The sequence below is a fragment of the Dehalococcoidia bacterium genome (assembly GCA_035528575.1).
Lineage (GTDB): Bacteria > Chloroflexota > Dehalococcoidia > E44-bin15 > E44-bin15 > DATKYK01.
On the sequence record DATKYK010000034.1, the window covers coordinates 1 to 57,671 of the forward strand.

At 51.7% G+C, this 57,671-nt stretch carries 54 protein-coding genes and 2 pseudogenes (1 of these 56 running past the window's edge); 32 read left to right on the plus strand and 24 right to left on the minus strand.

Features of this window, described 5'->3' with window-relative positions; translation table 11 throughout:
• Positions 1-625 precede the first annotated feature (625 nt).
• The 13 genes from VMX96_08235 (at position 626) to VMX96_08295 (ending at position 13,590) form a co-directional block, all read left to right on the plus strand.
• Complete coding sequence (locus tag VMX96_08235) at positions 626-1,183, plus strand: hypothetical protein (GenBank protein ID HUU63885.1); 558 nt, start codon at positions 626-628, stop codon at positions 1,181-1,183.
• 164 nt (positions 1,184-1,347) lie between these two features.
• On the plus strand, positions 1,348-1,788 hold the full coding sequence (locus VMX96_08240) for an SRPBCC family protein (protein HUU63886.1): 441 nt from the start codon (positions 1,348-1,350) through the stop codon (positions 1,786-1,788).
• Between the two features lie 406 nt (positions 1,789-2,194).
• Positions 2,195-3,664 (plus strand): 4-hydroxyphenylacetate 3-hydroxylase N-terminal domain-containing protein, encoded by a 1,470-nt coding sequence (locus tag VMX96_08245; GenBank protein HUU63887.1) that lies wholly within the window; start codon positions 2,195-2,197, stop codon positions 3,662-3,664.
• Positions 3,665-4,200: 536 nt separating this feature from the next.
• Positions 4,201-5,352, plus strand: a complete 1,152-nt coding sequence (locus tag VMX96_08250; protein HUU63888.1) for a thiolase family protein — start codon at positions 4,201-4,203, stop codon at positions 5,350-5,352.
• Positions 5,349-6,593: a hypothetical protein gene (locus tag VMX96_08255; protein HUU63889.1), complete on the plus strand. Its 1,245-nt coding sequence runs from the start codon at positions 5,349-5,351 to the stop codon at positions 6,591-6,593. The genes VMX96_08250 and VMX96_08255 overlap by 4 nt, the downstream gene beginning before the upstream one ends.
• A 5-nt stretch (positions 6,594-6,598) precedes the next feature.
• Entirely contained in the window at positions 6,599-7,102 is a 504-nt protein-coding gene (locus VMX96_08260; protein ID HUU63890.1) for a zinc ribbon domain-containing protein, read from the plus strand.
• A 47-nt stretch (positions 7,103-7,149) separates the two neighbouring features.
• Positions 7,150-7,620: a Zn-ribbon domain-containing OB-fold protein gene (locus tag VMX96_08265; protein HUU63891.1), complete on the plus strand. Its 471-nt coding sequence runs from the start codon at positions 7,150-7,152 to the stop codon at positions 7,618-7,620.
• Between the two features lie 82 nt (positions 7,621-7,702).
• Complete coding sequence (locus VMX96_08270) at positions 7,703-8,641, plus strand: 3-keto-5-aminohexanoate cleavage protein (protein HUU63892.1); 939 nt, start codon at positions 7,703-7,705, stop codon at positions 8,639-8,641.
• A 56-nt stretch (positions 8,642-8,697) separates the two neighbouring features.
• Positions 8,698-8,904 (plus strand): hypothetical protein, encoded by a 207-nt coding sequence (locus tag VMX96_08275; GenBank protein HUU63893.1) that lies wholly within the window; start codon positions 8,698-8,700, stop codon positions 8,902-8,904.
• Between the two features lie 97 nt (positions 8,905-9,001).
• Positions 9,002-10,192 carry an acyl-CoA dehydrogenase family protein gene (locus tag VMX96_08280; GenBank protein HUU63894.1) on the plus strand — a complete coding sequence of 397 codons (1,191 nt, stop codon included), beginning with the start codon at positions 9,002-9,004 and terminating at the stop codon, positions 10,190-10,192.
• Positions 10,193-10,363: 171 nt separating this feature from the next.
• Complete coding sequence (locus tag VMX96_08285; protein HUU63895.1) at positions 10,364-12,070, plus strand: AMP-binding protein; 1,707 nt, start codon at positions 10,364-10,366, stop codon at positions 12,068-12,070.
• Between the two features lies 1 nt (position 12,071).
• Complete coding sequence (locus VMX96_08290; GenBank protein HUU63896.1) at positions 12,072-12,839, plus strand: ABC transporter ATP-binding protein; 768 nt, start codon at positions 12,072-12,074, stop codon at positions 12,837-12,839.
• Position 12,840: 1 nt separating this feature from the next.
• Complete coding sequence (locus VMX96_08295) at positions 12,841-13,590, plus strand: ABC transporter ATP-binding protein (GenBank protein ID HUU63897.1); 750 nt, start codon at positions 12,841-12,843, stop codon at positions 13,588-13,590.
• Positions 13,591-13,601: 11 nt separating this feature from the next.
• On the opposite strand, the gene VMX96_08300 is transcribed toward VMX96_08295, so the two are convergent.
• The 3 genes from VMX96_08300 to VMX96_08310 all read right to left on the minus strand — a co-directional run bounded on the left by VMX96_08300 (position 13,602) and on the right by VMX96_08310 (position 16,994).
• A complete protein-coding gene (locus VMX96_08300) occupies positions 13,602-14,651 on the minus strand; it encodes a branched-chain amino acid ABC transporter permease (protein HUU63898.1) in 1,050 nt (349 codons plus the stop codon).
• On the minus strand, positions 14,651-15,526 hold the full coding sequence (locus tag VMX96_08305) for a branched-chain amino acid ABC transporter permease (protein HUU63899.1): 876 nt from the start codon (positions 15,524-15,526) through the stop codon (positions 14,651-14,653). The genes VMX96_08300 and VMX96_08305 overlap by 1 nt, the downstream gene beginning before the upstream one ends.
• Positions 15,527-15,674: 148 nt before the next feature.
• Positions 15,675-16,994 (minus strand): ABC transporter substrate-binding protein, encoded by a 1,320-nt coding sequence (locus tag VMX96_08310; protein HUU63900.1) that lies wholly within the window; start codon positions 16,992-16,994, stop codon positions 15,675-15,677.
• A gap of 620 nt (positions 16,995-17,614) precedes the next feature.
• Between VMX96_08310 and VMX96_08315 the strand changes: the two genes are divergently transcribed.
• The 5 genes from VMX96_08315 (at position 17,615) to VMX96_08335 (ending at position 23,703) form a co-directional block, all read left to right on the plus strand.
• Positions 17,615-18,430, plus strand: coding sequence for a crotonase/enoyl-CoA hydratase family protein (locus VMX96_08315; GenBank protein ID HUU63901.1), 816 nt, complete (start codon positions 17,615-17,617; stop codon positions 18,428-18,430).
• A gap of 516 nt (positions 18,431-18,946) precedes the next feature.
• Positions 18,947-20,674 (plus strand): thiamine pyrophosphate-binding protein, encoded by a 1,728-nt coding sequence (locus tag VMX96_08320; GenBank protein HUU63902.1) that lies wholly within the window; start codon positions 18,947-18,949, stop codon positions 20,672-20,674.
• Positions 20,675-20,708: 34 nt separating this feature from the next.
• Positions 20,709-21,926, plus strand: a complete 1,218-nt coding sequence (locus VMX96_08325; GenBank protein HUU63903.1) for an alcohol dehydrogenase catalytic domain-containing protein — start codon at positions 20,709-20,711, stop codon at positions 21,924-21,926.
• Between the two features lie 286 nt (positions 21,927-22,212).
• Complete coding sequence (locus VMX96_08330) at positions 22,213-22,716, plus strand: MarR family transcriptional regulator (GenBank protein HUU63904.1); 504 nt, start codon at positions 22,213-22,215, stop codon at positions 22,714-22,716.
• A gap of 30 nt (positions 22,717-22,746) precedes the next feature.
• Positions 22,747-23,703 (plus strand): NAD(P)-dependent oxidoreductase, encoded by a 957-nt coding sequence (locus tag VMX96_08335; GenBank protein HUU63905.1) that lies wholly within the window; start codon positions 22,747-22,749, stop codon positions 23,701-23,703.
• A 196-nt stretch (positions 23,704-23,899) separates the two neighbouring features.
• Here the strand turns inward: VMX96_08335 and VMX96_08340 are convergent.
• The 9 genes and pseudogenes from VMX96_08340 to VMX96_08380 form a co-directional block, all read right to left on the minus strand.
• A pseudogene (locus VMX96_08340) lies at positions 23,900-24,079 on the minus strand (aldehyde ferredoxin oxidoreductase C-terminal domain-containing protein).
• 16 nt (positions 24,080-24,095) lie between these two features.
• Positions 24,096-25,793: an AMP-binding protein gene (locus VMX96_08345; GenBank protein ID HUU63906.1), complete on the minus strand. Its 1,698-nt coding sequence runs from the start codon at positions 25,791-25,793 to the stop codon at positions 24,096-24,098.
• 11 nt (positions 25,794-25,804) lie between these two features.
• Positions 25,805-27,673 (minus strand): aldehyde ferredoxin oxidoreductase family protein, encoded by a 1,869-nt coding sequence (locus tag VMX96_08350; GenBank protein HUU63907.1) that lies wholly within the window; start codon positions 27,671-27,673, stop codon positions 25,805-25,807.
• A gap of 76 nt (positions 27,674-27,749) precedes the next feature.
• Positions 27,750-28,913: an iron-containing alcohol dehydrogenase gene (locus VMX96_08355; protein ID HUU63908.1), complete on the minus strand. Its 1,164-nt coding sequence runs from the start codon at positions 28,911-28,913 to the stop codon at positions 27,750-27,752.
• Between the two features lie 118 nt (positions 28,914-29,031).
• Positions 29,032-29,442, minus strand: coding sequence for an SCP2 sterol-binding domain-containing protein (locus tag VMX96_08360; GenBank protein ID HUU63909.1), 411 nt, complete (start codon positions 29,440-29,442; stop codon positions 29,032-29,034).
• Positions 29,443-29,684: 242 nt separating this feature from the next.
• On the minus strand, positions 29,685-30,587 hold the full coding sequence (locus VMX96_08365; protein HUU63910.1) for a thiamine pyrophosphate-dependent enzyme: 903 nt from the start codon (positions 30,585-30,587) through the stop codon (positions 29,685-29,687).
• A gap of 13 nt (positions 30,588-30,600) precedes the next feature.
• The gene (locus VMX96_08370) at positions 30,601-31,836 is read right to left on the minus strand and encodes a transketolase C-terminal domain-containing protein (GenBank protein ID HUU63911.1); all 1,236 of its coding nucleotides are present in this window, start codon (positions 31,834-31,836) and stop codon (positions 30,601-30,603) included.
• A gap of 5 nt (positions 31,837-31,841) precedes the next feature.
• On the minus strand, positions 31,842-32,132 hold the full coding sequence (locus tag VMX96_08375) for a 4Fe-4S binding protein (GenBank protein HUU63912.1): 291 nt from the start codon (positions 32,130-32,132) through the stop codon (positions 31,842-31,844).
• A 9-nt stretch (positions 32,133-32,141) separates the two neighbouring features.
• On the minus strand, positions 32,142-32,720 hold the full coding sequence (locus VMX96_08380; protein ID HUU63913.1) for a 2-oxoacid:acceptor oxidoreductase family protein: 579 nt from the start codon (positions 32,718-32,720) through the stop codon (positions 32,142-32,144).
• A gap of 670 nt (positions 32,721-33,390) precedes the next feature.
• On the opposite strand from VMX96_08380, the gene VMX96_08385 reads away from it, so the two are divergent.
• From VMX96_08385 to VMX96_08395, 3 genes are all read left to right on the plus strand, one after another.
• Positions 33,391-34,287: a DUF1295 domain-containing protein gene (locus tag VMX96_08385; protein ID HUU63914.1), complete on the plus strand. Its 897-nt coding sequence runs from the start codon at positions 33,391-33,393 to the stop codon at positions 34,285-34,287.
• 184 nt (positions 34,288-34,471) lie between these two features.
• Entirely contained in the window at positions 34,472-34,804 is a 333-nt protein-coding gene (locus VMX96_08390) for an EthD domain-containing protein (protein ID HUU63915.1), read from the plus strand.
• 183 nt (positions 34,805-34,987) lie between these two features.
• A complete protein-coding gene (locus VMX96_08395) occupies positions 34,988-35,950 on the plus strand; it encodes an NAD(P)-dependent oxidoreductase (protein ID HUU63916.1) in 963 nt (320 codons plus the stop codon).
• A 130-nt stretch (positions 35,951-36,080) separates the two neighbouring features.
• Here the strand turns inward: VMX96_08395 and VMX96_08400 are convergent, their stop codons facing one another.
• From VMX96_08400 to VMX96_08420, 5 genes are all read right to left on the minus strand, one after another.
• Positions 36,081-36,878: an AAA family ATPase gene (locus tag VMX96_08400; GenBank protein ID HUU63917.1), complete on the minus strand. Its 798-nt coding sequence runs from the start codon at positions 36,876-36,878 to the stop codon at positions 36,081-36,083.
• A gap of 29 nt (positions 36,879-36,907) precedes the next feature.
• Positions 36,908-37,708, minus strand: coding sequence for a hypothetical protein (locus VMX96_08405; protein ID HUU63918.1), 801 nt, complete (start codon positions 37,706-37,708; stop codon positions 36,908-36,910).
• Between the two features lie 169 nt (positions 37,709-37,877).
• Positions 37,878-38,666 carry an acyl-CoA dehydratase activase gene (locus VMX96_08410; GenBank protein HUU63919.1) on the minus strand — a complete coding sequence of 263 codons (789 nt, stop codon included), beginning with the start codon at positions 38,664-38,666 and terminating at the stop codon, positions 37,878-37,880.
• Positions 38,667-38,697: 31 nt separating this feature from the next.
• Positions 38,698-40,008: a 2-hydroxyacyl-CoA dehydratase family protein gene (locus tag VMX96_08415; protein ID HUU63920.1), complete on the minus strand. Its 1,311-nt coding sequence runs from the start codon at positions 40,006-40,008 to the stop codon at positions 38,698-38,700.
• 3 nt (positions 40,009-40,011) lie between these two features.
• Positions 40,012-41,157 carry a 2-hydroxyacyl-CoA dehydratase family protein gene (locus VMX96_08420; protein ID HUU63921.1) on the minus strand — a complete coding sequence of 382 codons (1,146 nt, stop codon included), beginning with the start codon at positions 41,155-41,157 and terminating at the stop codon, positions 40,012-40,014.
• Positions 41,158-41,615: 458 nt separating this feature from the next.
• Between VMX96_08420 and VMX96_08425 the strand changes: the two genes are divergently transcribed.
• Positions 41,616-42,623 (plus strand): 4Fe-4S binding protein, encoded by a 1,008-nt coding sequence (locus VMX96_08425; GenBank protein ID HUU63922.1) that lies wholly within the window; start codon positions 41,616-41,618, stop codon positions 42,621-42,623.
• Between the two features lie 79 nt (positions 42,624-42,702).
• Here the strand turns inward: VMX96_08425 and VMX96_08430 are convergent, their stop codons facing one another.
• Both VMX96_08430 and rimI read right to left on the minus strand, forming a co-directional pair.
• Positions 42,703-43,773: a type IV pilus twitching motility protein PilT gene (locus VMX96_08430; protein ID HUU63923.1), complete on the minus strand. Its 1,071-nt coding sequence runs from the start codon at positions 43,771-43,773 to the stop codon at positions 42,703-42,705.
• Positions 43,774-43,895: 122 nt separating this feature from the next.
• On the minus strand, positions 43,896-44,588 hold the full coding sequence (gene rimI, locus VMX96_08435) for a ribosomal protein S18-alanine N-acetyltransferase (protein ID HUU63924.1): 693 nt from the start codon (positions 44,586-44,588) through the stop codon (positions 43,896-43,898).
• 141 nt (positions 44,589-44,729) lie between these two features.
• Here rimI and VMX96_08440 point away from each other — a divergent pair, with 141 nt between their 5' ends.
• Positions 44,730-45,197, plus strand: coding sequence for a thioesterase family protein (locus tag VMX96_08440; GenBank protein HUU63925.1), 468 nt, complete (start codon positions 44,730-44,732; stop codon positions 45,195-45,197).
• A gap of 383 nt (positions 45,198-45,580) precedes the next feature.
• Complete coding sequence (locus tag VMX96_08445) at positions 45,581-45,988, plus strand: DUF1284 domain-containing protein (GenBank protein ID HUU63926.1); 408 nt, start codon at positions 45,581-45,583, stop codon at positions 45,986-45,988.
• Between the two features lie 269 nt (positions 45,989-46,257).
• Here the strand turns inward: VMX96_08445 and VMX96_08450 are convergent, their stop codons facing one another.
• A complete protein-coding gene (locus VMX96_08450; GenBank protein HUU63927.1) occupies positions 46,258-46,809 on the minus strand; it encodes a response regulator in 552 nt (183 codons plus the stop codon).
• Positions 46,810-47,508: 699 nt separating this feature from the next.
• Here VMX96_08450 and VMX96_08455 point away from each other — a divergent pair.
• The 5 genes and pseudogenes from VMX96_08455 to VMX96_08475 all read left to right on the plus strand — a co-directional run bounded on the left by VMX96_08455 (position 47,509) and on the right by VMX96_08475 (position 52,160).
• Positions 47,509-48,336, plus strand: coding sequence for a CFI-box-CTERM domain-containing protein (locus VMX96_08455; GenBank protein ID HUU63928.1), 828 nt, complete (start codon positions 47,509-47,511; stop codon positions 48,334-48,336).
• 673 nt (positions 48,337-49,009) lie between these two features.
• Complete coding sequence (locus tag VMX96_08460) at positions 49,010-49,687, plus strand: TasA family protein (GenBank protein HUU63929.1); 678 nt, start codon at positions 49,010-49,012, stop codon at positions 49,685-49,687.
• 199 nt (positions 49,688-49,886) lie between these two features.
• A pseudogene (locus tag VMX96_08465) lies at positions 49,887-50,366 on the plus strand (hypothetical protein).
• A 182-nt stretch (positions 50,367-50,548) separates the two neighbouring features.
• A complete protein-coding gene (locus VMX96_08470) occupies positions 50,549-51,094 on the plus strand; it encodes a signal peptidase I (GenBank protein HUU63930.1) in 546 nt (181 codons plus the stop codon).
• Positions 51,087-52,160 carry a SipW-dependent-type signal peptide-containing protein gene (locus tag VMX96_08475; GenBank protein ID HUU63931.1) on the plus strand — a complete coding sequence of 358 codons (1,074 nt, stop codon included), beginning with the start codon at positions 51,087-51,089 and terminating at the stop codon, positions 52,158-52,160. The genes VMX96_08470 and VMX96_08475 overlap by 8 nt, the downstream gene beginning before the upstream one ends.
• Before the next feature lie 111 nt (positions 52,161-52,271).
• Here the strand turns inward: VMX96_08475 and VMX96_08480 are convergent, their stop codons facing one another.
• The 3 genes from VMX96_08480 to ruvB form a co-directional block, all read right to left on the minus strand.
• Positions 52,272-52,799, minus strand: coding sequence for a prepilin-type N-terminal cleavage/methylation domain-containing protein (locus VMX96_08480; GenBank protein ID HUU63932.1), 528 nt, complete (start codon positions 52,797-52,799; stop codon positions 52,272-52,274).
• 211 nt (positions 52,800-53,010) lie between these two features.
• Positions 53,011-53,550, minus strand: a complete 540-nt coding sequence (locus VMX96_08485; protein HUU63933.1) for an epoxyqueuosine reductase QueH — start codon at positions 53,548-53,550, stop codon at positions 53,011-53,013.
• Between the two features lie 69 nt (positions 53,551-53,619).
• Positions 53,620-54,663 carry a Holliday junction branch migration DNA helicase RuvB gene (gene ruvB, locus VMX96_08490; protein ID HUU63934.1) on the minus strand — a complete coding sequence of 348 codons (1,044 nt, stop codon included), beginning with the start codon at positions 54,661-54,663 and terminating at the stop codon, positions 53,620-53,622.
• A 197-nt stretch (positions 54,664-54,860) separates the two neighbouring features.
• Here ruvB and VMX96_08495 point away from each other — a divergent pair, with 197 nt between their 5' ends.
• From VMX96_08495 to VMX96_08505, 3 genes are all read left to right on the plus strand, one after another.
• Positions 54,861-56,516 (plus strand): methylmalonyl-CoA mutase family protein, encoded by a 1,656-nt coding sequence (locus VMX96_08495; GenBank protein HUU63935.1) that lies wholly within the window; start codon positions 54,861-54,863, stop codon positions 56,514-56,516.
• Between the two features lie 169 nt (positions 56,517-56,685).
• Complete coding sequence (gene mce / locus VMX96_08500) at positions 56,686-57,084, plus strand: methylmalonyl-CoA epimerase (protein ID HUU63936.1); 399 nt, start codon at positions 56,686-56,688, stop codon at positions 57,082-57,084.
• A 16-nt stretch (positions 57,085-57,100) separates the two neighbouring features.
• Positions 57,101-57,502, plus strand: coding sequence for a cobalamin B12-binding domain-containing protein (locus tag VMX96_08505; GenBank protein HUU63937.1), 402 nt, complete (start codon positions 57,101-57,103; stop codon positions 57,500-57,502).
• 106 nt (positions 57,503-57,608) lie between these two features.
• Here VMX96_08505 and tgt read toward each other — a convergent pair whose 3' ends face one another.
• Positions 57,609-57,671 carry the 3' portion of a tRNA guanosine(34) transglycosylase Tgt gene (tgt, locus tag VMX96_08510; protein HUU63938.1) on the minus strand. Its footprint extends 1,131 nt past the window's final position, so the window shows 63 of its 1,194 coding nt (coding positions 1,132-1,194); its start codon lies off the right edge, out of view; its stop codon occupies positions 57,609-57,611.

Genomic DNA, 57,671 nt, shown 5'->3' on the forward strand with positions numbered 1-57,671 from the left:
GAAACGCTTGACAATGCTATTGTATATTGTATACTACCCTTAGAAACGAAAAGGGGGAGTATGATGTGTAAGACATGCGCAGCACATGCTAAAAAGGATAAGGGCAAGAAAGAACCTGAGAAGAAATCAGTGAAGAAGTAAATCGGCGATAGGCGAACATATAAAGACGAGGCGTGTTTTTAACATACCTCGTCTTGGTTTTAAGTAGGCCTCTAAAGCAGCCTTCCTCAACACAAAATAGCGGTTTGTTAGATCACATTCCGATGAAATGTTCAAGTGAGGTAGCATTTAGTTTCTGTTTGCGGATTTAGTTGGGCAGGAAAGAATAATCACATACTGCTATAATCAATCTAGTTGAATACCAAAGGAGGTTCAGTCTTGCAGTTAGAACAGTCTTTGGGTTTAGTCGCTGGAGCGCTGGTAACATGTAGTATGGTTCCGCAACTGGTTCGTGTCTTCCAATTAAAAAGTGCCCGTGAGATAAGTGGACTTTTTACCATATTGCTTTTACTGGGTATGATTTGTTGGCTAGCCTATGGGATTTACCTCAGGCTCACTCCAGTTATTCTTTGGAATGCAATAGGGGCGGTTCTCGTCGCTCTACTTATATATGCAAAGCTAAAGTATGGAGGATATAGGAAAGATAAATAGGGAGCAACTGTTCGACTTCGTTGACCAGCATTTTTTAGCAAAGTTGGAATACCCCCAGCTATTCACAGAGGCAGAGCGTCAGGTAGAAGGGTGGTTTAAAGGTGAGTTAATCTACCTTTTCAGTTCTCTCAAAGCGAACTGGGAACCTGAAGCTTCAATACCAAGCCTTGGCAAAAAGAAGATTGATTTCAGGCTAAGGTTAGATGATAGCCCTGTTTATGCAGAAATAAAGGCCCTGTATCACGGCCGGCAACGTGGACAAGTGGTTGACCTCGGTATCTACTTCTACAAGGACAACGTAGGCATTTGGGGAGATGTGCAAAAACTAGCTTCAGTTGCTGAGGGTCACAGCTTCTGCATCTTGTTTATATACCCTCGGCCGGAGATAGGGCGTTGGCACAAGACCTTAGCTGCATATGGCCAGCGCATCGCGCCTATCACATTGGGAGAGGTAAGCGAAATCTTGCAGTTTCCGCCTGAACTATACATCGCAAAGCTGGAAGTATCCCTGAAACAGGGCTTAACATTATGACGTATTGTTCACCCGGTCACATTCTAGCGTTTGGTTCAACTGAAATGATCTGCTTACGGGGTGTTGACAACACTTTGGGAGAGGACTAGACTCAGGCTGAAAAACCTTCATTATTGTCATAATTCACAGTTAGGGTGGGTATACGCGGAAAGGGGGAAGCCAAAGTGAAAGTACAGAAGTCTATTGAAATTGCAGCACCACCAGAGAAAGTCTGGCCCTTCTTGGTTGAGCCTAAGAAGATCCTGAAGTGGTGTATTACCTTCAAAAAATTCGAGTACACCGGTAAGCAGCGCAGTGGCGTGGGCACAGCTCTCTACGTTGAGGAAAAGGCCGGCGGCCCGCTTATGAAACTGAATTTTGCGGTTACGGAATGGGTGGAGAATAAGAAACTTGCCTTCAACATGACCTCGGGGAACTTTGTGAAAGGTTATGAACAAACATGGACGGTAGACGCCACTCCGCCTGGTAGCAGATTTACATTTATGGAGCAGGTTAAGTTGCCTTACGGGGTCATCGGGAAGGTCATGGAGTTGTTTGCCCGACGTAGTTCGGAAGCCACCGTGAGGGAAATGTTGGCCAAGCTGAAAAGCTTGGTGGAGACATAAGAAGATAATCTTCTGCTGGTCTGCTCACATTATACACCTTCCTCTTGCACTTGATGATGCGTGGTACGAGTTCTATAGGTTGGTTCGTCTCCCCGGCTACTTCGTACTTGGCCTAACCAAAGTCCGGATCGTTTAATCAATCACACAAACTTCTATTCTGTTAAGTCATTTAACAATTGTCCGGAATGTCACATTCTAGCGATTTGTTCAGCGGTAGGATAGACTTCCACATCCGGCTACCTACAGACTACAATCATCACACTAAATGTGTTATATTCGTGTTGGGCGCACCATGAATTGTCTTTCTGGTTGCTAAGCGGAGCGCGGCCTGTGAAGTCATAAGCTGAGATTATCTAATTGAACGGTAAAGTGGAGCAAGGATAGACTAGAAGGAGGATGATGTATCATGTCATTGAAGGCTGCTGCGGAGTACATCGAGAGTCTGCGTGAGTTGAAACTGGATCTCTATCTACTCGGTGAAAAGGTGGGGAATTGGGTTGATAATCCTATTATCAGACCATCAATTAACGCTGTGGCGATGACCTACAAGCTTGCTCACGAGCCCCAGAACAAGGATCTGGCGATCACGGACTCTATGCTTACAGGAAAGAAGGTAAACAGATTTAACTCTCTCTTCAAGAGCACTGGTGATATGGTCAGTAAGGTAAAATTACAGAGGGAGATGGGACAGAGGACAGCCTGTTGTTTCCAGAGGTGCGTTGGTCTTGACGGGATCAATGCTGTTTTTAGCACCACCTACGAAATTGACCAAGAGCGCGGAACCAAGTATCATCACAGGTTTAGAGAGTGGCTGAAGTATGTTCAACATAATGACCTCTGTGTCCAGGGTGCCATGACCGATGTCAAGGGCAACCGGGCGGTGGGTCCAAGCAAGCAGACTGACCCGGACATGTTTGTGCATGTTGTGGAGCGAAGGAGTGACGGGATCGTCATAAGGGGGGCAAAGGCAAGTCAAACGGGAACCGTGAATTCACATGAAATGCTCATTATGCCAACCCTAAGAATGCGGGCCGGTGATGAAGACTATTCCCTGAGCTGCGCTATACCGACGGACGCTGAAGGCGTACACCTTATCTATGGAAGACAGTCCTGCGATACGCGCAAGCTTGAGGAGGGTGACATCGATGTCGGTAACTACAGCTTCGGGGGACAGGAGACACTGACTATCCTGGACTACGTCTTCGTCCCGTGGGATAGGGTTTTTATGTGCGGGGAGATCGAATTTGCCATCATGATGGTAGAGAGATTCGCCGCCTATCATAGGCAGAGCTACGGCGGTTGTAAGCCGGGCGTAGGCGATGTGCTTATTGGAGCGGCGGCCTCAATGGCTGATTACAACGGGACACGTAGAGCCCCTCACATCAGAGAGAAACTTGGGGAGATGATTCATCTCTCCGAAACGATACATGCCTGCGGATTAGCTTGCGCCTATGAAGGGTGGCAGACCATGGCTGGCAACTACCAGTCCAACATCCTTTTAGCCAATGTATGTAAGCACAATACGACGAGGTTTCCCTATGAGCTTTGCCGGCTTGCCGAGGACATAGCCGGCGGTATTCTGGTAACGCTGCCCTCCGAAAAAGACTTTAGGCACCCTGTAGTGGGTAAATATATCGATAAATACCTGAAGGGAGTAACTGTTGTACCTACAGAGCACCGAATCCGCATGTTGACGCTTATCCACTCCATTACTTTTGGCCATGTCGCTCCCAATTATCGCACAGAGTCGCTACATGGGGCAGGATCGCCTCAGGCACAGAAAATTATGATTGAGCGCGAGACGGATATGGACCTCAAGCAGAAGCTGGCCCGCAGTTTGGCTGGCATCGATAAAAGAGAAAACGTGATTGCTTAGTTTCCATAGGTAGCTAAACCGAGATAGATAGGCCTTCCTGGCGTGCAGTTTCCGCCTGATGATACCATCCCTGTACCACAGGCCGGTTGTTCGGGCGCATCATTACAGGTTTGCTACCTAGCGCTCTACAATTCCAGCGAATTGTGCAGTGTCTCCAGGTGGCCCCTGTCTAGCTTGACAGCCATGTCAAATGACGATATTATGGTGTACCATATGGCAAGCTGCAATGGGAAATACCGGGTGATATAACTAACCCAAACGATCGGGGACATTTAATGAGACCGCTGAAAAAGAGGTGCAGGATACTTCCTGCCGGGGGTCTGGGGGTGTCCCCCAGTTTTAAAAAGTCCCCCAAGATTGGGGGATTAGGGGGTTGATTGAGGCTATTTCAGCAGTCTCTAGTTATAGGCCCATTTGAAAGCTTAGCTTAGCCCACTAGTGGAGCCGTCATGCCATGATGATAGCGATTTCTAAAGCCTGGTGAGGGTATATATTCAAGCTTCTGCTTTATACAACATGCTTAAAAGGAGGGGAAAATGCTCAGAAGGGTGGCAATAGTTGGGTATGCTCAATCTCATCATCAGCATAATATGCAAAAAACCAGAGAGGATATGGTCTTTGAGGTCTGTAAGGAGGCTTTGCACCATGCCGGCATCCTGAGAGAGGATCTGGATACCGTTATCACCGCCTCTAGCGATTTTCTGGATGGAAGGACAATTTCAAATGTCTTTCTCAGCATGGCTGTTGGAGCTTTTATGAAGGATGAATCGAAGGTGGAGGAGGACGGGACTTTTGCGCTCTATTATGCTTTGATGAGAATCCTTGCCGGCACCCATGATGTAGCCCTGGTAGAGGCACATACACAGGGCTCGACCTTCAATCCCCATCAGGTAAGCTTTTACACCCTTGATCCATTATTTGATCGGCAGATTGGTGTGCTCAATGATATAGCGGCTGCCGCTCTTCAGGCGAGAATGTATATGAACAGGTACAGTGTGTCGGAAGAGCATCTGGCAATGGCAGCCGTTAAGAACATTACCAATGCCGCCCAGAATCCTTGTGCGCACAGAAAGATGCCAGACGTGAGTGTGGAAGAGGTGATGAATTCAAAAGTCTTTTACGATCCCATCAGGGAGCTTACGATGTCCCCTATAAGTGACGGGGCGTGTGCTTTAATACTTGCCTCTGAGGAGAGGGCCAGGGAGATCACCGACAAACCGGTATGGATAGAAGGAGTCGGTAGTTGCCAGGATCCCTATCTTCGGGACAGAGATATCTCAAGTCTGGATTCTCTGAAGAGTGCTGCCAGTACAGCCTACAAGATGGCTGGTGTAAAGGAACCCTTTTCCGAGCTGGATGTTGCCGAGATTTCCGAGAAATTCGCCCATGAGGAGCTGATGATTTACGAAGCCCTGGGTTTATGCCAGGAGGGTCAAGGGAAAAATTTGATTGAAAGGGGCACAACTCGCAGAGATGGTAAGATGCCAGTAAATCCCAGCGGTGGGGCGCTGGGTGCTGACCCGGTCTGTGCTACCGGGTTGATAAGGGTAGTAGAGGCGGCAAAGCAGATAAGGGGTGAAGCGGATGGTTATCAGGTTCCCGGTGTCCGCAGGGCTCTTGCCCATGGACAATTCGGGATTTGTGCCCAGAAGAATATGATTTTTATCCTGGGGGGTAACGGATCATGAGGAGAAATGTTGCAATAATCGGTTGTGGACAGACCAAACATTCGAGTAAGCGAAGAGATGTTAACATCGCCGAGATGGTATCGGAGGCGGTCTATAATGCGCTGGAAGACGCCCAGGTCAGTCCGCGGGAGGTCGACGCCTTCGTTGTTGGCAATATGCAGGGATTCGGTGGTATTGCCCAGCCAGAACAATGGCTGGGGGATTCAATTGGTGCCGCCGGGAAACCGGTCATCAGGATCGCCACTGGAGGGACGACCGGGGGATCGGTTGGACAGGGTGCTTATTATACTGTTGCCTCAGGACTTCACGATCTAGTTGTAGCTGTTGCCTGGGAAAAGCATTCAGATAGCAGAGAGGCTGGTGCCACGACCGGGCTACTGCATGTAGGGTTGGGCAATTTTTTCCACGCCGCCAGTTACGGGTTGAGTCTTAAGAACCTGGTTGCCACCTCGGCGGTAGGAGCGGCGGCTGGCGTTGCCGTTTATCAGGCAGTGTTTTACATGCATAGGTCCGGGTGCACCATCGAACACTTTGATATGGTAGCGGCAAAGGCAAGGCGCAATGCTGCTAATAATAAATATGCGCACCTTCAGTGGCCAGGCTGCACTCCAGAGGATATTGCCAAGACCGAGATCGTCGCATATCCCTTCAGGTATGGACATATCTGCCCGGCAAGCGATGGTGCCTCAGCCATTGTCGTGGCTGAGGGAAACCTGGCCAGAAAAAAAGCCAGGCAACCAGCCTGGTTTAAGGGACTCGCCTCCTTCTCTGATGAGGAGAACCAGTTACAGAGTGAAAATTTCGGTGGCGTTGGAGTACTCGATCCCTCTGAACAAAAGGGATGCTGGATGTCAGCAAACAAGGCATATAAGATGGCAGGGATAAAGGACCCCCAAAAAGAGATTGACATGGCAGAGGTATATCAGCCGTTCCCAAGTCAGGAGCTCATATTTTCTGAAAGATTGGGCCTTTTCGATGAAGGCACCGCATGGATGGCTCTTGAAAAGGGGGAGACTGATATTAACGGCAGAATGCCCCTGGATCCCTCGGGTGGCGTCAATGCCACCAACGCCATTGGATCCACTGCCCTGCAGCGCATCCTTGAGTGCGCCCTGCAGATAATGGGAAAGGCAGAAGAGCATCAGGTCCCGAAAAAAGTTAGAAATGCCGTTGCCCATGGATGGGGTGGCGTAACCAATTATATCACGGTGACAGTTTTAGGGGATTCACCCGGGAGGTAAATAAGATGGGATATATAAAGGAAGAAAGACCGACGACAATCGCTGTGGAAGGTATATGGAATGTAGGTTCCTATCACTATAAGGGTTCCAGGCTCCTGGAGGAATACGTTAAGGGGCTTAAGCAGAAGAAATTAATCGGCTCATTCTGCCCCGGCTGTGGGAAGGTAATTGTGCCACCCAGAAACCTGTGCGGGAGATGTCACCGGATAATGGACCGACGAAAGATCGTTAGTAATAGGGGGACTATTACCTGCTTTATAGTCACTCCCCCCATGGAGAAAGGAAAATTGAAGGTCCTGGGGATGGATCCTGTGGAAGCGGGCTTAATAAAGGAGGGTGAGGTGGTTATTCCGGTCTTTGTGAAGTTCGATGGGTCAGACTCTAATACTGATACAATATTGCTCAATGCGGACCCGAAGGCTGTTCACATAGGCATGAGGGTTAAAGTTCTTTGGTCGAAGGAGCCGCAGGGTGCACTAAGCGATTTCGAAGGCGTTGAACCAGCATAGTAAATAAATGGATGTTATTATAAGTGACCGGGGGAGGGATATAAACCATGAAAAGTAAATCTGAGATAGTTGACGTACAGGGTTTGCCGTTTGTTGCTGGCTTTAACTGGTCAACAGGCTTCCTGATGCAGAGGTTTATCGAAGAGCTTGCCAATAGAAAAATCCTGGGAGCAAAATGTCCCGATTGTGGATACACCTATGTACCCCCAAGGTCGAGGTGCGGGAAATGCTATGCCAAAATAGAACAGAAAAACCTGATCACTCTATCTGGAAAGGGTACCCTGGTTGGCTATACAACAGCGTATGTCGAATTAGATGGCAAGGGAAACTTTGGGGATTTAAAGGAACCCGGGATAATCGGGGCAATAAAGCTGGAGAACGCGGATTCAACGATCTTCATGCCCCTTGAAGGGATTAAACCCCGGGATGTAACCGAAGGGCTCAAGGTTGAGGTCCAGTGGCGAGAGGAGACAAAAGGTGAGCTGGCAGATATAAAGTGTTTCAGGCTTGCTCGTTAACTGTGTAGGTCATTCCCAGGGGACCTAGACAATCGGAAACAGGGTACAGTAGTTCGAGGCGATAGAAAGGAGGTTAGATATCATGGCTAGAATGCCCAAACTGATAATCACCTGCGCTTTGACTGGATCTGCGGTAGCTCCGTCACAAACACCCTACCTTCCCATAACCCCGGGTCAGATAGCTGATGAAGCATACCGAGCTTACAAAGCAGGAGCGGCGGTAGTGCATGTCCATGTAAGGGATCCAGAACAGGGCATTCCTACGGCTGATTTGAAGATCTGGAGAGAGACACTCACAAAGATCAAAGAAAAGTGCAATGTGGTGATTTGCACCACAACCGGTGGCGGCATGGGAATGACAGCGGAGCAGAGAATAGCAGTTGTTCCCGAGTTTGAACCCGAAATGTGCTCCTTGGATATTGAGAGCATGAACTTCAGCGTGTTTCCACTTGTTGAGAAGATCAAGGAATGGAAGTATCCCTGGGAGAAACTGATGATGGAACTGTCCAAGGATTTCGTTTTCAAGAACACCTTCGCAGACTTGGAAGTCTTCGCGAAGACCATGAAAAAGCACAACGTGAAGCCAGAGGTCGAAATCTATGGTACAAATGGACTCTACAACACTGGTTTCCTTATTAGAGCAGGCCAACTGGACTTGCCAGTCCATATACAGTACGTCCTTGGCGTTCTAGGCGGTACGTTCTCCACACCGTACGAACTCCTGCACCTTCAGACAGAGACGCACAGATGGCTAGGCGCGGACAACTACACATGGTCGGTCATTGGTGTCGGCTATCCGGCAGAGTTCCACCTGGGAGCTGTAGCGATAACCATGGGTGGCCATGTGAGAGTCGGCATGGAAGATAACATATTCGTCAAATACAAGGTGCTGGCAAAGAGCAACGCGGAGCTGGTCGAGAAAATCCGCGAAGTCGCTGATGTTTTAGAGAGAGAAATTGCTACACCCGATGAGGCAAGAGAAATGCTTGGCCTTAAGGGTATAAACAAGGTGAAGTTTTAGAAAGTCCAGGGTGTTCAAGTAGCCAAACATCGGCTGGGCCGTCATCGAAGTTGTCGGTGAATGTAGGGAAACTAAAGGGCGGTTCGGTCGTTGGTGTGGAAGTTGTTCCTGGTATCGTTACCGACCTGGCGGTGATCGAGGTCAGTGACAAGGGACTGGTGCTCAAGGAGGTGGCCCCGGGGTGGACCGCCGGGGAGATTCAGGAGCTCACCGAGCCCAGGCTCGTCATAGCACCCGACCTGAAGGAAATAGAGCTGATGTAAATACGCGTAGCTCAGGTTTTGTCGGGAGAAAGGTCAGTAATCATTGTGATAAAACAAAATACGAGGGCTATTAACTACCGTAGAGAGGTGTACTGAGTTGGACTTTCAATTTACCCCGGAGCAGGAGGCCTTACGGCAGGAGGTCAGGGATTGGCTGAAGAAGGCGATTCCGCCAAGGTGGACTGAGCTGGGGGTTGCCCTATGGGAGGAGGATGATGAGATATGGGCCATTGCCCGGGATTTCGAGCGAAAGCTTGCCGGGAAGGGCTGGCTTGCACCGGGATATCCGTCGAAATATGGTGGAATTGACGCTACCTCTATGGAGCAGGCTATACTCAGTGAGGAGAAGGCATATGCTAGAGCCCCCGCAATGCTGAGCGACGTACTGGCGGCGGGCTGGGTGGGTCCCACCATCCTTCTTTTCGGCACCGAGGAACAGAAAGAGAAGTATGTGGGAGGAATCGGCAGGGGGGAGCTGGTCTTTTGCCTGGGCTACAGCGAGCCGGAGGCCGGATCAGACCTGGCGGCGGTTCAGACACTGGCGGTGGAGGATGGCGATCATTACGTCCTCAATGGCCAGAAGATATTCACCAGCCTGGCCCATCGCGCCGACTACTGCTGGCTGGCGGCCAGGACCGACCGCGACGCCCCCAAGCACAAGGGGATAAGCATGTTTATCATCGACATGAAGACGCCGGGCATCACCGTGAGCCCGCTTATAAACATGCTGGGGTTCCATGAATTCAACGAGGTCTTCTTGGACAATGTCCGGGTTCCCAAAGAGAATATGGTGGGTGAGAAGAACCGTGGCTGGTACACCCTGGCCGCTGCGCTCAACTTCGAGCGCTCAGTGGTCTACATTCCAGCGGCAAACCGCCGCTTCATTGAGGGCCTGGTAAGCTATGCCAGGAAGACGCCCTGGGATGGAGGGGTACTGGCCGATAACCCGCTAGTTCGGCACAAGCTGGCACAAATGGCGGTGGAGAACGAGGTCTGCCGCCTGCTTTGCTACCGCGTGGTGTGGATGCAGACACGGGGGATGATCCCCGCCTATGAGACCTCTGCATCTTATTTGCATACCGCGGAGCTCACCCGGCGACTGGCCCAGATCGGTATGGAGATACTGGGCCTTTACGGGCAACTGGACAAGTCTTCCGAGTGGGCGCCGCTTAAGGGGGCGATAAAGAGCCTGTGCCTGAGCGCGCTGGGCCTGGGTATCGGCGGAGGGACCAACGAGATCCAGCGTAACCTGATTGCCAGAATAGGATTGGGACTGCCCCGGGAGTAGTCCCATGGAGTAGCGGCCAGGGAGAGGATCTGACTGAAGAAGAGGTCTTAGCGCTCTATGATGCCGAAGACGATAAAAAATACCAGCGGGCTCGTTATAGCTCTTGCCCGCTGCCAAGGGTAACCCTTCAGTGTTGTTTGGTCGGATGGAAGTAAACTGGGATGGAGGCATATGGAAGCTAAAGTTAAGTACGATGAGAAGCCATGGTTAAAATTCTATCCTGAAGGAGTTCCGGCAAACGTCGAGATTCCGGAGCGCCCTTTGCCTGAGATCTTTGATGAGGTAGCCGACAAATACTCTAGCAGAGCCGCGGTGATCTTTTACGGTAATAAGATAAGCTTCGGAAAGTTAAGGGAGGAAGTAGACAGGTTTGCGACGGCCCTCCATGAGTTAGGAATACAGAAGGGGGATAAAGTTGCCCTCTATCTGCTCAACAGTCCTCAATTCATTATCGCCTATTTTGGCTCGCTCAAAGCGGGAGCTACGCTGACGCCGATCAGCCCAGTCTATACCAGCATTGAGGTAAGGCATCAGCTTGAAGATAGTGAAGCCAAGTCCATTGTCTGCCAGGATTTCCTTTATGAGAACGTTGAAAGGGCAGGGGGCGGACTCAAGAATGTCATTCTGACCGGTATCGGGGATTATTTGCCCCTGTCAAAGAGATTGGCGGGGAAAAGTGTTCTGGGAAGGTACGGCAAGATGGAAGTTCCCAGCCCCGAGTATATTGAAAGTCGCGGCTTCCACCAGTTCCAGAAGCTAATAAAGAAATACCCACCGAATCCTCCGAAAATCGAGATCAATGCCAAGGAGGATATTGCTGTTCTCCCCTATACCGGAGGAACCACGGGCCTGCCCAAGGGTGCTATGCTGACCCACTACAATCTGCTCGCATGTGGGATGCAGGTCCAGGCTTTTTGGCCCACATTTGAGGAAGGCAAGGAGGTTGTTCCGGCATTGCTGCCCTTTTACCATATATATGGCCAAGTAGTAGTTATGCTGAACGGCCTGACTCAGGGGTCAACGCTGCTTCTGTTTACCACGCCTGACCTTGAGGAAATCCTATCCACCATGGAAAGGTACAGGGCAACGGTGTTCTTCAGTGTGCCAACGGCATACCAATTCCTCAAGGACTACGATAAGACTGACCGGTTCAATTGGAAGGGGCTCAAGATGATTACCAGTGGCGCCGATACACTTCATGAGTCAACGGTAACGGATTGGGAGAGAAGGACAGGGGCCAAGATTATAGAGGGTTACGGCTTGACTGAGTGTAGCGCTGTATCTCACGTCAACCCTTGGGGAAGGCCAAAGATCGGTTCATTTGGAGTTCCGCTACCCAACGTCGGGGCAGCGATAGTTAACCATGAAACAGGCGAGTACCTTCCTCCGGGGGAGGTCGGTGAACTAATTATCGAGGGGCCAAACATTATGGAGGGCTACTGGAAGAGGCCAGAAGACACAAGAGAAAGCTTAATCGAGCTGGATGGCAGGACGTGGTTCAGAACAGGCGACCTGGTCAGGATGGACGATGAGGGCTACTTCTTCTTCTATGACCGGAAGAAGGATTTGATCAAGTACAAGGGCTATTCCGTCTTTGCCCGGGAGATTGAGGAGGTTCTGCACCAGCATCCAAAGGTAAAGGCAGCGGGTGTCCTGGGGGTTCCCGATCCCGGCGTGGGACAGTTGATCAAGGCGATCGTGGTGCTCGAAACCGATGCAAGAGGGAAGTTGACCGAAGAGGAAATAATCAAATACTGTGAGGAGAATCTGGCCCATTACAAGGTCCCCAAGATCGTTGAATTCAGGGGTGAGCTCCCAAAGACAGACGTGGGAAAGGTGTCCCACAGGGAACTCAGGGAAGAGCTGGAGGAGGAATGAGGTGAACCCACCCTTTTTTGAGGTTGAGAAGCTCACCAAGCGCTTCGGAGGTCTGACTGCAGTTAATGGGGTTAGCTTCCAGATTAGCAGTGATGAGATCGTTGGCATGATCGGTCCCAACGGGGCGGGAAAGACCACGATGCTGCGCCTGATAACAAGCATACTAAAGCCCGATTCCGGCAGGGTAAGGTTTAAGGGTAAGGATATCACCAGAGCCAAACCCTGGGCTATCGTTAACCAGGGGATTGCCGGAACATTCCAGACTACTAGGCCATTTCGCCGTATGCCCATCATTGCCAATGTTATGGTAGCTTGCCTCAGTCCCAGGGCAATGAAGAGGGGGGAATGGATTAAGACAATCGAGGCAAGGGCTCTGGATGCGTTGGAGTTCGTCGGCATTTCCGACCTCGCCCGCGAGCCGGCTTCCTGCCTGTCTCACGGTGATCTAAGGCGTCTGGAGATGGCCCGGGCTATTGCCACCGACCCTGAGTTACTTCTGCTGGACGAGCCATTTAGCGGGCTCAATCCTGCTGAGACTGAGCTGATGGCCAAATCGATAAGTAGATTGCACAAGGGAGGCAGGTTTGGCAGATTACATAGTGAAGGGCCGACGATGATTATTATTGAGCACAAGCTGCCAGAGCTCATGAAAATAGTTGGCCGGGTGATCGTGCTCGATTTCGGCGAGCTGATAGCCGATGGCACCCCGGAGGAGATAGTCAAGGATGAAAAGGTGATCGAAGCGTACATAGGCAAGGGGGTTATCTGAGTTGCTTCTCGAGGTGGAAAGTCTTAATGTTTGTTATGATACCGCCATGATATTAAGCGACATGAATCTGTGCGTTGACGAGGGGGAAGTGGTCGGTCTGGTGGGTCCGAATGGCGCTGGAAAGACAACGCTGCTGCGAGCCATAACCGGACTGGTGAGATGGGAAAAGGGTGCGATGAGGGGGGCGCGGGCTGGAGACATAACCATTGAAGGCACTGTGCGCTTTGCCGGGGAGAGGATCGATGGGCTGGCAGCACATGAGATTGTAAAAAGGCGCTTAGTTCATTGCCCGGAGAGAAGAAGGCCCTTTCGAGAGATGACAGTTACTGAAAATCTGAAGGCTGGAGGCTATCTGTGTAAAGAGAGAGGAGAGGTGCAGAGAGGGTTAGAAATGGCTTATCAGTTGTTCCCGGTGTTAAAAGAGAGGGGGAATCAGATATCTGGAACACTATCCGGTGGAGAGCAACAGATGCTCGCCATTGGAAGGGCATTGATGTTCCAGCCCAAGCTCCTCTGTATCGATGAACCTTCAACCGGGCTCAGTTCCAGGCTGAAACAGGAATTGTTTGAGCGTATGAAGCAGATTAAAAGTTCGGGGATTGCCATGCTCCTGGTTGAGCAGGATGTCAGTTCGGCGTTTCAATTAGCCAGCAGGAACTACGTTCTTTCTCACGGAAGGGTGATCGCCGAAGGAATAAGCGAGGAATTACTCAAAGACGAGACTATCAGAAAGACATACCTGGGCTTATAGCTTTGTAATTACTAACCTAAATCCGCCCTACATACCCGGCATGACTTGCGGGTGCCTACGTTTCGTATCTTGCATCTGGGGCATACCTTTTCGATCTTATCCCGCACCCAGGTGGTGAGTCCCTCAGGCATAAACAGCATGGCAAGCACTACTATGATGGCAATGAGTAACATTCGTATCTCGGATACAACAGGCACGGATTCCAGAAGCGTGAGAGGGACATAGAGGATGAAGACCCCGGCTATTGGCCCATAGATGGTGGCGATACCCCCGAAAATCGCCCAGATGACAACCTGAAACGATAGCAGGAGCTCCAGTGTCGATGGGCCAGCAACCTTCATATAATGGACATAGAGGCCCCCGGCAATCCCGGCAAAAAATCCGCTCAGACAGAAGGCCATAAGCTTGTACCTGGTGGTATTTATCCCCGATGCTCTTGCGGTAACCTCATCTTCCCGTATGGCGTGAAAAATGATGCCGGTCTTAGAAGCGGTGATCTTCCACATAACAAATCCCAGTCCGATCATAAGGGTGACCGCAATATAGTAATCGATCGTCCGCGAGCCGGAGAGGGGGTCTATGCCGGAAACGCCCATCTCACCACCAGTGATATTCGGAATGGTGTGTACAACTGCGATCAGGATTAAGGGAAAGGCCAGGGTGGCAAGGGCCAGGTAAATTCCCCTCAACCTCAGGCAGGGCACACCGATGATAAGCCCCGCCAGTACCGCAGCAAGCGCCCCAAGGGGTATGGTTAGCCACGGGGCCAAACCAAAGTGTAGATTTAGAAGGGCAGCCGTGTAGGCAGCAACCCCGAAGAAGAGGGCATGGCCAAAATTCATCTGGCCGGTAAAGCCGGATAATAGATCCCAGCTAGCAGCGAAGATGGCAAATATGCTCGCCAGAAACAAGATGCCTAGATAGTACGGATGATCCATCACCAGGGGTAGCAATAATAGTGTCAAGCAGAAAAGCAAAACTATTGTTCTGCTGGGAAGGATCAGTACCTCCCCTCTCAACCCTTTATATGCCCTGCCGATATAGGCGCTTATAATGCCCATCACCTTTCTTCCTCAAAGGATACCCCGAACAGGCCTTCAGGCCTTATCAGGATGACGGCTAACATGATCGCCAGCGCCACAGCCCCCTTTAAAAAGGCACCTGAAGGAGCCAGGAAAACAACCAGGGTCTCGGCAAACCCCAGGATAAAGGCCCCCACCAGACTCCCCTTGACGCTCCCCAACCCTCCGAGGACGATAATGGCCATGATCATCACCAGCGGATTCATCCACATATGGGGCGACAAAATGGCTAGGGGAGCCACCAGTGCGCCGGCGACGGCCGCCAGTGCCACCGATATAGCCATGGTTATCATTCCTGTTCTTGCCACGTTTATCCCCATAAGATTGGCAACCTCTCTATCCTGAGCTGTGGACCTAATAGCGATTCCCAGCCTGGTTTTCATCAAGAGAGCCCATGTGCCAAAAAGGATGATTAGAACCATCCCAAATGTTAATATGTATTGATAGGTAACCCTGATCCCCAGTATCGTTGTGTATCCTGAAATCAGGTCGGGAACCCTCAGAAAGTGACCACCAAACGTCCATGGCAGGAGCATGATCTCCTGAATAATGATGGCCAGGGCTAGGGTCGCTATCAATGCCGTGGTCTCATGCCCACGTACGCGGTCAATGACCAGCTGATAGGTGAGTACTCCTATGATGGTTACAGCTGCTATCGAGAGGACGATGGATAAAAGGAGATTTAGACCGAGGAGACTGGCAAAGGTGTATATCAAATAGGCGGCCAACATGTAAAATGCGGTGTGGGCCAGGTTGATGATACGGGCTGCCCCGAAAATGAGGGAGAAACCGACCGCCAACAGGGCATACACGCCGCCGCTTATTAATCCGGTGATTATTATGCCCTCTATCATGGCTCACTCAAATTGTGTCTATAAATACGAGAATATACCCCCTCTTAAGGCACATGCCCAGCCGAGGGGGTACACCTCACCTAACTCCATTCGTCAACCTGTGACGAATGCAAAATCGAAGATACTCACCAGCGAACGGGCTAAAGCATCATTCGGTCAACGCTTCTACCACCCAGGGTGGCAGTATGTAATCTACAGTACCCTCGTACTCTAATTCTCCCAGTGATCCCCCAGCATTAGGCCAAACGCACTCCAGTACCCCATCCTGCCACTGGACGCCGAGACCGGTTACATAACCTGGGCCCCAGGTTATGTCGTGAGGAGTCGTTGTATTTGCTGCCATGTACACCAGTCTGCCGGCGGGTCCCATGAGATCGGTAGCTTCAAGTGCAGTAACAACGGCATCGGCATCCAGAGTATCCGCACTTTCAACAGCTGCCTTCAGTATGTATAGCGCTTCATAGGTGCCCGCAGTATATATGGGAATCTCTTCGAACTCCGCCACAAAGCTGTCGTAGAAGGGTATGGTTTCATCGGTGATCTCGACCCGGGCGTAGGTATTTAGAGTCGTCTCATACGCGCCATATCCACCCGTTACAGTCAAGAAATCCCCCTTCTGTGCTTCAACATTGATACCCACCGAAGCTGCCGGGATTTGCGTCTCGCCCCATTGAGCTGTGTAGGCAACCCCCAGCGGCCCGGAGACCACCGTGTATATCATGTTGGCTCCGGCAAGCTCTATGGCCGTAAGTTCAGCCGTTACGTCGGTAGCCATCTGGGAGGGCCGCCATGTCCCAACGACCTCAAGGCCCATGCCATAAGGAGGAGGAGCAGCAAAGTACGCTTCAGCTTTCGCAACCAGGGGATCTGCCCACACATTATTCTCGGCCAGTATGGCCACCTTTGGCGCTTCTGGATACGTGAGCGCACCAACATCCTGGGCCACCATTCCTACAAGCATGAAACTGATCGTAGCAAGGTAATTGCCATTTACCGGGCTAACCCTGAACCAGTACTTGTACGTTTCATAGTCCTCGGCCACATTTTCACATAGCAGGAGGTCGCTGGCACCGCAACCGAGGAAAATCATTTCTTTATCCATGGCTGTCTGTTGCATCGCAATTACTGACTCACTCCTGAAGCCACCAACTACGAAGTCCACCTTGTCAACGGTTATCAGCTTCTCCATTGCAAGGACGGCATCTGTAGGGCTGGTTATTTCATTGGAGTCAGCTTGGACCAGTTTTATCTGGTACGACTCAGTTCCTAGCATTATGCCGCCTGCATCATTTATCTCTCCAGCTGCCATCTGAGCCCCGGCCCAGTGGTGTTCGCCCTGTATGTAAGACATCGGGCCGATTACCCCTATCTTTATCTCGTTCGCTTCTTCCGACGCACAGCCACTCACTCCCACCACTATTAGACATGCAAGTAGCGGGATAATGGCCACCTTCATTGCTCTATTCATCTCCTAAACCTCCTCAATTTGCTTCAATCCTGACCGCGCTCTCCAGTCTCCTGTCCGCTACCATCACCCCCTTTCCAGGGATTTTGAGGTGAAAATACTCTATCTATAACATTCTCCCTGTGCCCCCAGGCCAATCATATCTTCATCGATAATGTGCAACGCTTTCAAGCCCACAACACCCCTGCTCCGTCCCAAATGAGTGTTGAGTTGGCTTAGAATAACACCAGGCAGTGCTGTTGTCAATAAGGGAGAGAACAGATTCACAAACTTACAGTTGCACTGTCACGAGCTTTGTCATTAACATGTGAGCAACCATTGACAACAATCCCGCCAACATCTACGATGTGCGCGCCAGCGATTAGCGTATAGTGCACCTGGGCTGGGAGAGTGAAATACCCTAAATTCAATATATAGAGACTGCTGACAAATAGGTGCCCCGATATAATCGGGGCCGGGGGTCTGGGGGTGTCCCCCAGCTTTAAAGAGTCCCCCAAGATTGGGGGATTAGGGGGTTGATTGAGACTATTTCGGCAGTCTCATAAAGAATATATAAGGGGCTAGGTTTTATAAATCGTGGGATGTTGATGGAGGTGTAAATCAAACGTTGTGGGAGGAAAGTGATGCCTAAATTTGAAACTCTGACGATTAGTTCAGAAAATCGCGTTGCGAATATCCAGCTAAACCGACCCGAAAAGGCCAATGCAATAAATGCCGCTATGTGGCAGGAAATAAAGGATGTATTCGATTTGGTTGATGAATCGCCAGAAGTGCGGGTCGCTGTGCTAAGCGGTCAGGGAAAACATTTTTCAGCAGGCATCGACTTCGAGTTTCTAGGGTCTATGTATAATAAGTTAAGCGGGCTATCAGAAGGACGGAAGCAGGAGCGTCTACGTCAAATTATCATTGGATTACAGGATTGCATTACAGCTATAGAGCGTTGCCGAAGACCTGTGATAGCTGCCATTCACGGGGCATGCATGGGCGGTGGAGTCGATTTAATTACAGCTTGCGACATACGCTATGCGACAGCCGATGCTCGCTTCTCTATCAAAGAGGTGGATCTAGCCATCGTTGCGGATACAGGTGCGTTGCAGCGGCTGCCCAGGATTATCGGTGATGGCTTGTTTAGGGAGTTAGCTTATACAGGGCTTGAATTTGATGGTGTAAAAGCCCATTCGATGGGTCTGATTAATAAGGTATTTCCCAATCAGATGAATTTACTAGCAGGGGTTAAGGAATTAGCTACTCAGATAGCGGCAAAATCTCCATTAGCCATACGCGGGATCAAAGAGACTATGATTTATAGTCGTGACCACACTGTAGCCGAGGGTCTCAAATATGTGGCAACATGGAATGCGGCAATTGGTCTGTCCAAAGATGTACAGGATGCGGTTACTGCCTATTTACAGAAGCGGTGTGCAGAATTTGAGGATTAGGCAGCGAGCGAGGGGCAAGTATTGGCATTACCCTCGTTGCACCCCTAACGCGGCTAAACTCAAGCTTAACCATATAGCGGTCTATGAAATTTTAAACTGTTACGACAACTAACAGAGGGAGTATATCGCAGCACCATCTCTAGGCTTTCCTATTGTCCTCCATGCCGCATCATGCCAACCCCGTATTCTAATGACTGAGAGCGTGTTCTCGCGCACATACGCCTGAGGGATCAACCGGTATGAAATAGGCAAACCCATGCTAACGAGATTGACAGGTAAAACTCCCCGGAGTATGCTTATCCCACACAAGAATCACATACAACTCGATCCAACTTGTTATCTTAATATACCTTAATAAAAACGATGCCTTGATTTAAATGGAGGTTACCAGCGGGTGTTCAGAAAAGGATGGAATAAGTAGAAACAGATTGGCGAGCAAAGGGGACGAAGTTCGTTGGTTAATTAGGCGTAAATTTTAATAGTCTTTTACAATAGAGACGAAGGAGGATATTAAAGATGACTATCATGAAAGGGGCCGAAGCCCTGGTGCGATGTCTAATGGAAGAGGGTGTGCGTTATGTGTTTGGCGTTCCCGGTGACCAGTGCAACCCTATCACTGATGCCATCTACAGGTTGGGGGGTGAGGTTGGAATGAGGTTCGTAACCACCCGGCACGAGCAGGCGGCGGCCCACATGGCCGATGCCTGGGCTCGGGTGACCGGTGAGCCTGGTGTGTGCCTGGGCACGGTGGGGCCAGGGGTAGCCGACCTGGTGCCCGGCGTATACCCGGCCTGGGCTGACTCGGTTCCTGTAATTGTTCTAGGAGCGCAGAACCAGACCTGGCGCTGCTACCCCGAGCACGGCTCCATGCAGGCTCTGGATCAGATATCTCTAATGACTCCCATTACCAAATGGCGGGCACTGGTGAACGACGTGAGGCGGATGCCTGAGTTGGTGCAACTAGCGTTCCGTGCAGCTACATCTGGACGCCAGGCACCTGTGTACCTGGATCTGCCCTCTAACATACTTTGTGATAAGATAGATAGCGAGGAGTGTCCCATTCTGCCCCCGCAGCGATACCGTGCCACTACCGCCCCGGTTGCCGATGCAGGTCTAATTGAACAGGCGGCGGATATGCTGGCACGGGCAGAGTGGCCGCTAATTCACACCGGTGGCGGGGTACTGCGGTCTGGGGCCTGGGTGGAGGTGAGGGAGTTGGTGGAATATCTATCAGCGCCGGTAACCACTAGCCTGGGTGCACGGGGGGCTATCCCCGAGGATCATCCCCTGTGCTTAATTCCTGGGGCCACTGCCGCATTCAAAGCTCAAGCTGCGGCTGACGTGGTGCTCCTCGTGGGCGGTCGCATGGGCGATGTCGATTTCTGGGGGCGTCAACCGATATGGGGAGAGCCGGACAAACAGCGCTTTATACAGATTGACATAGAACCCCAGAACATAGGTCTGAACCGGCAGGTGGAAATAGCCCTGGTTGGGGATGCCAAGAGCACTCTTCGCGCTTTGCTTGAAGCTGTTCGAGTAAGGACCGGGTCGAAGACGGAGAACCCCATGTTTGAAGAGGCGCGGCAGGTTCAACAGGCATGGGTGGATGGCTGGGAGGATGGCGCTCATTCCGACCAGGTTCCCCTTCACCCCCTGCGCCTCATGCGTGAGGTGCGCCAGTTCTTCCCCCGCGAGGCTATCTTCGCTCCGGATGGAGGCAACACATCAGTCTGGTCCTTCTATCAGAACCGTATCTACGAGCCGCGGTCATTCCTTTGGGCTGCCGATTCGGGTCACCTGGGCTCAGGCGTACCCTACGCTGTAGCGGCCAAGCTGGCCCGCCCTGAAGTACCGGTCTACTGCATTACCGGTGATGGTTCCTTTGGCTTAAACGCTATGGAGATGGAAACTGCGCGGCGGGAAAACGTACCCATTGTTGTAATCATAGCCAATGATAAAGCCTGGGGAATGATCAAGGGCGGTCAGAGGCTGGTCTACGATGCACGCTACATTGGGGTCGACTTCACCGATGCCCGCTATGATAAACTGGCGGAGGCTCTTGGGTGCTACGGTGAGCGGGTCACCGAGCCTGCGCAGATTCGGCCTGCCTTGGAGCGGGCGGTGGGCTCCGGGTTGCCTGCGGTGCTGGATGTTATTGTGGATATCGATGTGCACATGGTGCCGCCTGACCTGGTAATGCTGGATAGCGTATGGATGGAAGGCTGCGATACCGGGGCTTCTTAATAAAAGCAGTAGCTCCCTGAGGATGGACTAGAAGATGAAGGCCTTGCAGTTCTCGGTTTCCATTCCGCAATTTGCAGCACTGAAGGTCTTGGGGAGCATTAGCAAACGCTCTTACTATCATGGCCCCCTTGCTACGATACGGCTTGTCGATGTCCCCGAGCCGCAATTGCCTTCCGCTGACTGGGTAAAGATCAGGACACACATTTGTGGGTTTTGTGGAAGCGATATTAACATCATCCTCTTAAGGGATTCCCCAACGGTAACCCCTTTCGCCTCATTTCCATGTACCATAGGCCACGAGCTTTGTGGAGAGATCATGGAAGTGGGGAGTAGTGTCGCTGGAATAAAGGTAGGAGATGTGGTTACTATAGCACCCTATCTTAGCTGCTCCGCACGAGGGATTGAACCTGTATGTAGAAGCTGTCAGATGGGTAGACCATCCCATTGTGAGAACTTCGCCGAGGGCAATCTTTCTCCAGGTATAATAACGGGTGCTTGTCGCGATGTAGGCGGAGGCTTTGCGCCATATCTGGTGGCACACAAGGACCAGGTTTTTAAATTGCCTCCGGAAATATCTCCTAAAGAGGGCGCTATGATAGAGCCGGCTGCGGTAGCCCTTCAGGCAGTGATGGATAACACACCCAGCGAGGATGATAAGGTTCTTGTTATCGGTGGTGGGGTTATAGGCAACCTTATCGTTCAAGCAATACGTGCCTTCGATATAGGCTGTTCTATCACTGTTGCTGAGCCCTCAAAATTCCATGCTGAGCTGACATCCGAAGCAGGGGCCGATCACCTGATTACAGACGGTGAGATCTTGTATCACACGAGACACATCACTGGCGCCAGGGCATACAAGCCGATGTTGGGTAAGGACATCCTTATGGGGGGATTCTCAAAGATCTTCGATACTGTAGCTAATACCGAGACGCTTGACGCTAGTATGTGGAGCCTACAGACAGGGGGTGTATTAAGTGTGGTGGGGATCGGCAAGGAAGTAATGACCGATCTCACACCCCTCTGGATGAAGCTTCAGACCCTGAAAGGTGTCTACAGCTATGGCTATATGGATATGCACGGTGAGAGAAAACACATTTTTGAGATAGCAATTGATTATGTAAAGCATAAAAGGCTTAATATCGAGTCTATGATAACCCATACGTTCGCTATTGAAGACTACCGTAAGATGATCGAAATCAACCTGAATAAAAAGAAACACAGGGCGGTCAAGACAGCGGTTTGCTTTACCTAGCGGGTATGTCCCGCTTACCGCTGACACCGGATTATCACATATTTCCTCCGCCGGTAGCGCCATACTCCATGGGCAACCGGCATGTTATATCGTTGCCATGCTCTAGGGTGACTACACGGCCACAGTGTCCCCCAAGTTAACTTTTCTTCCCATTCGAGGCTTTTTAATCCGGTAAGGGTTGACAAAGTATTATTTAATATCTATAATACTAATAGTTAGCTTGAGGCTAATAATTAGCAGTATGTATATAATAAGCATTACCTGAATTATGCATTGGGGGCTTTAGATGGCACAGGAGCCACAAAAAGAGGAACTCATTGAGAGCATTCTCCAGCTTTCGGACAGGGCATTCAGAGAGCTGTTCCCCATATTGCCTAAGCAGTGGCTGCGCCTGGACCTTACCATGTCTCAGCTCAAGGTGGTTTTGCTCATTTTTGTAAGCGGTCCTATGCGGATGGGCGTTATCGCTTCCGAGCTGGGGGTGAGTCTGGCTACAGCGAGCGGGGTGGTAGAACGCCTGGTAGAGCGGGGCATTCTGCTCCGGGAAGGGGAAGCTGGGGACCGCCGTGTGGTACTGTGCCGCCTTTCGGATGAGGGGGAGAGGCTGATAGGTAATCTGTGGCAGCTTTCCCGGGACCAGGTCGGTGAGCTGATGCGAGTGATGGCTCCCTCAAAGCTGCTGATAATTGCCGAAATGCTGCAGGCGCTCCTGGAAGCAGGGGAGGCGATGAAGGGTGATTTGCAGCTCAAGGGGCAAAAAGAGGGATATACAGTCGCAGGTTCAAAATAAACTTTGCTTAAATAATTGTAGGAGTATCGAATGCGGGTGTTAGTAACAGGTGGGGCTGGAAGGTTGGGGGTAAATGTATGCAAAGCCTTACAGGGAAACGGATTCCGGGTGCGTGTATTTGACCTGGATAATGACCGCAACCGGAAGAGCATTAAGGAACTCGGCAGAAAGGCAGAAATCGTGTGGGGAGATATCACACAACCCGATTCGGTTCGGAAGGCGCTGGAGAAAGTAGACGTGGTGGTCCATATGGCTGGCATCTTGCCCCCTGTAGCCTATGAAAAGCCAGAACTGGCAAGGAGGGTGAATGTAGGGGGAACCAGAATAGTTGTTGACCTCATAAAAGATATGGGAGGCAATATTCCACTGGTATTTACTTCATCGGTAGCGGTGTTTGGCACCACCCCCGATGCCACGGAACCCATTTCACCGGAGAAGAATGATCCCAATCCCAGGGGCGCCTACGGCGAGACCAAGCTTGAAGCGGAGAACCTGATCAAAGAATCGGGGATCGACTATCTCATCCTGAGGCTCACTGCAGTCATGTACTTTGACCATGAAGTGAGCGACCTGAAGCGCATGTTTTCCATTCCACTGGATAATCGAGTTGAGTTCTGCCATCCGGATGATTTGTCTTTAGCAATACTAAACGCGGTCAAGAATATCAGCACCATAAAGGGGAACACGCTGGTTATCAGCGGTGGGCCTGGTGAGCAAATGCTGTATAAAGATATGGTCGGCTCCATTCTTGGCGTTATGGGGTTGCCCCTGCCACCGGCTGACAAATTCACCCGGCGACCCTACTACCTGGACTGGTATGACACGAGCAAGTCCCAGCAACTGCTCAACTTCCAGCGAAGGTCGTTTACAGACTATCTGAAAGATTATTCCCGCGGTCTAACCAGGCAGTACTCGGCCCTGTTCCTGCCCTTTATGCGTTACTTCGTTTCGCCGTTGTTCGGTAAGGCTGTGGTTCAGTTTATGTAAACCGGTTGTAAAATAACCTCTCGGGCTGACCGGTGAGGATACTTGGCTAAGGGCTCCGATCTATCGGGGCCCTTCTTGTAATTGGTAGTAAGCCTTATCCCACCAAACAACGCCTATTCACTTTGCTACCGGGCACGGTAATACCCTGTGAGAATGAGGGTCGTTAGAGAAGTCGCCTCTGAGAGCCGATTGACCATTAACACAACTCGGCGTAAGCTCCGGAAAGGAGTGTATCGACATCGGGTACCGTTACCTCAGTTCCATCATCGCTCAGCGGCTTGAGCAGCAGGTCGGGCAGGTGGCAGTCGTCGGCAGGGGTCAGCCCACGGCGCAGGTTTAGCATTCGCTTAAGCGTGACGATGCGTTTTGCCCAGCGTCGTCGGGTCTTCCGCCTAAATGAGTAATCCTTGCTCCTTCATTTTCTTGATCTCTTCTTCTCTTAATACCCTTTTGAATATCTTCTCTGTGACGGTTAAGGGCAGGTCATCTCTGAACTCTACAGATTTGGGTACGGCAATGGCTGGGAGCTTATCCTTGCAATACGCGATAATCTCATCAGCAGTGAGCTTGCCTTTGTATTCCTCCTTTGGTTTTATGAAAACCTTTATCCTCTCGCTCCCCGGGCGCTCGGGATCGGGAATGCCCACCGCTGCAGCCATAGCCACCCCCGGATATTTAAACAAGATTTCGTCAACTTCTGTTGTGTAGACTTTATACCCTGAGATATTTGCCATATCCTTGATCCGATCCTCGAGGACAAAGTACCCGTTCTCATCCATTCTTCCGATATCACCGGTGTGAAGCCAGCCATCGGCGTCAAGGCCGCTGCCCGGTGTAGGCCAGTATCCCTTCATAGTCTGTGGGCCACGAATTACTATTTCGCCGCTTTCACCCGCACCAAGCTCCTCACCGGTCTCCAGGTCTACAATTTTCACCTCGGTATCAGGCACTGGCAGCCCTATGCCCAGCGTCTCCTTGGCAGTGAAACCGGTGATTTTGGAAAAAGTGGTAAGATTTGCATGAGTTAGAGGGCCACACTCGGTTAAACCGTAGCCTTCCGTTACCGGCATCATAATTTCCCTCTTGATGGTTTCAAAAATCCCCTCTGGAAGTGGCGCTGCAGCTGACATTAGTAGAACTGGCAACCTTCCCACTTTTTTCTCGGCTATCTTCATTAGATGAGTAGGAACAACGAAAATCACCAGGGGGCGATGCTCCTTCATAATGCTTATGACTTGATCGGTATCCCTAGGGTCGGAAACCAGGAAAATACGCAGGCCTAAAGCAATGCAGCATAGCACTGACATATGTCCGTATGCATGGAATAAGGGAACAACTACTTCACCGGCAGCTTTTCCCTTAATCCCCCGCCACAGAGGCTCGAGCACCCATGTCATTTGCCTTATATTACAGGCCCTATTGTAATGGGTTATCATCACACCTTTTGGTACTCCTGTGGCACCTCCAGTAAAGGAAAGATAGGCCAAGTCCTCCTCGGGATCGATGTCAACCTGGGGAGGTTTTGGCTCATGCTCGGCTATGAGGTATTTGAACTGGTAAGCACCGGGTACTTCTTTTACCTCGGGCTCCTCTGTGGAATAATCCATAGGTGAGGTAACGATTACGTTCTTGAGTTTTGTTTTATCCTTTATTGAATTAACCAGACTCAGAGCCTCATCTGAGCAAATTACTGTCTCTGCCCCTGATTCGCCTATCTCGTATTCCAGGTCGAGAACCTTGTGAAGTGTACTACAGGGAACAAGGGTGGCACCCGTTTTCGACACGGCAAAATCAGATATGATACATTGTGGGCAATTCGGCAGAATTGTTGCCACTTTATCACCCTTCTTTATCCCCAACCCTGCAAGGGCATTTGACAGCCGGTCTACATAGTCCCTCAGTTCGCTGTACCTTATTTTCTTTCCAAGGTAGTCAATGGCCACCTGATCAGGATATGCCTCCGCTGAATCATCCAAGAACGTATACACCGGAATTTTGGGATACGGCTCCAGAGTCTTCTTCAACGGATACGGCCCGAGCTTATAATTCTTGAGCCAGGGCTTATCACTTCCCTTTATCTTCTCCACCATGGCAGTCCTTTCTATTTCCCCCAGATATCAGGGATATACTCTTCTAATCCTAACTCTTTGAGCTTTTCCGGGGTGGGCTTCCCTGTAGCCTTATCCCATCCTCGCAGCTCATAGTATTTATCCAGCATCTCGGTTAAATTCTCATTAACCTTACCTTTGGCTGGGCCATCGGGCAGTGGATCCTCTAGCAATCGGGGAGGTAGAGTATCATCAGCTCTGGTCAGCCCCTCCCTTACACTGAAGACCCTGGCAAGGTTATAGGCTCTCTCGCCGAGCTGCACCATATCATCATACGTGAATTTCCGGCCGAGACAATGCTCTACCAACTCTACCCACTCATCTGAATCTACACAGAATCCCATGAACTTGCACGCCCCAAGTGTGTCAAGTGCAGTCATGACATTCTCCAGATCCACTAAAACGTGAACCTCATTTGGATCGGCCACAAGTGAATCCTTGATCCTGCTATCTGGGATGCAAAGGAACGGTATATCAAAAAAGCTTGGGCCTTGTATATATGCGGTAACATGGTCGCCACCCCTGTTGGCAACAGCATATGCTAGCCCGGTTATCTGAACTGCCCTGGAATCATAGGCTGGAAGCTCCAAGCCCTTAACATTCATAGCGAATTTTTCGCTTCCCTTGCCCAACTTCTGGGACATCCTTCTCGTTCCCTCAGCCAGTAAATCACCGACACCCTCTCTCTTGGCTATCTTGTGTACCAGCTCTACCACGATGTCAGCGTCACCAAATTTGAGCTCCAATCCATCCGTATCCGATTTGGTCAGTATTCCCTTTTCATAGCATTCCATGGCGAAGGCAATGGTACTTCCTGTCGAGATCGTATCGAGGCCATAGTCATCGCACAGGTAATGTGCCTTTGTAATTGCTTCCATATCAGTGACCTGGCACTGACCACCGAGGGTTCCAACACTTTCGTACTCCGGTCCTCCCCCACTGGCACCCTTGTATTTACCCTTCCTGATTTCACTTCGTCTTCCACATTTAATTGGGCAAGCGAAACACCCCCAGGACTCTACGAGAACCTTTTCGCTGAGGGCTTCCGCGTTTATTTCCTCTAAGTTTGGAAAGACACCGGTTTGCCAGTTTCTTGTAGGAAATCCACCCTTTTCATTCACCATATCAATAACGGCGTTCGTGCCAAATGTCTCCAATGCCACTTTCAGCAAAGACTCATCGACCAGCTCGAACTGTTTCCTTGCTACCTTGGCAAAAGCAGTTGCATCTGCCAACTTTACTGGCTTTTTCCCATATACAGCAATAGCTTTCAATCGCTTCGAGCCCATTACTGCTCCGCCGCCGCACCTTCCTGCTGCTCTATGGACGTCGCTCATAGTGCTGGCATATCTAACTTTGTTTTCACCTGCTAATCCAATACAAACAACATTGAACTTGTCACCTAGCTCTTTCTTTATCTGGTCTGTAGTTTGAGAAACATCTTTACCCCATAAGTTTTTCGCATCTCTAAGCTCAGCTTTACCCTCCTCAATTAAAAGGTAAACAGGTTCTGGTGAGATGCCCTGAAAAATAATTCCGTCAAAGCCTGTTCTCTTAAAGTCTACCCCCCAAAAGCCGCCTACATTTGCTTGTGCCCATATACCAGTTAACGGCGATTTGAAAACCAGGTTGTATCTCCCGGTGCTGGGAGCCTGAGCTCCTGTTATTGCTCCAGACATAAATATGAGCTCATTTTTAGGGCCTAACGGGTCTGCCCCCTTGGGAACCTCATGATAGAGGTAATGGGTTGCCAGCCCGGCTCCAGTTAAGTACTTGTCAAACAGATCTTCAGGAATTTCCTCTTCTGAAACTTTGGACTCCGACAAATTGACCCTTAGAATTTTCCCATGGCCTCCAAACATTTTTACCTCCATTACTCTTAATTATCATCATTATAGCAATGTAGGGGCGCAGCATGCTGCGCCCCTACCGAAACATCTAGAAGTCCACCGAGCGGCCGTCGTAGGCGTAGAGGAAAAGCTTACTCAGTTCCTCATAGGAGGGGGCACGGACAGCGGTGATTATCTGTGTGTCATTGAAAGCATCGTCTACTAGCTTTTCCAATTGTGCTTCGTAAGCCTTGCGCTCGATGCCCATTTCTGCAACCTTGATTGGATTCCCTACCTTCTGGCATAGATCACGAATGTATTTTGCGAGAGCCCGTGCTGCTTTTTCACCTTCTTCCGTAGAGCATCCGATGAAAGAGGCCAGTTCCGCGAACCTCTCCGGTTCTTCGTTGGCCGCGAACTCTATAGTATACGGAAGGAAGAGAGTGACGGCGCGACCGTGGGGTATATGGAATACTGCTCCGAGCACATGTCCCATTGCGTGAGCCATTGAGGCCATGGCATTGCCATAGCCCAGGCCGGCGCAGGTGGCCGCATTATGCATTCTCTCCCTGGCTTCAATATCGGAGCCGTCGGCAACGGCGCGTGGTAAGTACTGAAAGATGAGGCGCATAGCGTTGAGGCACAGGCCATCGGTGATGTCGGTATGCCACGTGCATGTGTAGCCTTCAACGGCTTGGGTCAGCGCGTCCAGGCCGGTGTCGGCAGTCAACTGGGGGGGCATTCCCGCTGCCATCTCCGGGTCCACGATAGCGATGTCGGCGGTGTTTTCTCGGTTGCCCAATCCCATCTTGCGCTGCTCCTCGGTATCGGTTAAAACGATAGCCCAGGTGACTTCGGCCCCGGTGCCGCTGGTGGTGGGTATGGTAATCAGGCGCGCCTTCTGACGCAGAACCAGGTCCGCAATGGGATTGATGGCGGCTGGCTCCATATCAGGCTGCTCGTAGAGCACCCAGATGGCCTTGGCGGCGTCTAGCGGCGAGCCTCCACCCAAGCCGACGATCCAGTCGGGTGCAACCTCCATGGCGATCTGCGCTCCACGTCGCACTGTCTGCACACTGGGCTCGGGCTCGATCTCGTCGAATACGTGCACTTCGATGCCGGCTATGTCCAGATGGGCCTTTACCTTGTCTACCAGGCCAAGTTGGACCATCATGCCGTCGGTGACAATGAGGGCGCGTTTTCCCTCCAACTCGTCGAGCACTTCCAGCGCCCCCTCACCAAATACGATTCGCGGCGAGACGAAGTTCCACATCGCGACTACCTCCCTCTGATAAACGATCCAAGACGATTGACGAAAGACAGATGATAGATAACGAAGGGCGAATTGCCAGTTATGCCCGTTCTATACCCGTCGGTCACTGTCCTTGATGTCAGTCACCGAAGTCGGTGGGTACACGCGAGACGCAGTTGACTAGCTCCTTGGCTGCCTTGGGGTAGCGCATGACTTTCATCATATCACCCTTCAACTTTAATTTGCGTGTCATCATTCCCGCAATAGGGTCCAACTTCCCTTCGATGACCTTGCGCCAGTTGCTGAATTGGGCGCGGATGATGAACTGTGCCTCTCGCTCGCCCTCGCTGGCTAGCTCTATTGCATCGGTACACTTGCCGTGATATAGGCCGACGAAGAGATACCGGGTCTCGGGATAAGCTTTATCGGGCTCGCAAATGAAGATGAAGTCCCCTTCCCAGTCCTTAGCTGATCTCTCGTATGCCTCGCTGGCATTGAGTTGACTGGCGAACTCCTTAACCCATTCGTCGGATGGAAATTTAAGAGCCATGACTCTTCCTCCTTTCTCTGACCTTTGCTCTCAGGTATTTAGCCCCACCGCCTGGAGTGTGGCGCTCAGTCTAGCACCCAATTGGGGTGAAAGTCAATATATGAATTTGCCAGCATGGTTGCTAGAAACACCTGCCTATTTCTCCTAAATAGCTATACTCTCCTCTCTTTTAGAAACTACAACCAATCCCTTAGTAGTTTTACCGTTTCTAAACATCTGGCATTCGCTGAGCGAGGGCCTTCCTATAAATTGGCTGCCCGTTCCACGCAGCGTTTCCACCTGGCATTTACCCGTTCCTGCAGTTTGTTAATCTGCTCTTGGGTAATACTGTTAAACCTCCCCTGTTCCATGAGAAATTCTCTCACCGGCCTTAGATTACCCTTTCGGGCAATGGATTCACTGGCCGATGTGAGGTGGAAAACGCCGTCCTCAACCTCATAGAGTACGACCCATCCCGTCTGTACAGCGAGCTCGCCGATCTTGATGGTGTCACTGAAGGGGAAGCGCCATCCCGGGGGGCAGGGTGTGAATACGTGTATGAACCTGGTTCCCTCTATTGCCTTTGCCTTGCTGACCTTCTGGTAAAGGTCCAGGGGATAGGAAGCATTGGCTGTAGCGACATAGGGGATGCCGTGCGCTTCCATTATCGCGGTCATATCCTTCTGATTCTGCTGCTTGCCCAGTATAGGCGTGGTACCTGAAATGGCGCCCAGGGGGGTGGAGCCAGAGCGCTGATTGCCGGTGTTCATATAGCCCTCGTTATCGTAGCAGATATAGATGAAATCCTCTCCCCTTTCAGCGGCGCCGCTCAACGCCTGGATCCCGATATCGTGTGTGCCGCCGTCACCGGCGATGGCCAGTACAGTTAATCCCTTTCTGCCCAGGGCTTTCAGCCCGGCAACCAGTCCGGTAGCCGATGCGGCGGTGGAGGCGAATGGCGTGTTTACACAGGGGACATTTACCGATGTTACCGGGTACATGCCGTGCAGTACGGTTAGGCAACTGGCTGGCACTGTCACGATAACCTGCCCATCCAGCGCTTTCAGGATATGGCGGTAGGCTAGAGACAGGGCGCAGCCGGGGCAGGTCCTGTTGCCTGGCAGCAGATATTCTATTTCGGGAAGGTTAACTGCATTAGTTTTCAAACCGGCAGGCCTCTCAAATATGACATATCCATTCGGGGTATTCGCGGTTCAAAACCCCCTCTTTAAGAGATGGCAGCGCCTTCCTAACCGCATCCGCTATCTCTCTGGCTTTTACATCACGACCACCCAGTCCGACAATGAAGTTTCTTATTACCGCATTTATACCACTTCCGTAGAGGGCTGATTTGATTTCCGAGCAGGTGGCTCCTTCCGAGCCGTAGCTGATATTCTTATCGAAAACCGCGATAAGGCGGGTTCTCTTGAGCGCCTTCACCAGATCAATTTTAGGGAAGGGTCTTAGCACTCTCAAGCCCAGGACACCCGCCCGGTGTCCTTCTTCACGGAGCATGTTTGCCGCCACTACTGCCTCCATCGCCAGGCTGCCCGTTGCCACAATAGCTATATCGGCATCATCCATTCTGTCTTCCCAGAACATACTGGCGTAGCTTCTTCCGAATAGCTCGCTGAATTCCCGGCTGACCTTGCTTATGGTCTCCCTTGAATTCTGCAGAGCCTCCTGGAGCAGAAACCTCAGCTCCATATACCCGTGGCAGAGCACGCCCTCAGCGTTAACCCTGGGGTTTGCCAGGGTTACCAGGTTGTAGTTCCTGGGGTTGGCCGGGTCCAGTGTGGTGTGGGGGCTGTAGTGGGGTAGAAACCTGTCCACTTCCCCCTGTGACGGCACATCCACCGGCATTTCAGTATGAGATAGGATATAACCGTCGTAGCAAACCATAACCGGCACATAGACTGTCTCGGCAATCTTATAGGCCTGGATCACCGAATCCAGTATCTCCTGGTTGTTTCGGGCGTATATTTGTATCCAGCCGGTATCCCGTTGGGATATAGAGTCCTGTTGGTCATTGAGAATACTCCAGGGTGCTCCGATAGCACGGTTTACGCAGGCGAGAACCAGGGGGAGGCGTGTCCCGGCAGCCCAGTGCAGCATCTCGTGCATGTAGGCCAAGCCGTGTGAACTGGTGGCGGTGAAGGTCCTGGCTCCTACAATAGAAGCCGAGGTGCATACGGCGAGGGCGCTGTGCTCACTCTCGACGGCAATATACTCGGCATTCAACTCCCCTCGTTCCACGAATTCAGAGAGGATTTCGGTGACCGGTGACTGGGGCGTAATAGGGTAGGCAGCGATCACCTGGACACGGCTGAGCTTTGCCCCCTGGGCTGCAGCGTGATTGCCATCAATTATCCGTATATCGGCTTCGCTATCTGTCTTCTTGCTCAAATCACTCAATCTGTTTAGAGGTCCTCTTCATTTACCATGGTTATAGCCTGTGCCGGGCATACCTGAGCGCATATTCCACACCCTTTGCAGTACTCTAGGTTTATCTGGACCGGTATGGTTTTACTGATGAGTGCGTCCGGGCAGTAGAGCCAGCATATAAAACAGGCTGGCTTGCCGCGCTTTGCAGGGATGCACTTTTCGGGGTCTATTACTGGAAGTGAACTGCGCCACTCGCCTGTCCTCCCGGCTTCTCCAATACCCGGTGACGATTCACCACATATATGCTGGCAACTCCTGGTTCCCATAACTTTCTATCACCCTGTTTTCTGTAGCCTGGTTATCTCGTAGGTCTTCCTGAATGCGATGATGTTATTATCTACTAGGCTATCGGAGAATCTTTCTCTTATTACCTTTTCTATGCTTGCTATATCTACCAGCTCAGTAGCACGGACTAACGCGCCCAGTATAGCTGTATTCACCACGGTTAAGCCGGCAACTATGAGGCCCAGCTCCCGGCATACCCTGGTGGCATCAGCAGTAGCGATGTTGAAATCACCGTTAACCTCGAGTTCATCTGGACGCTGACGTGAGTTCACCACCAGCCATCCCCCCCTACTCAGTCCGCCGATTACATCCTTGTCTCTCAGCAGGGTGTGGTCTAGGACTACTACAACGTCGGGTTCTTCCACCTGTGACGTAACCATGATTGGCTGCGGGGAAATCCTGGTTGATGCGCTTACCGGAGCGCCTCTCCTCTCGGCGCCAAACCATGGTGCAGCCGTTACCCCCTGATAGCCTTTGAGGTAGGCTGCCTGTGCCACTATCTTGGCGGCCGTTATGGCCCCCTGACCGCCCCGGCCATGCCATCTAATCTCGTAAAGCCTTGTTTCCATAGACAGTTTTGTAGCTATTCCACTAACCTCAGATGATTTGTCTTTTTAAGTTGTAGAAGGCGCAGGCTTATGTTAACGCTCTTTACTGGAATGTGTCAAATCTGGAGTTTGACCCGATCCACGATGTGATCAGATATGTGCGCCGCATTAAGGCTAATGGGCTACGGAAAAATATTAGATGGGGAGGCATTTGCTGGCCGTGCTAAATAGCTATCTATCTCTTGACAGCCGGCACTCTTAAGAGCAAGGGCTCGTATTTGGCGTATAGGGTGTGTAGCAGTAACTGGATTCGTCCAGCCTCCACCAGATCTCCGTTTTTCGGGCGCATTGAATGATGGGCCATAGTTCACCTCCCAATCAGATTGTATTCCGACAAGGGTTCTCCGTTGACCTAGTGTACTGAACGGAGAACGGCAGATTGACAAGTTGGGGTGGAGGGGGTACTCTATTCGTACACGAGACGGGTTGCCACTTTTCAATTATACGTCAATTATGGCTTCCGGGAAGGGTAAGCCGCAAGCGGTTGCGGGACGCAAAGCTGTGATATTCACCCTAATGATGGTACTTCAAGGCTGCTTATAGCCTGCGTATATTGGGTTTATACTTAAATTGGCGCTGCGCCTTTATAAGAAATTTGGACATATTTTTAATGTCTTAAGGAATAAATAGTATGCAGAACTCGCATACAAAATCAAAAAGTCTACCTAAGACCTTTGCCCTCTGCGCTTTCGCCTATATTATCGCTTTGTGCATTGCTGTTTCTGTTGGGTATGCGCTCGGTGACAGGCATCCAATCTGGATTGTTTTAACGGCAGACATTGCAGCTACGCTGGTCATTTATGCTTTCGCCCGCGTATTTCAAAATGCAAGCTTTTATGACGCATACTGGAGTGTCGCCCCGCTTGCGATTGCGCTCTATTATTTATTGGGAGCCTCATCGGGAGATGCAGTCTTAACGCGTCAAGTGGTGGTTGTCACCCTGGTATTTATTTGGGGTGTCCGGTTAACGTGTAACTGGGCCAGACAGTGGCGGGGACTGGGGCATGAAGACTGGCGCTATGCGAATATGAGGCATAAATGGAACCGTCTGTTCTGGATCATTGAATTATCTGGAATAGAAATGATGCCGACGATAATCGTTTTTCTCGGCTGCCTTTCGCTCTACCCTGCCCTCTCTACCGGGACGAGCACATTCGGAGTGCTCGACTGGGTTGCCATCGTGGTAACCGCTGCTGCGATCATTATAGAAACAACGGCAGACCAGCAGCTAAGAAGGTTTGTTAGGACAAACTCGCAGCCGCGAAAGATTATGTCAACTGGCTTGTGGGCTTATTCCAGGCATCCGAACTATCTTGGCGAGATAATGTTCTGGTGGGGGCTCTTTATATTCGCACTGGCGGCTGATCTTTCCTACTGGTGGGTGATCGTCGGGCCGCTGGCTATGACCGTGCTCTTTGTCTTTGTGAGTATCCCCATGATGGATAAAAGGAGCCTGGAAAGAAGGACGGGGTACGAGGAGCATATGAGGAGGGTTTCCGCACTCATTCCGTGGTTTCCCAGGAAGTGAACAAGTCGACATCGGTTTTAATATATAGGGCTGGCTTCCCCATCAGTAGAGATCCATTAGGCCGATCTCATAGGAGATGGGAAGGCAATGGGAGGTTGTAACATCAAGGCCTAGTGAAGCTCTGAGCTGGGGGGAAATGGTGGAGAAGTCAGAAATTCGAGAGTAATCACTGGAGGGGGTAAGCATGATTAAAGTTATGGTGATGATCAAGAGGAAGCCTGGCATTTCGCATGAGGAGTTCTGCAAGCACTACGAGGAAGTGCACGCGCCACTGGCGCTTAAAGTGCTGCCCACAATTAAAAAATATGTGCGGAACCATGTTGTCGCACTCCCCGGCACGGAAGAGCCCGGTTTCGATTGCATTACCGAGTTCTGGTATGATGACATGGAGGGGGCGCAGGCATCGCTCGATACCCTTAATTCCGATGCTGGCCAGGTTATACGAGACGACGAAGCGACTTTCATGGACAAGGATAAGCAGGTCGTCCTCCTGGTCGATGAGAGGGAGACAAAGTAACCGGGAGGTGTTTCCATATTATTCATCTACGCTTTATGGTCTTGTACCTATTACCATGAGCCTTTACCGGGCAGTTATTACATACCAATGTATCACAAGAGCGCACAAATATTACCCTCTGACTAGCCGGCAGAGTCCTCAGATTGAAATACTGAGATGACCGGCAGCAAGATAGGGAGGAGAATGCCAGTGAAGGTGCTACTAACCGGTGCCTTGGGCAACATAGGCAGGAATACTACCAACAAGCTCATAGAGCAGGGGCATCAAGTGAGGTGCTTCGACCTTAAAACGAGGGCAAATGAAAAAGCTGCCCAGAGGATCGAGGACCAGATAGAGGTAGTATGGGGAGATGTGCGTAGCCCCGATGACCTGGCTGCCGCCGTTAAGGACCAGGATGTCATTATGCATCTGGCGTTTATCATGCCTCCCACGAGCGAAGACCGTCCCCAGTGGGCGAGGGAGATTAACGTGGCTGGTACTGAAAATCTGCTCCAAGCCATGAAAACAGTGTTACCACCACCTAAGATTATCTTCTCTTCGACGTTTAGTGTCTTTGGCGATACCCAAAGCCAGCCACCACCGCGCACCGTCACCGATCCGGTCAAACCAGTGGACAACTATACACGGCACAAGGTTGAATGCGAGAGATTGGTCCAGGAATCCGGGTTGGATTGGGCCATCTTCCGATTCGCTGTTGTGCCCCCAATGTCGTTGGGTGGGGTTGAAGAACTTCCGAAGATGTTCGATTTCCCTCTGGATATGCGAATTGAATTTGTCCATCCGCGTGACGCTGGGCTGGCTCTTGCCAATGCGGTGAACAGTAAAAAAGTATGGGGCAAGATATTACTTATCGGAGGTGGGCCTAGTAGCCAGCTTTACTATAGAGATTTTATGGGGCGGATGATGGATGCCATGGGTATCGGGATGCTTCCTGAAAGGGCCTTCGGTTCCAAAGCTGCTATGACTGACTGGTTAGATACCAGTGAAAGCCAGAGTTTGCTCAACTATCAGCAGCACACGTTTGAGGATTTCGTGCAGGAGATAGCCTCGCTATTGGGTTATAAGCGGTATCTGGTGCCACTTTTTCGCCCCCTGGTTCGCCGTTGGGTATTGCAGAAATCACCCTACTTTCGGGCTAAAAGGTAGGCGTACTTCACATTAACGTAAGATACTTCACATTAGTGTCAATAAGCCGGGTGCTGCGACGCGATAGCGGATACCCGACTCCTTTATTAAGGATTAAGGGCATGCGTTCGCAGAGCTGATTAGAAAGAATCTAGCTAAAGCGTTCCGCAAAAATGCGTTTTTCCACGATATTGCGAACGGCGGCAAGGCCTGGTGATGTGGTGAGCTCCATTAAGGGCTTGCCCAGCAGATCGTAGTGGGCGATATCTTCATCCTGGGGGATATAACCAAAAACCTCCAGTCCCATATCCTGTGCGGCTTGTCTTAATAATTCCTCGTTACCCTGCACCCTATTAAATACCAGGCCCAGCCTCTCACACTGGATCACCCTCTCGCTCTGAGCCATCCCTTTTATCTGGGCTGCGGTCTGCAAGCCCCTGGATGTAGCATCACTAATTATAATCAGGGTATCGACGTGGCCCATGACCTGCCTATTTATCTGTTCCAGGCCGGCCTCGCCATCGATGAGGATGGTGTCGAAGCTCTTGGAGAGGGTTTCTATCGCCCCACGCATAAGGTTGTTGACCGGACAGTAGCAGCCCAGCGTTTCGGTGCGTCCCATAGCCAGCAGGGCGAAGTTGTCCATCTCCTCGAGGGCCTCAAATACCATGTAGTCGAGCTTATCGACCAGTTGGCGACTTTCTTCCTGCTTGCCCTTCCTGGCAGTCCTGATTATCTCCTCACGGATTTGGCCCATGGTTCGTCTGACGGTTATGCCAAGGGCGAGGGGCAGGCCCATGGCCGGATCGGCGTCAATGAGCAGCAGCTTGCCTCTCTGGCCATTATCCAGTAGGACCTTGGTCATCATGGCAGTGAATGCGGTCTTACCTGTGCCTCCTTTGCCGCATACAGCGACAAGCCTGTTTTTTGGAGTGGTAGATTCAGCCATGGGCATTTCTCCTTCTCAGATCAACAAGGCTATGAATTAGCAGCGGTCTTAGTTTTCTTTGTTTTTTTCTTGCGCACCTTAACTACCGTCCTGATTTCATCGCACACCGGTTTATATTCGCAGGAGCGGCAGTCCCAGCCGAGGGTGCACTCGATTTCATCCAGGTCGTAGCCTTTAGCCTTCCAGACATCCTTGGTGATGTTATGGGATATCTCCCGCACCTGCTCGTCGATGCTCTCCAGGGGCTTAAGGTCCTCCCTGCTCGAGGTAACGAAGATAATCTCCATTGCCTGTATCTTGGACACCTCTGACTTGAAGATGGCCATTAGCGCCCTTCCCAGGGTCTCGAAACAAAAGCCCTTCTCCGCCGCCTCATTACTCACCCTGCTCCACATGTGCTGAGGTATGCTTCTTATCATGTAGCCCTCTATCTGGTCGGCTATGTACTGGTTACGCGCCAGCTCTTCGTGCTCTTTTTCGCTGAGGCTCTCTCCACTAACCATGAGGACCTGGCCGAAGGGCAGGCTGCCCCCTGACGATTCCGGGATATCGGGGCCGATGAGTGTAATCCTGCCGTCTCTGAGCAGGGAGGTGTTATCGGTCCATAGCAGGAAGGCGGAGGAACCGCAATCCGGATTCCCCAGCTCGATGAAGGTGTCTCCCCTGAGTATTATTCCTGGGCTCGCCCCGGGGCCAACCCGCACCGGAAGCCCTTCAAGAAGCTCGCTGACCGAGAGAGGACAATCGATCTCTCTGACTTCGCCACCCTTCTGGCGCACCTCCGCCCTGTATTGAGTCAGCTTCTTAATGTATATGTCGAAGATTGCCATGATCTGTTTCCGCTTGGCAGGTCTGGATTCCTTGAGATGTTTAATAACCGTATCCGTAATTCTAAGCGAAGTGAAGAATCGGTACCATTCGCTGTCGCTCAGAGTAACAGAACAATGAAGGCTGCCAGTTCAATTGGGCTATGTGGTATGTTGACAGGGGGGAATCGGCTCAGGATTTCTTACTCAGTCGCTCCCTGGCGATGAGGGCTGCCCCTATCGCCCCGGCGATCTGGGGGTCTGAGGGCAGCTTTATCACGCTTACCTTTAGCTTCTCCTCAAGTGCCTTGGCCAGCCCTTCGTTCTTGGCGCATCCGCCGGTCAGCGCCAGGTCTTCGACGAGGCCCACCTTCCGCACCATGGAATTCAACCTGCCCGCCACCGCGTTGTTGACACCGGCGGCTATATCGACCACTTCTGTACCCTCGTTGATCAGGGTTACAACCTCGGACTCAGAAAATACGCTGCACTGGCTGGTTATGATGGCCGGGCTCTCTGACTTGAGCGAAAGAGATGAGATTCCCTCCAACCCACATTCGAGCACGCGGGCCATCGCCTCGAAGAACCTGCCCGTACCCGCAGCGCACCTGTCATTCATAACGAACTCGAGGACATTGCCCTTATCATCTAAGGACATCACCTTGCAGTCCTGCCCACCGATGTCGACAACCGTTCTCACTGTGGGGCAGAGCCAGTGGGCGCCGCGGGCGTGGCACGTTATCTCCGAGATGTTTTCATTGGCGAAGGGAACCTTGAGACGGCCGTAGCCGGTTCCCACGATATATCCCAAGTCATCCAGCGATGACAGACCAGCCTTCTTAAGCGCCTCATCCATGGCGGTACGCGCCGTAATCTCTGGCTTGGTAGTGGAGGGGATAATCACGTACGAGGTGACTTCACCGTTCTTCATCACAACCGCCTTGCCGGTAGCAGAACCTACATCACAGCCTCCAACAATCATACTATCTCCTTTCTTGCTTTGTAATCTATACCTATTTCTGGCCCAGCCCCGTTGCGCTGAAGAACTTGGAAAACTTGTCCTTGACCTCGTCCACCGAGGTGTACCTCTTGTCAAAAATATCGACGCCGAGGTGCAGGTAAGGAACCCCTAGCTCACGGCACTTCTCCCTCATCATGCCGGTGTTGGCCGAGCCGTCCTTGTGGCCCATATGCGCTGGCCAGACGACGCAGTCGATCTTGTAGTCTTTGACAATTCTCTCTATATCGCCGAGGAAGTGGTCAGCCACACCCCGCGCCTGCCGGATCATGGGATACTGGGTGAGGGATCGCTTGGACAGGTCCCGGAACATGGTGTCCTCGTTCTTAGTGTCTATTGGCTCATACGGGGTATGGCCGAACATGTTCATGACGATGCTCACTCCCCACTCCGACTCCAACCACGGTTGTATGTCGAACTGCCACATCAGCGGCAGGATGTCAAACCACAGCATCCTGATCTTCTCCCCACCCGGCACACCGCTTACCCCTGCCTTTACCCGTTTCTCTGCGTTGGCAATGAGTCTCTTGAACCATTCGGCGCCCCCGGGCTTGCCGGGATAGTAGAAGGTAGCCATGGCGAAGCATTGCGGCGGGCCGATGGTCCAGTCGTGGGGACATGGCACCACCCGCCTGAGTTCGTTGTATTCCTGCCACAGCGCGTACTCCTTGTTGGACTCCTCGCATACCTCCCGCAGCCGGTCGATATCCAGCTTGTATCCGGTGTGCTCGGTGACAAAGTCCACCATACGCCTGAGCTCCTCGGCATAGTACTCATAGCTTCGCTCATCCTCCCAGTAAGGGGGGTCAGCGCCGAACATCGGGACGTCATGCCACTTGCCGTGTTTAATCGCCTGGTGGACTATTGTGGTACCGTCGCAGGGGTGAAGCAGGGCGATACATGCAGTCGGCTTTGGACTCATATCGGCCTCTACATAGTACAGTGAAAGCCTGAGCACGGTACAGAAATCGCTGCCCAGCAGCCTCTCGGATCCATCGATATCGTCGGTGATGTGTGGCGCTTCGATCCCGAGGAATGCAGTCTGGGGAAACATCCACCACGGGACACCCATGGCGGTAAATAGCTCCGCTGCATAGGCGAACCAGCTCGCGATGAATGGCTTGTCGTTTTCGGCACAATCCAGTACTTCGTCATACTTATCCAAAACCGCCTTTATTACGCCCTTATTGATCTCTGCTTCCTCGGATTCATCCAGCGAAAGCGCATCCAGGAGCATCTGCATATAGGCTTTATCATCTCTATATAGTTTAAGTGCTTTTTCAGGTTGTTTTCTCTTTGTAGTCACCGTTTACCTCCCCATGCTTTCCAGGAATGCCTGGGCCCTGGTTCTCAACTGGCCAGCGCCGGCCATGATATATTCCCTATCCAGCTTGAGGAAAGGAATACCCTCCTCTTTTAAATCCCCGCCGAGCATGAAATTCTCACCTGTCCACAGGTCGCAGAAGATCATCCGCTCGCCGATAACCCCGTCAACCTTGAATTCCTTGACCATGTCTATAACGAACTTGGACCTTTGCGGTTGAGTATCGAACATGCGCGGACAGGCGGGTTTATCCTGGATGTAGTAACGCGCCAGGGCAGCAAGCGGGTCATTGGACTTCTCATCGACCTCATTCCATATGATTCTGGTGCCGAAACACATCGAGTCGGTGACCACCAGACCTCCCTGCTCCTCGATGACTTTAATGAACGCCGGATCATCGAGTATGCCAGCCACGATCATCAACCTCGCCCGATAATCCTTGATGCCTTCCGCGTCGCTCAGCTCTTGCAGCAGCTCCTTGAGCATCTGGTTAAACGGCTCCCTCGGCATGGCGGTGCTGGCCACGACAACGGCAAGTGCTTCCGCACCGGTTATCGGCGGGTTATCCTTTTTCCTGAGCTCATAGAGCTGCCTCAGCAGGCGCCGCGTCTGGTTGTGGAGCTTTATCGCCTTCCATAACTTTTCATCGCTGATGGTGATGCCTAGATGCTTTTCCAGAGCCTCCTTCAGTATTTTTAATTCGTCGCGGAACCACTGCACCTGCACATCGGTGGTCATCTTGGGGAGGCTCATCATTTTGGTGAACGGTGTGTCCACCTTGCGTATCCAGTTATCGTATATGCGCCGGACGTGGTCGCAGTTGTTGAGCCAGATGAGCCCCTCGAGGAAATCGTAGTCGCCCTGCAGCCCCATATTGTAGCAGTGACGGCAGAAACTGCAGTTGATGCTGCTCAGATAAGCATCCGCCAGCTCCGTCCCCCTGCTGCCTGTGGCCCTCATGCGGAAGGGGACCATACCTGCGGCGGTGATGATCTCCTCCGGCCCATAGGAGCAGAAGTGGCCCACCACCTTGCCGCCCTGCTCTATCCATTTCTTCAATTCAGGGTTAACGATGGTCTCGGTTGCTTCCTGGAATTGCTGCAATACCTTCGATTTTACTGTGGTCTCCAATTCATTTCCCCCTTTCCAGGCACCTATTTTTTGGGATGCACTACCTCTATAAAGAGACAGCTTTGTACTGCTCCCGGTAAATTATTTTTGAGGCGAATAATCTGGGTGGCGCAGTATACTACACTATATACTATAAATCGAATTTAACTGGGTGTCAACGGTTCACCTGCTCCATAAAGGTTTAGCAGCGGCGCTTCGAGCGTGATTGAAGGCGGGGGCAGATCACTGCTACACGGTGATTGGGGGAGGGGGTATAGTTGATGGCTAATGCTCCTGGCAATGGCAGTAACAAATGGCTAGGGGTGACGGGTAAGTGATGTGCTGGTCACAGAGGCTTGCCCGCACAATTTTTCTATCGTAAAATGGAACGTGCACAAAAAGGAGCACATTGTTAGTAGTTTAGCGTTCAGGCAAACAGGGTAAAGTTTGCTGGGCACCGTTGCAGAAGGAGGTTACTAATGGAAACAGGCGATGTATACACCGAACTGGTTAAGAGGCTGAATTATACCGGGTCGGAAAGTCTGCTCCGGGTATTGCAGAAGCTTTTTACCCCTGATGAGGGTAGGCTGCTGCTCCAATTACCGGCTGAGCCATCTGACTTGGCCCGTAAATCGGGAACGGACGAGGAGACGGTGCAGCGGAAGCTCGAGGAGTTCATGGAGAGAGGACTGGTCATCCCCACCAGTAAGGGGTTTTGCTTCGCCCGAGATGTGACGCAGCTGCATGATTCCACGCTTTCTAGCGATGAGAAATGGATCGATACCGAGATTCTGGACCTGTGGAAGGAGCTTCAGGAAACTGAGTGGATTCAGCGAATGGCAAGCGGCCTCGGGGATTCGTATGTGCAGTTTATCAGGGTTCTTCCCGCCTGGAAGGCGATCGAGCGGAGCCCTGAAATCTCGGACGGCGAGCTTTTACCCGAGGAGAATATCAGGGAGCTAATTAAAGGAGCAGACCACATCGCAGTGATTCCCTGTAGCTGCCGCAGGTCGATGAGGGGGTGTGATGCCCCGATTGATGTCTGCCTTCAATTCAACCGGGGAGCGGAATATGCCATCAATCGGGGTGCCGGAAACAGGATTTCCGCGGAGGAGGCCGTCGCTATCGCCGATCGAGCTGAGGATGTGGGCCTGATACACACCTGGCCCATGGCGGCATACGGTCGTCTGAATGAGATATGTAACTGTTGCCGCGATTGCTGTGCCATCTTCGCTATCGGCATCAAGCTGGGCAATATGGAGCAAATTCTGGAGAAGAGCCGTTTTCGTGCTGAAGTCGATCAGGAGCTTTGTAACGGCTGCCAGGACTGTGTGGAGCGGTGCTTTTTTGAGGCAATAGAAATGAAGAAGTCTTCCACATCCAGGAAGCTCAAGGCCACGATCGATTTGGCAAAGTGCTTCGGTTGCGGCCTGTGTGCTGTCGTCTGCGACCCTGGTGCTATTATCATGAAGGTGGAGCAAGCATAGAGAGCGTGGATATCCAGGAAAGATCGCTTACGCGCTGGCTAATTGGAATACACAGTGGTTAGGGGCGCCAAGAGCACTACTAACGCTCCACGGTCCGGGCAAGCGACTTCCTTGCCGAATCTGGCTCCTGACACCGTCTGAGTGCCTCTTCCAGGGAGATGATCCGTCTATGGTATAGTTGCATTATCGCTTGATCTATCGTTTGCATGCCATAACGGGAGCTCGTCTGCATGGTGCTCCACATCTGGGAAGTCCTCGACTCCCGAATGAGGTTTCTTATGGCATCGTTGGCGACCATAACCTCCACGGCGACGGCACGCCCTCTGCCGTCAAGACGCGGAATCAGTGTTTGATATAGCACACCTTGCAGAACGGTGGAGAGCTGAACTCGCACCTGTTGCTGTTGGTAAGGGGGGAAGACGTCGATGACCCTGTCGATGGCTTGAGGGGCGCTGGGAGTGTGGAGCGTGGCGAGAATAAGGTGTCCGGTTTCCGCAGCGGTTAACGCTATGGCGATGGTCTCCAGGTCCCGCATCTCTCCTACCAGGACAACATTGGGGTCCTGGCGCAGGGTGTGCTTAAGGGCGTTAGCGAAGCTCATGGTGTCGGTCCCAACCTCTCGTTGCGTGATTAAGCATTTATCGTTCTTATGGAGAAACTCGATAGGGTCTTCGATGGTGACAACACTTCGGCTCCTCAGGCTATTGAGATGCTTGATCATTGCGGCAAGGGTGGTCGATTTGCCACTACCTGCGGGGCCGGTGACCAGCACCAACCCGTGTTCCTTCAAGACCAGGTCTTTGCATACATCGGGCAGCCCTAGCTGCTCAATTTCGGGGAGATCTGTTTGAAGCATACGGAAGCAGAGACTAATGGTACCCCTCTGTATGCAGGCATTGGCGCGGAAGCGTCCAACTTCCGAAATGCTATAGGCGAAGTCCAGTTCCCATTCCCGTTCAAATGTCACCCTTTGTTCCTCAGTGGTAGTATCTTTAAGGATCTGCTCCATGTCCTGGGCGGTTAGGCTTGGCAGACTATCGTTGGGAACTAGTTCACCGTCGACGCGTGCCACCGGCGGAACACCGGCAGTGAGATGAAGGTCTGACGCACCTCTTTCTACGGTATCCCGTAGCAAATCATCGATATGCATGTTAGCTCTTTAACCTTGCTTGCATTATCTTACTATATTGTGTTATATTTGTCAATATATATACATAGTATAATAAATAACATTATCTTATTATGTATATTTCGGAGGTGTTTGTCAATACCTCAACCAATATTTCGATCCAGAATGCGAGTTGCTGTTCTCCATCTCTCGGCATAGGCTCGCTTCAGTAGCTGGAACTGGCTCTGAAAGAGGGCAGAGGTGAGCGTGTCTGTGGTCATAATAACGGCATCCTCTCGATTATCGGTATAATAACCTATTCTAACCCCCCTTTTGGTGAAGCCGTATTTTTGGTAGAGTTCCTGGGCTGCTATATTGGAGAGGCGCACCTCCAGTGTTATCACCTCGGCCTGCCGTGTTAGGGCCAGATCGATTGCGGAAATAAGCAGCAGTTCGCCGATCCCCAGCCGTTGATATGCCTGTCGTACCCCTATAGTGGTGATATGAGCCTCCCCTGCCATGAGCCAGAAGCCAATGATGCCAACAACTAGTTGACTGGGAGGAGATGCCCCTGCTTTGTAAAAGAGGCGTCTTGCCCCTACCCGGGGGTGGTCGAGCGGGGAGCCGCGCTGCTCCCTTTTTCCCAATGGCGCAGCATGGTTCTCATTCTCACAAGCTACCAGGTAACGGGCTGGCCTGTTGAACAGGAGATCACTTCTGTAGGGTGGTGGAGGCCACTGAGTGGGGAAGCATTCCTGATCGATCTCGGTGGCCTGGGGAACATCGGCCAACCGCATTGGTCGTACTGTATAGCTCAAGGTATCCTCGTTAGGGTGATAGTGGATCAATGTTACCATATTGTGCTACCTGCCGCTATCTTTTTACGCTCCTTCTGATGTCAACTTGACAAACTGGGTGTATATCGGCAGTATATATCATGCAAGTCTACCGAATGCAAATTCAGTCGAATTTCTAAGTTAAAAGTGAGGACCTGGGCTATGCAAGATATGAGTGATGAGAACCAGAGACTACAGGGAGCGATGGGCCTTCTAACAAGGTATCATCCCTTCCATGAACTCTTGGGCATGACGGTTGAGCCGCTGGACACTGACAGTATATGCATCAAACTTGCAATGCGAGATGAACTGTGCGGATATCCAGGGCAAGGTATTCTATATGGAGGGGTTATCGCGGCCGTGATAGATATTATTGGGGGCATTATAGTTGCCTGGAGTGTATTAAAGGATATCAAAGAACAAACCGTGCAAGAACAGGTGAAAAGACTGAAAAACATGAGTACCGTTGACCTGCGCATTGACTATCTGCGACCAGGTAAAGGCAAGATTTTCACGGCAACCGCTTCCGTCCTACGAACTGGCAAAAAGTTAGCAGTCACACGTATGGAATTGTGCAATGAGGAAAAGCATCTTATTGCAGTCGGTACAGGAACATATACAGTTAGTTAGAGACCGCTAAAAAAGAGGTGCAGGATACTTCCTGCCGGGGGTCTGGGGGTGTCCCCCAGCTTTAAAAAGTCCCCCAAGATTGGGGGATTAGGGGGTTGATTGAGACTATTCCATCTGTCTCAGTTAATATGCTACGTCTCGTATAGCTTGCCGCCATTAGGTTGACTCTTACTTTAAGTTTTATAACCGCATCACGTACGTACACCCATTCACTATGCAATCTACCTCAGTTCTGCCTTCACTACAAAAAGCATGCTAGTCCCTATGTGACGGTCATGCATATGGTGATAAATGCGAGATAGATATCCGAACACGGGAGCTTCTTGGGGTGAGATGCCCTGGCGGGCATTTCTCTGCAAACTACCGAGAGGAGACGTAGGCGAATGATGTTACGGGCGCATCATCTGATTTGCCTCCTTGGCTTCAGGGGGCTGGGCTATTCCCCCGAGTTTCTGCAAGATATGATTAAAATAGTATTTAAGCTCCTCTCATGTCCAGAGACCCTGATCGAGGTAATCAGTGAGCCCGATGATATCTGTACCCCCTGCCCTTTCCTCAAGGATGGGGGCTGCCGTGAAGAAGGTCCTCAATCGGAAGAGATGGTAAAGAAGCGGGACCGCGCTGTTATGATGAGGTTGGGGTTGGTATCGGGTGATAAAGTAACCTGGTCCGCTGTTGAGCAGAGGATTCGCTCCTCTATAAGCCGCCGGGATTTGGAGCAGATATGCCAGGACTGCCAGTGGCTGCCCCTGGGCTACTGCGTGGCTGGCCTTGAGAGGTTGAGGGAGTAATATTCAATATCGAGATAGGTCGGCGATTTTGGAGTAGAAATAAAGCTGAGAGAGGCGATTTGATCTGGAGGTGAAGATTGCGTGGAGCAGTTTAAGCGAATCTGAGAATAAAGCTGAGCGAAAATTAAAAGGCCTCGGATAATTAAATGCTTGAAGCTAGAAAAACGGTAGTCACTCTGGATGAAAAGTAACCTTTTGGGACTTCAGAGGAACATTATCAAAGCTGCCGTTACTGCGAATATGTTAGAAGGCTGAGGGGTTTAACCGCCCTAAACCTTTACTCCCATTACCGCGTTAAGAACCTCAAGGATTTCGGGTACCTGAAAGGGCTTCCTGATGAAATACATAGGTCCAAGCGCCATAGCCTCCAGGGCTATGGGGTAGTCGCCATATCCCGTAATAACAGCCACGACTGTTCTCCCGTTCTTGGCCTTTATCTCCCGTAGTACCTCCAATCCACTCATATTAGGCAACACCAGGTCAAGGAATATCAGGTCGAATCGCTTCCTATTTATCTCCTCCAGGGCCCTCTCGCCCGTTTCACAGCAGGTAACCTTGTGACCCTGCCCTACAACAACATCTTCAATAAGTTGCAGAATTTTAACATCATCGTCAACGACGAGTACTCCTTCCCCATCCCCTCGCCACATGCTGAGAAAATTATCGATGTCCTCAGGTCGAAACCTCCTGTCGCCACGGGGGCCAACGTGATAGCTTTTTATAAGCCCTTTATCCCCCCATTGCCTCACCGTATTTGGGTGCACATTAAGTATAGCGGCTACCTCTTTCACCTTGATCATCCTTACTGGATTCCCGTTCATTTTCTTGACTCCCACTCCCTATTAATTAGCGTTAATAAATGGTAACTGTTAAGAGGATATGCTAAGATATTTATAATAATGTAATTTTGTGCAAAAGTCAAGTCCGAAATGTTAGGTGATTAAGATAGCATCTAATTCCCTACGTAATGGGTGGGGAGGTGAAAAAAAAGGAGGTGTGGACTAGCTCGCATCCAGGCAATTCGCATTATTAGGACCTGACAGCCTGTTGCCGTGCATTATGATATTGACGTGTGTCAAAACGTCCCTCCCCACAAGGATACATACGCTCCCTACAAAAAACCACTTATTTGTAAGGGAATTCCCCACACAAATAAATACATACTTTCCCCACAAAAAATACATACTTTCCCGACAGACAAATGGCGCATCTTGTGTTAGCATGAAATTGAGCGTTTCGCCAGGGGCGCTTCCTGCAGATAGGCAAAACTGGGGATTCACACAAAAAAAAGAATATCGGCTCAGGGAAGTGTGATGGCCTATGGTGATTCTGTGGTTTTGCCTAAAAAAAGAACCTTTAAGCGGGGTGTAGAAGCCCGTAGCTTAAGGTTTTTTATTTTCAAGCTCCGCTTCACCATCGTTATCTGCCTCATGGACAATATTTTAGGCAAAGATAATCAGCTAAATTCAGCGGGTTAGAGTAGAGTCGGTTAGGTTTCAAAGTAGAATGGGAGTGAAGAAGTGAAAGCGAGGATAGTTTATGTGGCACTGGCCCTGGTGCTGGTCTTATCGCTGGCAGCGGCGGTAGCAGTATCTGTGGTCAGCGCCCAGAGTCCAGTGGACTATGTGGACATCGGCGACACAACAAGCGAAGCAGGCCATAACCTGCAAGGATGGGGTCCTATAGAACCTGCGACAAGTGGAGGGGGTTACGGTGGGATCGACGACTGCCGCTGCACGGTGAATGGCTCGGAGTGTAGTAACCCTGAACTGTTCTGGGGATCATTAACCCTAGACACCGGCACAGGAATGACCGCTACAGAACTGCTGCTGAGCGTGCTTGACGGAAGTGGCAACGACAGTTTCGAGGTGTATGTGAACTCTCATCTAGTCAAGACCTATACCGATCCGGACCCTATAATTGACCCTGAGACATGGTACACCCACAATATCAGCATATCCGATCTGAATTTGAGCGGAAGCATAACGGTGAAGGTAGACTGTACAGCATCGGCGTGGAGTGGTTGCCCCACTTACGGCCAGCTAGCCGTTGACTGGGCTGAGCTCTATGCCGAGACTACCCCTGAGGGAGAAGGGCCCTGCTTCATCGCCACTGCTGCCTATGGCACAGCGAGTGCTTCGGAGATCGATGTGCTACGGGCCTTCAGGGATGAGGTGCTGCTGGAAAGCAAAGTGGGCTCTCAACTTGTGGAGTGGTACTACCAGACCAGCCCTCCGGTAGCGGACTTCATATCGGAGCACGAGGGGTTAAGGACTCTGGTAAGGGAGCTCCTGGTTGACCCGGTTGCTTCGTTAGTCGAAGCCACGGAGGTTCTCTGGGGAGATTAGGACGCCAGCCTTACCAGCAAATTGTGTAGGAAACCGAAACTAAATGAGCGATAATGCAGGTTGACAATAAAGGTAGCTTGTATCAAGATGATGTGGGGAGATATTTTCGTAAATAGTTGATGAAGTTAATGATGGCGCATATTGTTTGTTGATTAGCTTAGGCTAAATAAGAGGTTGTTTGAGGGTTGGTTTTCACTTAGGAGATGCAGGGGGGGAGATAATTCTTAGTTAATAATAATATAAATATAAAATAGCCCCGAATGAGTGTTGGCTCACCGGGGCAAAGGCATCAGGCACGCACAGCACCTATACGCCCATTTGTTATTCTAACAAAAATAGCTAGAAAAGTCAAATGGATTGAGCCGGCCGTGCCGCCTGATGCGGGGTACAGCCGGCTCTTTATTTTGAGCTTTTCGAACCTTTCAAACTTAATAATAGATAGTTAACAAAGGCTGATATGTCCTGCCCGGCAGGAAGCATGACTCACCCTTAATTGATAGGGTTGCTCTCTGTGACGGGGGTCGATGAGGGCGATAGAACGAAAACTGAATAGAAGTGAAGAAGCCGAAGATTCCTGCCCGTGAGGAGCGTCACGTGGCTGTTGGATGAGGTGACGCATACGGTACGGGGGTCGATGAGGAAGAGGCTAAAATAAAAAAGGAGAAAAAGAAAGATGAAAAAGATTCTAATTAGCGTGATGGTGATTGCCGTGGCTGTTGCCATTGTTGCCGGTGGCACCATGGCCTACTTCAGCGACACCGAGAAGAGCACCGGCAACGTCATGACCGCCGGAACTTTGAACATGACGATAGCCGATAACAATGAAGGTTGGAATAATGGTGTTCCTGTTACTGCATCATGGCAGTCACCAAGTGGCTGGGCACCAGGAGAGACTTTTACTACTGGCGTAATTAGCTTGCGTAATGTAGGAAGTATCCCCATTAACTACCTGTTCACCACCTACTACAATTACAGCTACACTGTTGCTGACCTAGCTAAAGTAATAGAGGTTGTGGAGTATAATGAGTACATACCCGGGTATGGTTGGATAGACAGTATGCAACCAACCCAGGATCTATGGAAGCTGGTGGGTGATAACCTGCAACCGTTGACACTCAAGGAGCTGATACTCGCTTCGTGGGTGGGAGACACCACTTGGGTAGACTACTGCACTGGTGATGGCTATGATGTGGTACCCGCGGGCAACCCTGCTATACCGGTAGGCGGAACTTACCAGATTTACCTAGTGCTCAAATTCGCGGATGCTGCTGGAAATAGTTATCAAGGAGCTTCGTGCTCGTTTGATATCGAGTTCGAGGGGGTCCAAGATAATGTAAGTCAGAAGCATTAACCAGTAACCCAACCCTAACCGGTCAGCAGAGGTAGGGCAGGGCAACCTCCCTGTCCTGCCTACTCTCCCTAGACACTAGAAAGGAGGGTCAGTCAATATGGAGAAGTTTCTGCTGAGAAAGCTTCTGCTTTCAATGCTGGCTGCCTTTCTGGTGATAGGGTTGGTAGGAACCGGCACCTTTGCCTGATTTCAGGACACCGAGACCAGCACGGGAAACACTTTCACTGCTGGAACCCTTGACCTGAAGTTGAAGGACAACAGTGAGCCCTGGGGGGACGGCGTCACTGCAACCTGGACGATGTCGAACATGAAGCCGGGAGACGAGCTCACAGGCACAGTAGAGGAACTCGGCCTGAATAACGTGGGCTCGGTACCGGCAAGCACGTTGGACATCACGGTGATTAACACCGTCATCGACCCTCTTGGCCCGGAGTCGGACACGGAAGAGGGCACCACCGACATGGACTGGTTCATGCAGGTAACGTGGATGGAATACGAAGATGGCGCTGGCGTAATCAACTGTTTGCTCCTCTTCGAGGATGTCAAGAGTAACGGGTGGAAAGACCTGGACGACTTGGAGAAGGATCCCATCATCGGGCCTACCGGCCCCGGTTGGCACCGGACGCTTCCAGCTGGGTCTAAAGTTCCACCCAACCGCCGACAACGACTATCAGGGTGATCAGTTGGTCAGCGACTTCGTATTCACTCTGAACCAGTGAACCAGTAGAGTAGCCAGTAAGTTATGCTGCAACGGCATCTTGATTGGGTGCCCCCCGATTTATCGGGGGGCACCCGTAGTGGGGTATTATTGAAGGAATCTTCATAATTTGTTATTCGAACAGCGACAAGGTAGAAGGGTAAATGCTGACAAGGATTTTTGAGGCTCTGGCAACCGTGCTTCTGGTGATGGCTATCCTGGTGTCGGTGGGTATCTTCGTTGGCCCGAAGGTCGGCTGGCAGGTCGATGCTGTATATGGCGGCAGCATGGAGCCGGCAATAAAGCTGGGAAGCCTGGCGGTGATAAGGCCGGTAGAGCCTAAAACCGTTAGCGAGGGAGATATTATCACCTTTGCACCCCCCACCGATACCAGCGTTAGAGTTACCCACAGGGTGACGCAGGTGATCGATGGGGAAAGCGGACTGGTATTTCGCACCAAGGGCGATGCCAATGAGGAACCCGATGCTTACACTGTGCCGGCGCAGAATGTCGTGGGCAGGGTGTGGGTGAGCGTCCCTTACGCGGGATATTTTACGGACTTTGTTAGGAGCACGCTCGGCCTTGGTCTCCTCATCGGCATACCGGCTGCTATCATCATCGGGATCGAGCTGAGGAACATTTTTATTGCCTCCAGGGATTTGCGGCGAAAACGTGAAAACGTTATGTTAGACAGGCTTCAAAATGAGTAAGGTTCGAATCATATTCATTCTGGGCGTAGCCCTTCTGCTGGTGGTGAACTCGATGCAGCTTTTGCTGACGGCGGCCTCGATGGATGTGGGAGACAGCCGGGCCTACTTCAGCGATACGGAGACGACCAGTGTCACCATTCAGGCAGGGGTCTGGTGGCATGAGGCCGATGACCTGGTCGTGGACAAAGATAAGGCCGAGCTGGTTGGGTCCCCTTATGGTGCTCATACCAGACTTCATGGCATGAAGATTGGAAACGGCGGTGAATATAACATCACCATAGACAAGGTCAAGGTTAGCTGGACTCCTAATGGGGCGGATATTCGGATAGTGAACATTTGGTTTTGGGGCGAGGTGGAATGGACTGGTGAGAAGCCCTCTGGGACGGAACTGGATATTGGAAATTGCACCATTGCACCAGAGGAAAAATACAAGATCGATTTCACCTTCGATGAGAACATGGAGGGGAAGGTTTTCATCATCGATTTCATCATGAGCGATGGCTCAATACTACCCGACCCCTTTGGACCGGTTGCTGTGGCGGAGGGAGAGCTTATGCCTACGCCCACACCAGAGCCTACGCCCACCCCAGAGCCAACACCGACGCCAGAGCCAACACCTACACCGGAGCCTACTCCTACTCCAGAGCCGACGCCGACGCCAGAGCCGACATCCACACCGGAACCAACACCGACGCCAGAGCCGACACCCACACCGGAACCAACACCTACGCCCACACCAGAGCCAACACCTACACCGGGTCCAACGCCTACGCCAGAGCCGACACCCACACCCGAGCCAACACCTACGCCAGAGCCAACACCCACACCGGAGCCTACACAGACACCAGAGCCAACACCCACACCAGAGCCAACGCCCACACCAGAGCCAACACCTACGCCTGGGCCAACGCCCACTCCAGAGCCAACGCCCACGCCAGAGCCAACACACACTCCAGAGCCAACGCCTACACCTGGGCCGACACCTACTCCAGAGCCAACGCCCACACCGGAGCCAACGCCTACACCGACTCCAGAACCGACACCGGAGCCAACGCCAAGTCCATAGCGTATACCCAACAGAGGATGGATTACCCACCCGCTAAAATGATGGCGATGTCTACCGCGCTCGATTGCCTTCTCACCAACAAGCTCTGTCTGTTTCACCACACATCGGCGATTACGGCCAAACACCCTGGTAGTCATCAGACGCATCGCTGCTGCAACCGCCACCATTGGCATCGGTATTTTTGCACACGGAGATCACCTCTCCCCTGGTTCCGATAGCCCAAGTGTAGTGCGCCTCAGTCTCACAGCCGGTGCAACTTGCATTTCCCGACCCAGCGCAGTTGTCGTCGTCCTCAGCGGTACCCTGCCAGCAACCGGTAGGCACCTTTGTTAGTAGTCCCTCTGGGCCGGTCAGCGCGCAGATGTCAATGATGTTGTAGGGGTCCCCATCTATATTAATTGTAGTGCCGGTTACGGGGAAACTCGCAGATGAAATCAGGTGGACGATGACTGCGTTCTGTATTTGAGACCTGACCTCGTCGTAAGCGATTTGACGGGCCCGGTCGGCTATACCACCAGCGGATAGGACTACTATACTGGCGAGGATGGATATTATTATCAGCACGATCAGGAGTTCTATCAGGGTGAAGCCACGCTTGCCGCCAGGGCGCATGAGCCCTAAATTCTTTATACGTTTCATATCCACGCGTCTCCTTTCAATACATAAACATGCTTTTAAAGATAGAGACTGCTGAAATAGTCTCAATCAACCCCCTCATCCCCCAATCTTGGGGGACTTTTTAAAGCTGCCCCGATACATCGGGGAGACCCCCGGCAGGAAGTATCCTACACCTCTTTTTCAGCGGTCTCATATAGTACAATGTAGTTATTTCCCCCGTCTACCTTTCGAATTAGCGGGTGGGTTTTCCGAAGCGTTCCCACTCGCTATAGACGCAGCCGCAGTACTTCTGGTGGTATAGATTCAGCTCCCTCGATAGGCGCTGGCTTTCCCTGAAGCCAGTTCGAAAATCCTCGTAGTGAAAATCGATGCCCTGCTCTTTCGCCGCCGTTTCACCGACCTCGCGCAGCAGCTCATGCTTCTGATAGAGGCTGATCAGCAGCGTGGTGGTGAAGCTGGTAAAACCCTTCTCGCGGGCAACTGCGGCGGTCCTTCTGAGGCGCATCTTAAAGCAGTCTCCGCAGCGCTCATCCTCGTGTCCCACCACCGCCCGGAAGTAGGCGATCATATCGTAGCCCTCTGTAGCGATGAGCGGTAGCTCCACTAACTGTGCCAGAGTGCGCATCGCCTCCAGGCGACTACGGTGCTCGGTGAAGGGGTGGATGTTGGGGTTGTACCAGAAAGCGGTTACCTGAAACCCCTCTTCCCTGAGCCGGTTCACCGTATAGGTGGCACAGGGGCCGCAGCAGCAATGAAGCAGGATTTGGTTCATTTCGTGTCTCGGAATTTAGATTTGCCCTGGACGGTAGTTGCCAAGGTTACTTAAAAAGTCTTGGAAAATTCATGTTTGCTCGAACAGGCCTAGCTGTGGTGGCTGTTTGTAGGGCAGCCCCAGGTGCTCATATGCGTGGCGGGTCACCGCCCTTCCCCTGGGGGTTCGCTCCAGAAAGCCCAACTGCAACAGGTATGGCTCATAGACATCCATAATAGTATCGGCCTCCTCGCTTATGGAGGCGGCGATAGTGTCCAGCCCCACCGGCCCGCCATCGAATTTCTGGATAATGGTCAGCAGTACCTTGTGGTCCAGTTCATCCAACCCCAGTTTGTCCACCTCAAGCCGGGATAGTGCCTCGAGAGACACCTTCTGGGTGATCACCCCCTCCGCTATCACCTGGGCGTAGTCCCTGACCCTCCTGAGCAGGCGATTCGCCACCCTGGGTGTGCCTCGGGAGCGTCGTGCTATCTCACTGATGCCACCCTCCTCGGCCTCGATCCCCATTATGCGCGCCGAGCGCCTGATTATTGCTGCAATGGACTCCTCATCGTAGAAATCGAGTCGATAGACCACTCCAAACCTGTCCCTGAGCGGTGGACTGAGCATGGCGAAGCGAGTAGTGGCCCCGATCAGGGTGAATCTGGGCAGATTGAGTCGCAGGTTCCTTGCCCCCGGCCCCTTGCCCAGGATGAGGTCAAGCACGAAGTCCTCCATCGTGGGGTAGAGTTTCTCCTCCACCGCCCGGTTGAGGCGGTGGATCTCGTCAATGAATAAGACATCGTTCTCTTTGAGGCTGGTGATGATGGCGGCGATATCTCCGGTGCGCTCTACCGCGGGTCCTGAGGTGGTCCTGATGTTCACCCTCATCTCGGCGGCGATGATGTTGGCCAGCGTGGTTTTACCCAGGCCCGGGGGTCCGTATAGCAGGATATGATCCAGTGGTTCACCTCTGCCCTGGGCGGCGGCGATGGCGATCTTCAGGTTATCCTTTACCTTCTCCTGCCCTAGAAAATCGGTAATACGCTTGGGGCGTAGGGTGGTATCCAGGGAGACATCCTCCTCCTTGGGCTTCCCCGATACAACTCGCTCCGTGCCATCTTGTGAAGACATCGATTTATTATAATAATTTGGCTACCATTAATCAAACGATTCTTGTGCGGTGTCCAGGACATTCTAAGCACTTTTCAGGCTATGGAGTGGGAGAAGTATGAGAGCTAGACCCCGTATATTCCCCGATTGACACCTATCTAAAGATAGGATAAACTCAAGCTAGTTAATTCGTTCACAATCTATAAGTGGGAGGTGCTATGCCGAGCAAAAGCAAGCATGAATGGCAGGATACGGCGCTGGCAAAGGCGCTACAAAAGGCCCCTGAGCGACAGGAGCGATTCGAGTTTACATCGGGAACAGAGGTTAAGGCCCTGTACGCCCCTGAGGACCTCGATGGGCAGGACTACAGTGAGCGCATTGGCTACCCTGGCGAGTACCCCTTCACCCGTGGCATCCAGCCTACTATGTATCGGGGAAGGCTTTGGACAATGCGGCAGTACGCCGGGTTTGCCTCCGCCGAGGAGTCAAACGAGCGATATCGCTATCTGCTGGAGCAGGGGCAAACCGGTCTGAGCATTGCCTTTGATCTTCCCACCCAGATCGGCTATGATTCCGACCATCCGCTTGCCCGGGGAGAGATCGGGAAGGTCGGTGTTGCCATCGACACGCTGGGTGATATGGAGGTGCTGTTTCAGCAGATCCCCCTGGATAGGGTGAGCACATCGATGACGATAAATTCCACTGCCCCTGTCCTGCTGGCGATGTATATTGCCCTGGCGCAAAAGCGGGGGGTTGACCCGGCGAAGCTCAATGGCACCATTCAGAACGATATACTGAAGGAGTATGTCGCTCGCGGTACTTATATATTGCCGCCCCGCCCCTCTATGAGGTTGATCACCGATATATTCAAATACTGCGGGGAGTATGTGCCGCGCTGGAACACCATCAGCATTAGTGGATACCACATCAGGGAGGCGGGGGCTACAGCAGCTCAAGAGCTGGCCTTCACCCTGGCCAATGGCATCGCCTATGTTCAGGCTGCCATTGACGTAGGGCTCGACGTGGATGACTTCGCCGGTAGGCTTTCCTTCTTCTTTGCCAGCCACAACAACCTGTTTGAGGAGGTAGCCAAGTTTCGGGCGGCTCGCCGCTTGTGGGCCAGGATCATGAAGGAGCGCTTCGGCGCTAAGGATCCCCGCTCCTGGATGTTGCGTTTTCATACCCAGACCGGTGGCTGCACTCTCACCGCACAGCAGCCCGATAATAATGTAATCCGCACCACGATGCAGGCGCTGGCCGCTGTCCTGGGGGGGACACAGTCGCTGCATACCAACTCCCGCGACGAGGCCTATGCCACGCCCAGCGAGGAGGCGGTAACCATTGCCCTGAGAACTCAGCAGGTGCTGGCCTATGAGAGCGGGGTTGCCGATAGCGTGGATCCGCTGGCGGGCTCGTATTTTGTGGAGTCGCTGACCGATACGCTGGAGGCGGAGGCGATGGAGTATATCGAGAGGATAGATAGTATGGGCGGCGCGCTGGCGGCCATCGAGCAGGGATTCCCGCAACGGGAGATTCAGGAAAGCTCATATCGCTATCAGAAGGATATCGAGAGCGAGAAGCGGGTCGTGGTCGGGGTTAACAAGTTCGTCTCCTCCTATCCCAAGCCGAGCGGTCTGCTTCGTCTCGATCCCGAAGTGGCGAAGCGGCAGAAGGAACGCCTGGCCCGGGTGAAACAGGAACGGAACGGCGATGCAGTGGGCGCTGCCCTGAAGAAGCTCGAAGGGGCTGCCCGCGGAACTGAGAATACCATGCCTGCCTTTCTGGAGTGCGTGGCAGCCTATGCTACCATTGGCGAGATATGCGATGTGCTGCGGGGTGTCTTCGGGGAGCAGCGGGAAATCGCTGCATTCTAGGTGTTTTGCCGTATGAATAAAGCGTTGGAAGGAGAGGAAGTTGTCGGCGCTAATCTGCGGAGTATTTCACTTGATTGCTTTATGAAAAGGATAATGCAAGTAAAGCAAATCGAGTATCCTGGATACAGGTAACCTAAGCGCGAGAAAGGCGAAAAAGAGGAGGCAAAAGGTGCTTAAGAAGGTTGATCATATAGCGATTGCGGTAAAGAGTCTCTATGAGGCGCTGGGGGTCTTTGACAGCGTCCTGGGGCTAAAGGTGGAGCATATCGAGGATATCCCCGACCAGGGGGTTAAGGCGGCAACTGTCCATGTGGGCGACACCAGTATCGAGTTTCTGGAGCCCACTGACCCCCAGGGGGGGGTGGCTAAATTCATTGAGAGGAAGGGGGAGGGCATTCATCATATCTGTATCGAGGTGGACAACATCGATGAGGAGCTCAAGTCACTGGCGGCAAAGGGCGTGGAGCTTATCGATAGGCATGCAAGAGATGGACTAGCTGGTAAGATCGGCTTCCTGCATCCCCGTTCAACCAAAGGGGTGCTCATCGAGCTGGTTGAGAAGGTCTGAGATAGGAAGGATTATCATGGCAGAAACCATCAGAGTGTTGATTAGCAAGCCGGGCCTGGATGGACACGACCGGGGAGCCAAGTACGTGGTGCGTATCCTGCGCGATGCAGGAATGGAGGTTATCTATAGTGGGCTTCGCCAGACACCGGAGATGATCGCTGAAACCGCCCTGCAGGAGGACGTGGATGTTGTGGGCCTCAGCATTCTTTCCGGTGCGCACCGGGACCTCCTCCCCGCCATTATGGAGCAGATCAAAGAGAGGGGGCTGGATGTCACCGTGGTTGCGGGTGGAATAATCCCGGAGGATGATATCCCCTTGCTTGAGCAGATAGGAGTTAGTGCCGTCTTCGGCCCCGGCACGCCATCGCAGGAGATTGTAGACTATATCAGGGGCGCTGTAGTGTCAGAGAAGGCGTGATAGGTAGGTTAGATAGCGAAGCGGCAGGTGAAACTAAACTTCCCCCGGAGCTGGTTGCCGAGCGGGTAATCTATATATAGTCTCACCATTAGTGAATTGATCATAGTTAAGCATCTCCATTGCTAGCGTCAATACCAGACTTTTTGCCCCGCCACTTCATTCCCTTCTC

What these genes read in the sequence shown, in the direction of transcription:
- VMX96_08495 (HUU63935.1), top strand. Translation starts at nt 54,861, where the DNA reads ATGCCGAGCAAAAGCAAGCATGAATGGCAGGATACGGCGCTGGCAAAG.
- VMX96_08305 (HUU63899.1), bottom strand. Translation starts at nt 15,526, where the DNA reads ATGATAGAGGGCATAATAATCACCGGATTAATAAGCGGCGGCGTGTAT.
- VMX96_08410 (HUU63919.1), bottom strand. Translation starts at nt 38,666, where the DNA reads ATGATTGTTGGAGGCTGTGATGTAGGTTCTGCTACCGGCAAGGCGGTT.
- VMX96_08450 (HUU63927.1), bottom strand. Translation starts at nt 46,809, where the DNA reads ATGAACGGGAATCCAGTAAGGATGATCAAGGTGAAAGAGGTAGCCGCT.
- VMX96_08330 (HUU63904.1), top strand. Translation starts at nt 22,213, where the DNA reads ATGGCACAGGAGCCACAAAAAGAGGAACTCATTGAGAGCATTCTCCAG.
- VMX96_08300 (HUU63898.1), bottom strand. Translation starts at nt 14,651, where the DNA reads ATGGGCATTATAAGCGCCTATATCGGCAGGGCATATAAAGGGTTGAGA.
- VMX96_08405 (HUU63918.1), bottom strand. Translation starts at nt 37,708, where the DNA reads ATGGCAATCTTCGACATATACATTAAGAAGCTGACTCAATACAGGGCG.
- VMX96_08380 (HUU63913.1), bottom strand. Translation starts at nt 32,720, where the DNA reads ATGGAAACAAGGCTTTACGAGATTAGATGGCATGGCCGGGGCGGTCAG.
- VMX96_08360 (HUU63909.1), bottom strand. Translation starts at nt 29,442, where the DNA reads ATGGCTCTTAAATTTCCATCCGACGAATGGGTTAAGGAGTTCGCCAGT.
- VMX96_08320 (HUU63902.1), top strand. Translation starts at nt 18,947, where the DNA reads ATGACTATCATGAAAGGGGCCGAAGCCCTGGTGCGATGTCTAATGGAA.
- VMX96_08505 (HUU63937.1), top strand. Translation starts at nt 57,101, where the DNA reads ATGGCAGAAACCATCAGAGTGTTGATTAGCAAGCCGGGCCTGGATGGA.
- VMX96_08345 (HUU63906.1), bottom strand. Translation starts at nt 25,793, where the DNA reads ATGGTGGAGAAGATAAAGGGAAGTGATAAGCCCTGGCTCAAGAATTAT.
- ruvB (HUU63934.1), bottom strand. Translation starts at nt 54,663, where the DNA reads ATGTCTTCACAAGATGGCACGGAGCGAGTTGTATCGGGGAAGCCCAAG.
- VMX96_08325 (HUU63903.1), top strand. Translation starts at nt 20,709, where the DNA reads ATGAAGGCCTTGCAGTTCTCGGTTTCCATTCCGCAATTTGCAGCACTG.
- rimI (HUU63924.1), bottom strand. Translation starts at nt 44,588, where the DNA reads ATGGTAACATTGATCCACTATCACCCTAACGAGGATACCTTGAGCTAT.
- VMX96_08460 (HUU63929.1), top strand. Translation starts at nt 49,010, where the DNA reads ATGAAAAAGATTCTAATTAGCGTGATGGTGATTGCCGTGGCTGTTGCC.
- VMX96_08430 (HUU63923.1), bottom strand. Translation starts at nt 43,773, where the DNA reads ATGCATATCGATGATTTGCTACGGGATACCGTAGAAAGAGGTGCGTCA.
- VMX96_08375 (HUU63912.1), bottom strand. Translation starts at nt 32,132, where the DNA reads ATGGGAACCAGGAGTTGCCAGCATATATGTGGTGAATCGTCACCGGGT.
- VMX96_08470 (HUU63930.1), top strand. Translation starts at nt 50,549, where the DNA reads ATGCTGACAAGGATTTTTGAGGCTCTGGCAACCGTGCTTCTGGTGATG.
- VMX96_08245 (HUU63887.1), top strand. Translation starts at nt 2,195, where the DNA reads ATGTCATTGAAGGCTGCTGCGGAGTACATCGAGAGTCTGCGTGAGTTG.
- VMX96_08255 (HUU63889.1), top strand. Translation starts at nt 5,349, where the DNA reads ATGAGGAGAAATGTTGCAATAATCGGTTGTGGACAGACCAAACATTCG.
- VMX96_08235 (HUU63885.1), top strand. Translation starts at nt 626, where the DNA reads ATGGAGGATATAGGAAAGATAAATAGGGAGCAACTGTTCGACTTCGTT.
- VMX96_08270 (HUU63892.1), top strand. Translation starts at nt 7,703, where the DNA reads ATGGCTAGAATGCCCAAACTGATAATCACCTGCGCTTTGACTGGATCT.
- VMX96_08350 (HUU63907.1), bottom strand. Translation starts at nt 27,673, where the DNA reads ATGTTTGGAGGCCATGGGAAAATTCTAAGGGTCAATTTGTCGGAGTCC.
- VMX96_08315 (HUU63901.1), top strand. Translation starts at nt 17,615, where the DNA reads ATGCCTAAATTTGAAACTCTGACGATTAGTTCAGAAAATCGCGTTGCG.
- VMX96_08250 (HUU63888.1), top strand. Translation starts at nt 4,201, where the DNA reads ATGCTCAGAAGGGTGGCAATAGTTGGGTATGCTCAATCTCATCATCAG.
- VMX96_08485 (HUU63933.1), bottom strand. Translation starts at nt 53,550, where the DNA reads ATGAACCAAATCCTGCTTCATTGCTGCTGCGGCCCCTGTGCCACCTAT.
- VMX96_08390 (HUU63915.1), top strand. Translation starts at nt 34,472, where the DNA reads ATGATTAAAGTTATGGTGATGATCAAGAGGAAGCCTGGCATTTCGCAT.
- VMX96_08285 (HUU63895.1), top strand. Translation starts at nt 10,364, where the DNA reads ATGGAAGCTAAAGTTAAGTACGATGAGAAGCCATGGTTAAAATTCTAT.
- VMX96_08385 (HUU63914.1), top strand. Translation starts at nt 33,391, where the DNA reads ATGCAGAACTCGCATACAAAATCAAAAAGTCTACCTAAGACCTTTGCC.
- VMX96_08335 (HUU63905.1), top strand. Translation starts at nt 22,747, where the DNA reads ATGCGGGTGTTAGTAACAGGTGGGGCTGGAAGGTTGGGGGTAAATGTA.
- VMX96_08395 (HUU63916.1), top strand. Translation starts at nt 34,988, where the DNA reads ATGCCAGTGAAGGTGCTACTAACCGGTGCCTTGGGCAACATAGGCAGG.
- VMX96_08400 (HUU63917.1), bottom strand. Translation starts at nt 36,878, where the DNA reads ATGGCTGAATCTACCACTCCAAAAAACAGGCTTGTCGCTGTATGCGGC.
- VMX96_08265 (HUU63891.1), top strand. Translation starts at nt 7,150, where the DNA reads ATGAAAAGTAAATCTGAGATAGTTGACGTACAGGGTTTGCCGTTTGTT.
- VMX96_08480 (HUU63932.1), bottom strand. Translation starts at nt 52,799, where the DNA reads ATGAAACGTATAAAGAATTTAGGGCTCATGCGCCCTGGCGGCAAGCGT.
- VMX96_08440 (HUU63925.1), top strand. Translation starts at nt 44,730, where the DNA reads ATGCAAGATATGAGTGATGAGAACCAGAGACTACAGGGAGCGATGGGC.
- VMX96_08310 (HUU63900.1), bottom strand. Translation starts at nt 16,994, where the DNA reads ATGAATAGAGCAATGAAGGTGGCCATTATCCCGCTACTTGCATGTCTA.
- VMX96_08475 (HUU63931.1), top strand. Translation starts at nt 51,087, where the DNA reads ATGAGTAAGGTTCGAATCATATTCATTCTGGGCGTAGCCCTTCTGCTG.
- VMX96_08355 (HUU63908.1), bottom strand. Translation starts at nt 28,913, where the DNA reads ATGTGGAACTTCGTCTCGCCGCGAATCGTATTTGGTGAGGGGGCGCTG.
- VMX96_08445 (HUU63926.1), top strand. Translation starts at nt 45,581, where the DNA reads ATGATGTTACGGGCGCATCATCTGATTTGCCTCCTTGGCTTCAGGGGG.
- VMX96_08425 (HUU63922.1), top strand. Translation starts at nt 41,616, where the DNA reads ATGGAAACAGGCGATGTATACACCGAACTGGTTAAGAGGCTGAATTAT.
- VMX96_08260 (HUU63890.1), top strand. Translation starts at nt 6,599, where the DNA reads ATGGGATATATAAAGGAAGAAAGACCGACGACAATCGCTGTGGAAGGT.